We start from the raw sequence: 54865 nt of genomic DNA, 5'->3' as shown, positions 1-54865 counted from the left end.
GCGCCTGATCCTCGGTGAACGAATTCGCGCCCTTGGCCGGCGCTGCGACGCCATGCGGCGCGCCGTCCTTGATCACGGGGTTGTGAGAGCCGGCCTGGGTCTGCGCCGGTGCGGCGCTGGCGAACAGGGCAACGGCCGAGGCGGCTATCAGATATCGAACCATGGAACTCTCCTGCGTGATGTTATGATGTTGATGTCGGGCGGGCGGGCAACACCGACGATGCGCGATGCCTCCACTGCCTCTCACCTTCGCGCAGGTGCGCGCTGCATGCGGCGCCTGGGATGATAGGCATGATCGGCCCGGCTGCGGCGCCTGCGGGTGGCCCGCATTCGCGGGCGGGCCCGATGATTTAGCTTCAGCGTCGGCCCGACCGTGCCGCCCTTCCCATCTGGGCAGGACGCATGGCCGGGCTTTCGATCAGCGCAGCGCGCCGCGGCGAAAGAAGTTGATGATCGCCAGCAACACCACCGCGCCCAGCAGCGATACCACCACCGACTGGATGCTGATCACGCCGCTGGTGATCGGTGCGCCGCCAATCAGCGGCGTGATGAGGAAGCCCGCCAGCATGGCGCCGACGATGCCGACGACGATGTTGAGGAAAATGCCCTGCTGTCCGTCGGTGCGCATGATCATGCTCGCCACCCAGCCGATCAATCCGCCGACGACAAGAAGTACGATGAAGCCCATGGTCATTCCTTCACATCATGATTTCGTGATCGCTCAACGGGTTGCAGCACGATGATGTTCAGATCGACGCCCGGCCGATGGTCGGAGCCATTGGTGCGCGCGCACTAGTGGCACCAATGCCGGCCGGGAACGTCGGTGCCGGCCAAGCGCTTGCAGGACCATGCCGACACCCGCTTCCTCGCCGACGCTCCGCCACCTCGAACAGCTCATGGCGCAATTGCTGGACGGGGTGATCCTGCTCGATTCCGCCGGTGTGATCCTGCGGGCCAACGCCGCGGCCCTGCGCATGCACGGGATCGATAGGCTGGAGGATCTGGGCACGACCGCCGAAGGCTATGCCGAACGCTTCACGCTCCTTTCTAGCACCGGCCGGCCGCTCAAGCGCCGCGACTATCCGCTGTTCCGACTGCTGGCCGGGGAAAGCTTCCCGGACGAGGTCGTCGAAGTGATGCCGGCGGGCGAGGACGAGGTCCGCTGGGTGCATCAGGTCCGCGACGTCACGATGGATGTGGATGGGGGAGAGCCGGACTATCTCGCCCTCGTCCTCTGCGATGTCTCCGCGCGCTTCGATGCCGAGGCGCGGTTCAAGGCGATGTTCCAGGCGAACCCGGCGCCGGCGCTCGTCGTCCGACAGTCCGACCTGCGCGTGATGCGGGCCAATCCGGGATTCCTGTCGCTGACGGGGTTCGGGGAAGACGATCTCCGCGGCAAGGCGCTGTTCGGCTTGGAGCTGCTGGGCGGCGTGGAGGATGCGAAAGAGGTCAAGACGCGGATCGAGGAGGGCTGCACCGTGCCCCAGACCGAGGCCGAATTGCTCGTCGCGGACGGATCGCGGCGGCTGGTCCTGTTCGCCGGTCAGCCGATCGACGTCACGCAGGAGGATGCGCTGCTGCTCACCTTTGCCGACCTGCAGCCGCGCCGCGAGGCGGAGGAAGCGCTGGCCGCCAGCGAACGGCATCTGCTGACCGTGTTCGAGATGGCCCCCGTCGCCATGGCGGTCACGCAGGGCGCCGACCGCTCCATCACCCGCGTCAACGCGGCATTCCGGGCCCTGACGGGATATGACAGCGCAGAGCTGACCGGCCCGGCGACGGGTCGCCCAAGCCTATGGGACGCACGCGACACGTACCACGCAGCAGACCAGCTCGTGGCGGAACATGGTACGTTGCGCCAGTACGAAGCGCGGTTGCGGTCTCGCACCGGCGAGTTGATCGGCTGCCTCGTTTCCGCCGAGACCATCAATGTCGATGGCGCGGATTGCGTCCTCTGGGTCTATCAGGATGTGACCGATCGGCGTCGCGACGAGGTCGAACTGGCCAAGGCCATCGACGAGGTGATGCAGGATACGAGCTGGTTGAGCCGATCCATCCTGGACAAGCTCGCCACCCTCCGCCGCCCCCAGACGCAACCGCCCGCCGAAGACCTGTCCCCCCGCGAGCGAGAAGTGCTCGGCCTGATCTGCGACGATCTGGACGACAGCGGGATCGCCCAGCGCTTGAACCTGTCGCGCAACACCGTGCGCAACCATGTCGCCCGGATCTATGCGAAACTGGGGGTGAGCCGGCGAAGCGGCGCCGTCATCTGGGGTCGGGAGCGCGGCATGGGTTCCCACGGCTCATAGCGTGCGATCCGGCGGCCGATAGCCAGGAGACGCGTTGGCGGTCACTTACAGCCCCTGCCCCCTCCCTGCTTCGGACCTCGTCTACCCAGGTCTGCGATCCCACGGTTTGACGGTGTGATCCTTTGGTCGGCAAGGAAGGCGGCGCACGTCAGACGGCGACCAACATGATGCGCAGCCACGGCCGCTGCCGGCGGGGTGAGCGGCTGCGGATGGGCTACCTGCACGGCCATCGCAAGACGACCAGGCTGGTCGCCGGCTGGCGCATGACCGGCATGGTCGCGCCGATGGTGCTCGACGGCCCGATCAACGGCGACTGGTTCGAGGCCCATGTCCGACAGGTCCTCATGCCCGACCTCCGACGCGGCGACGTGGTCATCATGGACAACCTGTCCAGCCACAAGCGTGCCGGCGTCCGCGAAGCCATCGAAGCCGCAGGTGGCCGCCTCATGTTCCTCCCGCCCTACAGTCCCGACTTCAACCCGATCGAGAAGGCGTTCGCCCGCCTCAAGGCCATGCTTCGCAGGGCCGGCGAACGCACCGTGTCCGGCTTGTAATCTTTCATCGGCAGCTTGGTCTACCTGTTCCAACCACAGGAATGCGCCAATTACTTCGGTTCCGGCAGCTATGACCCGGACTGATCGGAATCCGTTCTAGTCCACGATGCTGCAGTGAGGTGCCAATCGCTTCTCTCGTGCCAATGTTAGCCTTTGCGGCTCAGCACGATGAACTTACGGCAGCAGAATGCGCGGGAATCATCGCGGAGCTTGCTAGCTCGATCCGCCGTCAGCATCCCAAGACTAAGGACTGCGAGGGAGCAGATAACGCCCGATAGAGTGTGGCATTTGAGCAGCTTGGCGGCTTCGCGAACAGAAGTGCCCTCGTTTACCAACCGTTTGCCGAGCGCGATCTGGTCGGGGGTGAGCTTGGGCGGGCGGTCAAACCGGACCCCCCTCGCCTTCGCCGCTATCCGCCCGCTGCTGGTGCGCTGGTGGATCAGTTCGCGCTCGAACTCGGCGATGCCGGCGAACACCGTCAGCACCACGCGACCCACTGGCGATCTGGTGTCCGCCCAGGGCCCGGCCAGGGGGCGCAGGCCGGCACCGGCCTCCTTCAGCTTCTCGGCGATATCGAGCAGATCGCGGGTGGAGCGCGCCAGCCGGTCGAGCCGCGTCACCACCACTGTGTCATCGTCGCGCAGCTGTTCGATCATCTTGGCTAGCTCGGGTCGGGCGCGCTTCGCGCCCGACACCGTCTCCTCGAACGTCCGCTTGCATCCGACTTCCTGCAACGCGCCGCGTTGCAGCCGAAGGTCCTGGTCTTCGGTAGACACACGAGCGTAGCCGATCAGCAGGTTGCAAAAGTGCATCATAACATAGAAATCATGTAACTGACTTTTGCGATATTGGCTTACGAGGAGAACTGGGCGCTAGCGCTGCTGTCGCGAAACTTAGAATATTAGCGACGCACAGCTTCAGTTGTGATGGTGGTTACTGAGTTCGGCGTCTCTACGTCCGATCCGACCAGTGGTACGCCCGCCCCGTCAGCGCCGCGCTTCGCGATCAGATATCCGGAGGCGCTCATGACAGCTGCGAGCAGGCCGACCAGCAGTGCGTCGACGATCAGTACCGGCCAGAGCAGCGCCTTGGGCCCGACCAGCGCCAGGGCGCCCAGAACATAGTGCGGCACCATCAGCGGCAACACGACCGCCAGCGACAATCCAGCGCTCCACAGCAGCCGGGGCATCATGATCCTCGCCGATGCCCAAGGCCCGATCCGCGCATTACCGAGTGCGGCCGCGGCGATCCAAGCCGCAAGGAGCACGCCTAGGACGAAACCAGCCAGTGCCTCGCTCAGCAGCACGCCCCCGGTGCGCGGCAGCGCGAAGAGTTGAACGGCCGTGAGGATGAGCTGGAATGCGAGCACGCCAGCGAACAGGCGTGCCGCAGGCGCCTCCACGGCGCCGGCCCGTGCCGGATCGCGCCAAGCTAAAAAGCGGACGATCCAGTAGCTGGACAAGGTGAGCGTCGCGACCTTCAGCAGCCCGAAGCCGAGCCGCACGGGGTCCGCGTCGGCCGCCTTGGCAGCAACAAGGCTGGCGTACATGCCCCGGTGTACCTCGACGACATGCTGTAGCAGCTCAAACGCGACCGGGATGGCGATCAGCGCCGGGTAGGCGAGCATGAACGCCATACCCCCGGTGTAGCTTGCCTTGAACATCTGCCAGAAGGTCATGGTTCTTCCTCCCCAGGAGTGACGATGAGCAAGTCGCCGGGCTGACAATCCAGCGCATGGCAGATCGCGGTCAGCGTCGAGAACCGGATCGCGCGCGCCTTGCCGTTCTTCAGGATGGACAGGTTCGCGAGGCTGATGCCGACTGCGGCCGACAACTCGGTCAGCGTCATGCGCCGGGCATGCAGCAGCTCATCCAGCTCGACCCGGACTGGCATCAGATAGTGGCCGCCAGATCGTCGCGCATGGTCGCGCCGTGACGGAACACGCCGGCGAGAACGAAGGCGAGGAGTACGGCTAGCCAGCCGCCCAGCGCCGGAGACCAAGTTGCGAACTGGACGTGGAGGTGCGCGAACCAAGCGGTGAAGCCGCCCAGCACCAGATCCAGAAACTGAAAGGCCAGCAATGCCCAGCCGATCGCTTGCAGGCGGGATGCGTTGGCGATGGTGAACGGGTCACCCGAGCGGATCGTCCGGAGGATCGCGAGCAGGTTCGCGAACACGCGGTGCAGAACGGCAACCCCGACGATCCCGCCCACCAGCAGCAGGCGTATGGCGACGAGCACCGCAGACGCGTCGACGGCAGAACCGTATTTGGCGCTAAGCCGTCCGGTGATCGCTCCCGCGAAAGGGAAGGAAGCGAGGATGGCGATAGCGAAGGCGAGGCCGAACAGAAGGTTGGCGACCAGGAACAACCGCGTGGCAGCCCCTGAGACCGCCGTCACCCCGTCACCCTTAGCCACATGCCACCTCACGATTATCGATGCGCAACATATCGATAATCGTGATTGTATCAAGGCCAATTTCGGGTTCGGATCCGTAAGGTTGACGCCAGGCCGTCGTGGATAGTTATTCTCACTTCTCCATCACCACCTGCCCATCCTGGGAAACCGCAATCGGGAACGGGTTTCTGGAAGGGAGTAAGAGGGAGCCGTGCGACAGCCGGTTGCCGCTCCACGGTCCAACTCATCCTTGGTTTTCGAGAATGACGCCAACCGGCGCAGCCTTAGATCAGCTATGACGACGCGTCGGGGTTGATGTCGCTACTCGCATTACTGAACCAGCCCTTGTCTCTAAGATGTATGACCGCGGAACGGGCGACAGGTGCAACTGCCCCGTTCGACAATATAAGACGCATGGAGCGAGCATTGCCTTCGACGCGTTCCACGGCGTGGCTCGCGACCCACCAGGACCGATGTGTCCGCAATCCTTGCACCTGCACGGCTTTAATCGCACGGCCCAACGGCATCAGAATCAGTTCGGTGCCGGCAGGGCGATGAATGCGGACGTAGTGGTCCTCCATTTGCAGTGCCAGCACATCCCCGCCCAGCGGGGTCACGACCGGCTCGATGACGGGCGGCGCCGCAGAAGCGTCGATCGGTGCTGATACCGGGCGGCGTCGAAAAAAGCCGATGCCCATCGTCGCGATCAGTCCGATCGTCGCGGTCTGCGCGAACCATAAGGGCAGGGGCAGATAGACGTTGGACAGTTCGGGCCATATTCGGAACGCAGCCGCCCGCGTCGCCAAGGTTTCGGGAACGCTGGCGACCAGCGCCGCCACGACCAGCGTCAGCCACCACCTCCACGAGCCGGGCACTGTCCAGATGCCGGCCATCCTGTATGCCGAACCGTACAGCACAAGGCCCAACAGCATGGCACCGATCCAATAGGCGAGCAGCCGCATGGCGCCGCCATTCATGTAGCTGCCAAACGGTCCCAGGACCGCCAGCAGTGTGCCGGCAACAACAGTCAGCGCGATCCAGCGCGCCAGTGGCGGAACCGCCCATCGGGCAATGGACGCAGAGGGTGCAGACCGGATCACACCCCATCCTACCGCGACCGGGATGACGAGCGAAGCCCGTTTGCCGATCGGCGAACCCATTCGCCCGTTCGCGAATAGGCGGCTTCCGGCAGGGGCATGGCGTCGCTCATCAGGCTTCGCATCACGATGGAGTATGTCATGTCGCTACGTTTTGCCTTTGTTACCCTCCTGCTCGCGAGCGGTTCGCCAGCAGCCGAAGCCCAATCCGGGCAGGCAGGTTTTGAGCGTCAGGTGACGGCGGACGGAACCGAGATCGGTGTCTGGTATCCTGCTTCCGGCGCGCCGGTTCGCCAGCGGCTCGGCCTTTACGAGCAGGACGTGGTGCGCGGCGCGGACGTGCCGGAGGGACGGCATCCGCTAATCGTCATCTCGCATGGGACCGGGGGCGATTTCGCCGGGCACGTCGACACGGCGATTGCGCTTGCGCGCGCCGGCTTCATCGTCGCCGCGCTCACGCATCCCGGCGATAACTGGCGCGATAACAGCCAAGCGACCCGAATCGAGGGCCATCCGGTCGCGCTCAGCGCCACGATCTCGTACATGGTGCGGACATGGCCCAAACGTGGGTCGATCGACGCCAATCGGATCGGGGCCTTCGGCTTTTCGGCCGGTGGATTTACGGTCCTCGCTGCGGCGGGAGGCAGGCCGGACATGACGCGCCTTCTGGAGCACTGCAAACAGCACCCCGCGTCCTTCGTATGCACGCTCTTGATGTCACAACCCCGAACGTTATCGAGCGCCTGGCCATCGATAACGGACCCACGCATCAAGGCCATCGTCGTCGCCGCGCCCGCGATCGGCTTCACCTTTGATCGTGCGGGGCTGGCTGCCGTCCGCATACCCGTGCAGCTCTGGCGTGCCGATGACGACAAGATCCTCCCGGCTCCGTTCTACGCGGACGCGGTTCGTGCGGCACTCCCGAACAAGCCGGAATTCCATGCGGTGCCCGGTGCCGGACATTTCGACTTCCTGGCTCCCTGTGCTGACGCAGCCTCAATGCCACAGCTTTGCCAAAGCGCACCCGGCTTTGACCGGGCGGCCTTCCATGCACGCTTCGACCGGGAGGTGGTGCGGTTCTTCTCCAACACGCTTGCGAGCGGGTTTTGAGACGGCGACCGCTTTCCCATTATTCAATCCCGGTGGAAGGCATTACCGGAGCAGCATGAATCTTATCAAAGGGGGACATATGCGTTTAATGATTTGGGTGATCGGTTCGGTGGCTTTGTCGATAGCATCGATCGCAAGTGCACAGAATCTAGACGTCCAGTCTCTGATTGATCGTTTCGAAGCCGCTCGAATTCAGTACGATCCGGCTTCTCTCACAAACACCCTTGCCGCTGATTACGAGGAAATTTCACCAGTCGGCGAAGTCGACACTCGCGAGAAGGTGCTGGGATTTTACACTCCTGAATCGAAACGACCTGTGCCAGCAATGACCACCGAACCTTTGGTCATTCGATCACGCGGCGACGTTGCGGTTATTACGACACGTAAGTCATTCACTTTTCCCGAGGGAGCAGCTCGGTCCGTTCGCGTTCGTTACGTCGCCCAGCGAACGGCGGGCAGATGGCTGTTGGTTTCGGCGCAGTACACCCCAATCCCACCAGCAAAGGCGGATTGATTTACACCGCTAATCTGCTCGCATCAGGCAGGCTTCTCAGAACAACGAGTTTACCGGCGTGGCAGAAACCGTTCGCCGAACTCTACCATCACCTGTCCGGCCTGTCGGCTCCGGTCGCGCGTCGATGGTTGCGCCATGATTTCTTCGTGGACCAGGAAGATGCCCCGGAGCCGACGCCGGATGGGGGCACTCCTCGGTCTGCTACGCTACGAAGGCTGGGTCGCGCTAGTCGACCGGAAAGAAGAGACGGTCGACGAGATCATCCTCGATCTCGCCCCGGACATCACCATCATACGCTCACTGATCACGGCGGGGCGATCGCCCGCTGAAGCGGCACCGGTGAAACTCTGTTCGAAAACGTTCGCTAGCGCGCGTTGAACGCCCCTATCGGGGCGCCCCAAATCTTTTGCGGAAGCCACTAAGGGAAATGGTGAACTCCTCATCATCAAGGAATGCGGCATCGCTGATCGCGGGTTTTTCCGACGCCTTGTACGATGCGGCATAGGTCGGGAGCTGGCTGGCGGTCGCGGCATAGTGGGTGGAGAAGGGGACGCCTTTGCCGGCGTCGCGATCCGGCGCAGGTTGAGCGCCGCCACGCCCTCCTGCCGGATCGCCGTCGCTGCGGCATGGAGCAGCCGCGCCGCCAGCGGTGCCGCCGGTGCGACGGGGGCGACCGGCCGGGTCTGGGTGTCCGCCCACTCCATCACCGCTGACGATCCGGCCCCGCCCGCACAACCGCCCCCCATCGCCTGTTCGACGAGCGCGGACGTCGTTGCCCGGACCAGCAGGCGATAGGCGATGTCCTCGTGGAGGATCGTCGCATAGGCGGATTCCATGATGCCGAAGGTCACGATCGCCTCGGCCAGCGCCGCGCCGCCCTCGACGGAATCGAGCAGGTCGCGCCAGAATGCGGTCTGCACGGCCACCCCCGCCGCGATCGCGGTCGCCGCGGCGATCGGCCAGGCGTCGCCCTCGAACATCGCATCCTGCCAGACCGCGGCCCCCGGCTCGGCCGATCGCGCCCGCTCGATCAGGTAATCGGCGACGATGTTCGCCAGCCCCGCCCCGTCCAGCCGCATGCCGGCAAGGGACGACGCCCATTGCCGGTGCCACGCGCCGTCTCGCCGCACCGCTTCCTCCAACACCGCGCACAGCAGTTCGTCCCGTCCGGTAAAGGTCTGGAAGACGGACCCGGTGGATCGATCGACGGAGGCCGTCACCTTGCGCAGCGACAGCGACCGCACGCCATGCGCCGCGATGTGGAGCAGGGCCTGATCGACGATCAGCGTGGCGGAGGTTCGGACCATCTTCTTCTTTTTCCGGATCAGGGCGGCAAATGCCAGGATGCGCCTTAGACGCCGCGATCCGGCAAGTCAGGATGCGGCACGGGCCCACCGCGCCAGCAGCGTCTCGCTATCCGGCCTGATCTCCCCCTTGGACGTGACATGCCGGTACAGCGTCTGCCGTGGGACACCCGGTTCGGCGACCTCCGTCTCCGGCCTGCCCAATGCCGCCTGGGTGAGGCGCAGCCTGGCCGGTGTCATCTTGAACGGCCGCCCGTCGTGCCGGCCGCAGGCACGCGTCGATTCCAGACCGGCGCGGGTGCGCTCGACGATCAGTTCGCGCTTGAACTCGGCGAGGCCAGCAAAAAAACTCGCGAAGATCAGCCGGCCGTTGGCGGTGGTGGTGTCGATCGACGCGCCCTCAATCGCCGGGACCAAACATCTAGCGTCGAACCAGCGCTCTGCCCTCACGTAGGCGAAACAACGACGGACGCCGAACAGCGGCTGACGGTGCTGGGCAACAAGGGGATATCCGCCGGCGTCGATGGCAGTGTCGCCATTACTTTCGCCAATAATGAGGGATGGTATGACGATATCTCGGACGGTCCGGTGACCGCGAATGTGATCCTGAACGGGCAGGCGCTGGAGTTCGCGCCCGCCTGATTTGTAGTCGCTCCCCCCAATTACCGACTGCAGCGCAAGTCGGTGTGGGCGATGGGGATATGATGCGCGATGTCGCGATCAAGAGCGGTACACTCGCCGCCCCCGCAAGGCGGTCCCTCGCGTGGGACATCCTGCCGATCGTCCAGCATATGGAGCGGCTGCGGTAAACCAATGCGGGTTTTCGGACAGGCTTTGGCTGGGATAGGGTGTTCGACTTGACCAGTGCCAAGGCGATCGCCCGGCTCGGCAGACCAGTCCGGCTTATCGCGAGCAGCGTCGGGGCATCCATAACAATTTTGCGACTTCGGCACCGATGGCAACTCGCTGGTCTCCTGGCCCTGGCTCTATGGTGATGCGATGGCGATACCGCCTCAGCGCGACCACGTTCGTTCGACGAGGCGTCGCTCGTGGAGCAGGGCGACATGTTGACGCGTGCCGCGGTAGAGTTCTGTCTGGCGATGCCTTTCATCCCGGCTGCGAGATGACCTGGCCGGTGCGTGCCGCCTCGATCTACATGGCGCCGAGCCGGTTCCGCCACGCGCCTGATGGCTGAGTCGAACCACGCCAGAGCGCGGTGCTGACCCCGGATGACGTTAAGATCACCAACAGGCCACTCCATGGCCTGTTCGCCGGTGGCACCATGTGCTGGATGGCGGTGCCGTGGCAAACTGACACGAGCAGCTGCCGCTCAGGCTATCCCCCGATCTACGACCTCTATGTGCCCAGTTTTTGGCCAGCCCGAGTGCCGATCGAGGTGCTTACCCGCGAGAATTACGAGATGGTGATGGACACGTTGCGACCATTGCCAGAAGGTCGGAAGGCCTTCGCCAACAGGGAGGCGCGGATCGAGCTGCTGGGGATCGGACCAGCGATTGGAGTTGGACTCCATGCGCGATCCCGATGGTCCCGGATGGCGGCGCCACCGTGATCCAGGCATCGGTAGGGGCGATCATTCGTGGAGAGAGCGAGTAGCACATCACGCTCGGCGACGGTCGCATGATGACGGCGCGCCGGCTGATCGACGCCAGTGGGCGGGGATCATCGCTCCTAAGAAATTACGGACAACGCCGGGCCGTTCGCAAGGCCGCCAAAACCGCCGATAAAGACCAGTTGGCGAGCAGAATGATCCGCTCGTCAACCGATATTCCAAAACCCTCGACGATTTAGACGATTCGTCCCAGATAAATCATAGCCTGGTACCAGATCGTTCCGGCGTCCAAGTCCGACAATGCACTGTTACGTATCTGGGTCGCCAGCGCTTTCGCGACATCGCTCGGGAAAAGTGCACCTAGGTCGATAATGGCCAAAGTCTGATCGGTATTTGGCGTACCCGTACCAACCGTATTGCCGCTGCCAGCCCATGTCAGCGTCGATACAGCGTCAAGTGAAGCGGGCCATGGTCCCGTTTTCGTAAAAGCGATGACATAGGGTCCGCCATGCGCGGTGGCATTTTGGACAACGGCCTGGATGTAGTGCGAACTGTTGTCGTTGCTTCTCGCCTGGAGCCAGACGACGTTCTCAGCGCCGCGGTTCTGATTGCCAACATTCATCTGGATGTCGGCGGCATCATCTTCATCGCCCACTCCTCTGTAGAACTGCATCAAGTAGGTTGAGGAGCCCTTGCTTGGAGCGATCAAGGCTGGGTATGGGTTTGTTATTGCGTTAAACCACGCGAACATCTGATATTGGTGAAAGAAGCCGGCGTTGTGACCACCTCCCCCCGTCATAATATCTTGCCCGGTGATGTTAAGAATTGTAATATTTGAATATACATCGGGAGTCATATTGAAAACTCCTAGTGAAGTGAGATATGGAAAATTCAATCATGGCCTCAATTGAAGATCGCTTGGTAGAAGCGATCATTCCCTATCGGCTGAATTTGACTCACAAATATGACGTGCGGACCACCTACTCCACAATCGAATTCGTAGCTGCCATCGATTAGCTGTTGATCGAACGTCGACCTGAATATGAGCGTAAAAGATTGTCTGAAACCCTCAATCACGATAGGCGCCAGGCCTTTTTCTATGTGGTCCAGCACCACACACACATTGTTCGGGACTGCGGTGACCTGGATACGCTTTCCTACCCAAGATTCAAAATCGGATGCTTCGAGCAGTCTCATTGGATCTCCATTGCGCTCTTACATATGCGCTACAATCGCTTGGTTGGGATCACGGTCGATTTGGGAAAGTGCCGGTCATTGCGATCACCGTGATCACGGCAAGAAACGGCTGCATTAGCGAGAGGCGTTGATCTCCGCCGGCGGCACCAGTCGCTGGGGCGCCAATACCTGCGAGATTAATCGGAGTTCCCGTTGTGCCAGCGGGGGCATAAATCGCTGGATTACCCCCAGAGTCGGGGTCAGCCACATTGGCAAGGAATGCGTTAGGGGACGGAGCGCTGCTAAGTTGGGCTGGGACCACCTTCGATAGCGCGGTGAGCGTCCCGCTCGTCGTTACTGGCGGATGGATATGCGACGGCATCTGAGCGGTGGTGATTTTGGTTGTTTCGAAGCCCCCTTCCTGGCCCACAGTATATGTCGTCCCGGAGAGCGTTTTTCCCGTGCCAATCAAAGCACGACCGGCGGCATTGGGCAGGCAAAACGTTAGTCGGCCATCGCCACCGAAATTTGACCCCAGCAATGAGAAAAGACTCACATTTTGTTGGACTTGCAGCATGGAGCCATCGCAAATAGCCCAACCCTTGGGGGCAAAGTTCCAAGCCCCTTGAGCAATTTCACCGAGATATGGATCAAGCATCTACAGCGCTCCTCAGCGATAAAGCGATTCGTCGATCGCAAATAGGATTGTCCGACGATAATCTTATAGCAATGTGAATCTATCGATTCACCGCTCTTTTACCATTTTATGGAATATGTTTGCCCAACATATCTATAATGGCGGCTTGCGTTGTCGGTCCCACAGACCGCTAACTAGCGAGCACGCAAGCGGATTCTGCCTTATCGGGCACGGGGGCAATATGCAGGTGGCGAAATTCGGGACTGGTGCCAAAAACTTCGGTCATCAGGTGCATCGGTCGACTATTTTCGGTGGTCTTTGCAAAGCGCTTGCTGTGGTTGGATTTTTGCTGCTTCCCGCCGCTGCCCATGCTTCAGAAGGCTGTACCGCTATAAACAGCGGCGCTCTCAACCCGACAATGAGGGAAGACAGCACCACCTCATATACGACGAGGCCGTTCGACCCAGGCGATGTCATTAACTGGAAATATAGTGTCGAGGGCACCGGCCGAGCGAATGCCCGCTTGATCGTGAGATATCGCACTTCGACGCCTACGAACACGAACGTCGTTGATGATAATGTGATTTCGGGAACTCGACGCAGTGGTGAATATACCATAACCAGTCTTGCTCCCGTCGCACGAGCTTATACAACGTCTGTTTCAAGCACGGGCGCAACATTTGACAGCACCGCGTCCGTCGTTTGGACTGTAACATGTACTCCGGCCGGTGCTTCGTCAGCGCCGACCGTAACGGCTGTATCGCCGTCTTCCGGCCCGACCTCTGGCGGTACCAGTGTCGTTATCACGGGCACTGACTTTACCGGGGCGACGACGGTGGCCTTCGGTGGCACGGCCGCAAGCTCATTCGTGGTGAATAACGCCACACAGATCACGGCCACGTCGCCTGCCCGGTCCGCTGGCGCCGTCAACATTTCTGTTACGACGGCTGCGGGTATTGGGGCGGCCGACTCGGCTTATACCTACGTCGCCGCACCAATCGCGGGCGCCGCCAGCGCCACCGTCGCCGCCAACAGCACCGCCAATGCGGTCACGCTGGTCCTGTCAGGCGGCGCCGCCACCTCCGTCGCCGTCGCCTCGCCGGCCAGCCATGGCACCGCCTCCGCCTCGGGCACCGCCATCACCTACACGCCCACCGCAGGTTATTCGGGCAGCGACAGCTTCACCTACACCGCCACCAACGCCTCGGGCACCAGCACCCCGGCAAACGTCGCCGTCACGGTGACCGCGCCGACGCTGTCTGTGACACCGGCCAACCTGCCGGGCGGCACGGCCGGCACCGCCTATACTACCGAGCTGACCAGCACGGGCGGCACCGCGCCCTACAGCTATGCCGTCACCGAAGGCGCGCTGCCGGCCGGCCTCACCCTGTCGAGCAACGGTACCCTGGCGGGCACGCCGACCGCATCGGGCACGTTCAAGCTGACCGTCACCACCACCGACGCGCATGGCGCCACGGGCACCGCCGCCTACACCCTCACCGTCGCCACTCAGGCACCGGTCGCCGGTGCGGCCAGCGCCACCGTTGCCGCCAACAGCACCGCCAATGCGGTCACGCTCGTCCTGTCGGGCGGCACCGCCACCTCCGTCGCCGTCGCCTCGCCGGCCAGCCATGGCACCGCCTCCGCCTCGGGCACCGCCATCACCTACACGCCCACCGCAGGTTATTCGGGCAGCGACAGCTTCACCTACACCGCCACCAACGCCTCGGGCACCAGCACCCCGGCAAACGTCGCCGTCACGGTGACCGCGCCGACGCTGTCTGTGACACCGGCCAACCTGCCGGGCGGCACGGCCGGCACCGCCTATACCACCGAGCTGACCAGCACGGGCGGCACCGCGCCCTACAGCTATGCCGTCACCGAAGGCGCGCTGCCGGCCGGCCTCACCCTGTCGAGCAACGGTACCCTGGCGGGCACGCCGACCGCATCGGGCACGTTCAAGCTGACCGTCACCACCACCGACGCGCATGGCGCCACGGGCACCGCCGCCTACACCCTCACCGTCGCCACTCAGGCACCGGTCGCCGGTGCGGCCAGCGCCACCGTTGCCGCCAACAGCACCGCCAATGCGGTCACGCTCGTCCTGTCGGGCGGCACCGCCACCTCCGTCGCGGTCGCCTCGCCGGCCAGCCATGGCACCGCCACTGCCTCGGGTACCGCCATCACCTATACCCCGAACGCGGGTTATTCGGGCAGCGACAGCTTCACCTACACCGCCACCAACGCCTCGGGCACCAGCACCCCGGCAAACGTCGCCATCACGGTGACCGCGCCGACGCTGTCTGTGACACCGGCCAACCTGCCGGGCGGCACGGCCGGCTCTGCCTATACCACCGAGCTGACCAGCACGGGCGGCACCGCGCCCTACAGCTATGCCGTCACCGAAGGCGCGCTGCCGGCCGGCCTCACCCTGTCGAGCAACGGTACCCTGGCGGGCACGCCGACCGCATCGGGCACGTTCAAGCTGACCGTCACCTCCACCGACGCGCATGGTGCCACCGGCACCGCCGCCTATACGGTCACCGTCGCCACTCAGGCACCGGTCGCCGGTGCGGCCAGCGCCACTGTTGCCGCCAACAGCACCGCCAATGCGGTGACGCTGGTCCTGTCGGGCGGCACCGCCACCTCCGTCGCCGTCGCCTCGCCGGCCGGCCATGGCACCGCCTCCGCCTCGGGTACCGCCATCACCTACACGCCCACCGCAGGTTATTCGGGCAGCGACAGCTTCACCTACACCGCCACCAACGCCTCGGGCACCAGCACCCCGGCAAACGTCGCCATCACGGTGACCGCGCCGACGCTGACCGTCTCGCCGGCTTCGGGGCCGCTGCCCGCCGCCACCGTCGGCACCGGCTATAACGCCACGCTGACCAGCGCGGGCGGCACCGCACCCTATGGCTACACCGCCACCGGCCTGCCCGCCGGCGTCACCCTGTCGCCAAGCGGCACCCTCTCGGGCATCCCGACCACCGCCGGCAGCTACACCATCGCCATCACCATCACCGACGCGCATGGTGCCACCGGCACCGCCGCCTATACCCTCACCGTCGCCGCTCAGGCGCCGGTCGCCGGCGCCGCCAGCGCCACCGTTGCCGCCAACAGCACCGCCAATGCGGTGACGTTGACCCTGTCGGGCGGCACCGCCACCTCGGTCGCGGTCGCGACCCAGCCGAGCCATGGCACCGCCTCGGCCTCGGGCACCTCGATCACCTACACGCCGACCGCCGGCTTCTCGGGCAGCGACAGCTTCACCTACACCGCCACCAACGCCTCGGGCACCAGTACCCCGGCAACCGTCGCCGTCACGGTGACCGCGCCGACGCTGACCGTCTCGCCGGCTTCGGGACCGCTGCCCGCCGCCACCGTCGGCACCGGCTATAACGCCACGCTGACCAGCGCGGGCGGCAGCGCACCCTATAGCTACACCGCCACCGGCCTGCCCGCCGGCGTCACCCTGTCGCCAAGCGGCACCCTCTCGGGCATCCCGACCACCGCCGGCACCTACAGCGTCACCGTCATCACCACCGACGCGCATGGCGCCACTGGCACCGCCGCCTATACCCTCACCGTCGCCGCTCAGGCGCCGGTCGCCGGCGCCGCCAGCGCCACCGTTGCCGCCAACAGCACCGCCAATGCGGTGGCGCTCGCCCTGTCGGGTGGTACCGCCACCTCGGTCGCGGTCGCGACCCAGCCGAGCCATGGCACCGCCTCGGCCTCGGGCACCTCGATCACCTACACGCCGACCGCCGGCTTCTCGGGCAGCGACAGCTTCACCTACACCGCCACCAACGCCTCCGGCACCAGCACCCCGGCAACCGTCACCGTCACGGTGACCGCGCCGACGCTGACCGTCTCGCCGGCTTCAGGGCCGCTGCCCGCCGCCACCGTCGGCACCGGCTATAATGCCACGCTGACCAGCACGGGTGGCAGCGCACCCTATAACTACACCGCCACCGGCCTGCCGGCCGGCGTCACCCTCTTGCCAAGCGGCACCCTCTTGGGCACCCCGACCACGCCGGGCAGCTACAGCGTCACCGTCACCATCGCCGATGCGCATGGCGCCACCGGCACCGCGACCTATACGATCACCGTCAGCGCGCCGCCTCCGCCGGTGGCGGCCGATCCGGTAACCACATCGGTTGCGGCCAATACGAAGACGGAGGCAGGCCAAAGCGTCAGCCTCAACCTGTCGAGCCTGGTGACGGGCGTATTCGACGACATTCGGATCGTCACGCAACCGACCCATGGCACGGTCACGATCTCGCGCACCCTTGTGATGCGCGGGCCTGGTGGCGCACCGTTCATGGCGGCCGCACTGGCGGCATCGTCGGTCTCGATCCCGGGCCAGGTCATCGCCGTCTACACACCGAACGCGGGCTATCAGGGCACCGATACGTTCCAATATGTCGCGGTCGGTCCGGGTGGCACTTCGGCGCCGGCGACCGCCACCATCCAGGTGGTCGGCAAGGCGCCGACGGCTTCGAGCCTCACGGCATCGGCCATCGACGGTCAGACGGTCTCGGTCGACCTGACGGCCGCAGCCTCGGGTGGTCCGTTCACCGCAGCCACGATCACCAATGTGACGCCTGCCGATCAGGCCACTGCCACGATCGTCGCCGGCGGGACCATGGATGCGCGAACATTCCGCCTGGAGGTGACGCCGAAGGCGCACTTCAACGGCACGATCGCCATAGGCTACACCCTGGCCAATGCGTTCGGCACCTCCTCGGCCGCGACGGTGACCGTCACCGTCACGGCACGCCGGGACCCGTCGCGAGATGCGAATGTCCGCGCCATGAGCGATGCGCAAGCAGAGGCGGCACGCCGTTTCTCACGCACCCAGATTGCCAATTTCATGGGTCATGCCGAAACGCTGCATGGTGCCGACTGTGCGCGTTCGACGAACGGACTGCGGTTGCGTTCGACCAATCAGCTCTCTGACCGGCATGTCCCGGGGCAGTCGATCGAAAACAGTGCCTCGAATAGCGATCGGGGTTCGACCCACCGGGCCGCGACATCAGCGCGGGAGGACGTCGCTCCGCCGGCCTGCGGTGGCCGCCTGGGCCTATGGGTAGGCGGGACCATCGACATCGGAACACGCGACGCGGTCACCGGCCGCTCGAAGGTCAGTGCCACCACCTCTGGCGTGAGCGCTGGCGTGGACGTGCACGTCGCCAAGGGCTTCACCCTCGGTGTTGGCGGCGGCCTCGGTCGTGATCGCAGCGCGATTGCGGGCGGAGTGGACCGGGTGAACAGCGTGAACCAGGTACTGGCCGTTTATGGAAGCGTGGTGCCGGTACGGGGACTTTTCGTCGACGGCATGGTTGCGCGCGGATGGCTGGACTATACGCTGCGTCGTCAGGACAACGAAGCGGGGACCCTCGCCCTCGCCAACCGGAAGGGTGTTTTCACCACCGGTGCGCTGTCGTCGGGCATCGACCATATCACCGGGGCCCTGCGCTGGTCGCTGTACGGCCGAGCGGAATATCTGAACGGCCGCTTGGCGGGTTACCGTGAGGTAGGCGCAGGGATGTACAACCTGCGGTTCGACGACCGCGATCTACGATCGGTCACCGGGGCGCTCGGACTACGTCTCGCCTGGCAGCAGCCTTTGTCGGTGGGACTGCTCACCGGAAGGTTACGGACCGAGTGGATGCACGAGTTCACCAGCGGTACGCGGCAGGGCTTGGATTATGCCGATGTTGCAGGACCATCCTATTACAGCCTGATGGCATCGGGATGGGGGCGTGAGCAGTTCATGTTCGCACCCGGCATCGGCCTGACGCTACCGTCGGGTTGGGATCTTGGGCTGGATCTCGGCCTACGCATCGCCGATGGCGAGCGAGCCGCGACGACAGGAGTTCAGGTCCGGAAAAAATTCTAAAGCCGAAGGACTGTCAGCCAGGAAAGGTCCGAACGGACATTTTTCCTTCGGCTACGATGGAGGCCATGCTCGTACGACAGGTTTTCGCTCGCGCAGACGACGTCGTTCGAGCAAGTGCACAGAGGTGCTGGCGGGTGACCTGCAATTTGGGTGAGGTCAACCGCCACTCTTCAAACACGGTATCATGATATCGCTCAGCTTGAATGACTGCGACGGATTACCAGTCCCGTTAGGGGCCGCAGCCGGATGGTCTCTTTCTCCCAATCCTTCATCTACCGAGCTTGATCCGGCTTCAGGCCCCCCTATTCCTCGCGCGGGCGATAATAGGTCTGCCCGAAAGCGGGCAGACCGCTATCCACCATAATCTGGACGATCTGACCGCATGCGCTTCGCCTCGCCGGCGGCCAATTTGCGGTATTTGCGAGCGAATATAGCTTTGTAGCTCCGGCGTTAACTATTTGGATAGTCCCGCCCTGTCATGCGCAACCCATGGTGGGAGGGTGTTCGTGATTAAGCCTTGGATATGGAGTGGCTGTGCAGTGGCGCTGACCAGCGCCACGCCGCTGTCCGCTGAACTGAATGTACCGATTGCCGCACGCGTGGTGTCTTTCCTGCAGCCGCCACCCAGCGGCACGATGGCAGCCGCCATCCTGTTCGAACCCGGCAATGCCGCCTCCGAAGCGGAGGCAAGCGCCATTGAGCGCGCCATCGGCAATGGCTTGGCCGCCGGTCGCGGCGCCATCCGGGTGCGGCGGGTTCCGATCGGGGCCATGGGGGCGTTGAGCGGCTATCATGTGGCGTTCGTGACGGCCGGTCTGCGGTCCCAGCAAGGGGATATCGCTGCCGTCGCCGCGAAATCCTCGGTGCTGACGATCTCGTCCGATGCCGCTTGCGTGCAGTCGGCACGGTGCGTCGTCGGCATCAGCACGGTGCCGAAGACCCAGATCACCGTCAGCAGGGCTGCGGCGCGAGCCGCCAACATCCGCTTCGGATCGGCATTCCTCATGCTGGTCAAGGAAATCTGATCATGTCGGCCTCGACCCGCACCCCTTTGCTGCACGGCCTGCTCGCAGCTTCTGCCATTCTGGCGCCTGCCGTCGTTGAGGCGCAGGCCGTCGATTATCAGGCCTTGCAGGAAACGGTCGGCGAGCCGGTGACCACCAGTGTCACGGGCAAACCCCAGCGCGCATCCGAACTGCCTGCATCGGCGATCATCATCACCCGTGACGACATCGCCAAATCCCCCGCACGCGACGTTCCGGGCCTGCTCAAGACCTATGCCGGTATCGACGTGAACCGCTGGACCGCGGGTCAGACGGATGTCGCCGTGCGCGGCGGGGTGCAAACCTATAACGCCCGACTGCTGGTGCTGGTCGATGGACGTCAGGTCTATCTTGATCACTACGGCATGACCGATTGGAACCTGCTCAGCGTCCAGCTGGAGGAGATCCAGCAGATCGAACTGGTCCGGGGACCAGCCAACGCCCTGTTCGGCTTCAACGCGGCAAGCGGCGTCGTCAACATCGTCACGCGACGCGGCGGGCAGGCGCCGTCCGCAGTCGCAACCGCCGAAATCGGCAATCACGGCATCGGCAAAGTCTCCGGTTCGCTCCTGCTGCCCGTCACCGCGACGATCGGGCTGAAGCTGGCCGGCGCGCGTGCGCGCGAGGATGAACGCGCGATCCCCGCCACGCTGCTGACCCCGGCGATGACCAATGCCGTCGCGAGCGACCAGCTCACCGCCGATCTGACCGGGGCATTGGGCGGCATGGACCTGACGCTGGGCGGCGGGCATGCCGATAATCGTCAGGTCGAATATCTTCCGAGCCAGTTGCTGTCGAACCAGCGTTTCCGCAGTGACAATATACATGGCTCCATGGCCCGTGACACGAACTGGGGCGGGCTGACGCTGGGCGGCTACGTCAACTGGCTGGACGCGGACTATGGCGTGGGCGCCATGGCGGATGCGACGGCACCGATCACGTTCAAGAACCGCATCATCGTCGCCCAGGCCTCGTCCCTGATCCGGTTGGGCGCCGCGCATACGCTGCGGGTCGGAACCGAGTATCGCAACAACAGACTGCGGTCGGAATACCAGTTTTCCGATCGTATCTCCTATGACGTGGCATCGGCCAATGCGATGCTCGATCTGCACCCGACGGAGGTGATCTCGCTGACGGCGGCCGGACGTCTCGATCGGCTCTGGCTACACCAGTCGGGTGAAATCGCCCAACCCGCCTATGACGATCCCGCCGCCTTCGCGCGGGCCTTCACGCGCTTCAGCTTCAATGCGGCATTGCTCCTTCACACCGGAGCGGAAGGCCTGCTGCGCATCAATGGCGGTCGCGGATATCAGCTGCCCTCGCTGGTCGATTTCGGCATCCGCCTGCCGATCGTCACGCCGTCCCCGGTCCCCATCTATGTCGCGGGCTCGCCTCGAACCAACCCCGTGGCGGTCTGGAGCGGCGAGATCGGGTATTCCCATCCGATAGGGCAGGTGAAGCTGGAGGCGACGGCCTTCGCCACCCGCACCAAGAACGCCATCGCATCGCCCGGCGACGGCCTGCAGACCGAATTGTTCCTGACGCCGTCGCCGTCGCTGGTGGCCCGGTTCCAGGCGGTCGGCGACTTCACCACCTATGGGACCGAAATCGCCGCGTCGGGCAGCCTGGCCAAGCTCGTCTGGCGGGCGAATTATACCTGGACGCATAGCGACGACCAGCTCGCCGGGACGACGCTGCCGATCCCCTTCGCCCTGTCGCCCGCATCGACAACGCCGGAGCATAAGGCGAACCTCACCCTGACCTATACGACCGGTCGCGTGTCGGTCAGTGGCGTGGCGCGCTATACCTCGGCCACGCGACAGTTCGCGTTCTCGACCACGCCGCGACTGCTGCTGTTTCCGGTCGACGATGCCGTCGCCGTTGATGGACGTGCAGCGATCCGTCTGACCCCGGCGGTCGAACTGTTCGCGGCTGTCGAAAACCTGACACTGGCGCGCGGCGCGGCCCTCTCTCCCATTCCCGCGGACCGACGCGCGCGCGCAGGAGTACGCCTTGCTCTCTAAGCGTCTTCGATCAATGACCGGGTGGCGCGAGCGTGGGTGGACCGTCAACGGCCACGCCCGGCGGCAGTCGAAGCTCACCGCCTGCTTCGAGCAGCGGTTGAGGCTGGCCGACCGTTCGATCACGCACAAGGTCGCGGCAACGCCGGCGATCATGCTCATCCTGTTCGTCGCGATGGCCCTGACCAGCACTGCCGCCCTGCTGTTCGCGGGTCAACGCGTGGACCATATCGTCAATCGCGATATCCGCGACATCGGCCAGTTGAACAGCATCACCCGGCGTTTCGATGCGGTGAACCTCAGCGTCTATCACTTGCTGGTCACCAAGGCGGCGACGCCTGCCCTGACGATCGATCGCCAGATTGCCTCCATCCACCGCGACCTGGCGGGCGTGCGCGGCGACCTGCTGACCTTCCAGCGCAACCACCATGCCCAGGCCGCATCGCTGCAACCGGCGATCGTGGAGCTGGAGCGTTACTCGGGCACGGTCGACGTGCTGACGTCGATGCTGAGCATCGACTTCGCCAGCACGGCCGCGATGATCGATCCGTTCCGCCTCAACGCGCAGCGGATCGACGCGCAGATCCGCCAGGTCGCCGCTGGCGGGATCGGGCGTGCCGAGCACCGGGCCATGGGGGCGTTGTTCGCCACCCGCCTCACCATCGCCATGCTGTTGCTGGCGCTGGTGGTGAGCACCGCGATGAGTCTCGCTCTGGCCTATGTGGTGGGGCGATCGATCGTCTCGTCCATCACGAGCATCGCGGCCGCGACCGAGGCGGTATTGGATGATCGCGACATCGACTTTGTCGAACTGCAACGCCGGGATGAGCTTGGCCTGGTCGTCACGGCGCTGGCATCGTTCCAGGCCGAGCGCACGGCGGCCAGGCTGGTCGCGCATGAGGCGGAGGAGATGCGCCGCCAGGCATTGGCGCAGACGGAGCGTCAGACCTCCGCGATCGCCTCGGTCCGGGAGCAGGCGCGCCTGGATCGCGAGGCCACCCTCACCAGGCTCGCCGAGGCGTTCGAACGTCAGGTGACGGGCATCATCCGCAGCGCGCAGGACGCGATGGCGCATCTCGAAACGAACGCTGCGATGCTGCGCAAGGCGATCACCAGCAGCCGCGACCTGGCGAAGAAGGTCGACACGATCTCCAAGAGCTTCGCCAGCGAAATGATCGAGGCGGGCCAGGAGACCCATTCGCTGGCGCGTGCCTTCGACAGTATCGACCGGGAGATCACGGACACCAGCCTTGCCGCCAAGTCGATCAGCGAACATGCCCGCGATGCGCGCGAGACGGTCGCGCTGTCACGGCAGCAGGCCGAGAGCATCGAGCAGATCGTCGGCGTCATCACGGCGATCGCCAAGCAGACGAACCTGCTGGCGCTGAACGCCACGATCGAATCCGCGCGGGTCGGACCAGCGGGCGCCGGCTTTGCCGTTGTCGCCGCCGAGGTGAAGACCCTGGCGTCGCAGACCGGCGACAGCGCCGGTGATGTCCGCGGCAAGATCGAGGCGGTCCAGGGGCAGATCCGCTCCGTGGTTACCAGTACGGAGAGCCTGAGCACGCTGATCGACAGCATGACCGACGGGGCGGGCCGCGTCGCGGCCATGTCGCGGGGGCAGACCAGTGCGATCGAGCAGCTCAATGCCCGCATCAGCGCCGTCGAGGAGCGTAGCCAGGTCCTGGCCGAGGCCGGCATGGAGATACGCACATCCGCGGACTCGAACCTCGTATCGGTACAACAGGTTCAGGACACCGCCGAAATCCTGAAGCGGACGCTCGAATCCCTCGCGCTGGACGCCCAGCGTTTCACGAGAGACCTGCTGCATGGCGAGCGGCCGATCGATATCCAGCCGAGGCCCGTTGATAGGGATGAAACCCAATCCGCATTGTGAGCGGTGATGGATTGTCCTGATTCGCGGACGGGTGGATGATCGGCGGGGAGTCTCCGGTAATGTGCATGGATGGGAATTAGCGGCCGCTGGTGTGGCTGCCCGGCCGATTGCAGCCATCGACGCCGATCTACACCCCATTCAACCACTGGTTTCGTCACTGCTTCTGGCTCAGTTTGCCCGACGCAAGCGATCGGACGATCCCGGGGCGGGTGGACCACGAAGAAACAACGCTCGCCGATGTCGTCGGCCGTCTCTACGTTGATGCCGACGCCAGGCAACGGCAGCGACATTAAAGCCGTGCCCGCCCTTCTCAGGCGCGCCGAACGGGACCGCTCACCTCTCAAGCGCTAGCCTGAGCGGCGGTTCAGGCAATCCCCATGCGTCAGGCCTGTGCGTGACTCCTAATCCCCTCAGGCGGCCGTTTGCTGCGCCTCGACAAGGCTGACCTTGGCGCGGTTACGACCTGAGCGCTTGGCGTCGTAGAGCGCCGCGTCCGCGGCCTTGATCAAGCTCGTACCGTCGCGATCCATCGCATCGGTCCAGGTTGCGATCCCGAACGACATGCTGGTGGCGCCCAGCCTCTGTCCCCCGGCGCGGATATTGAGTTCGGCGATCGCCAGCCGCACCTGTTCGACCCGGTTGAGCAGCGCCGTCGCATTCGTGCCGGGCGCGATGATCGTGAACTCCTCGCCGCCATAGCGGCAGACCACGTCACCGTCGCGGAAGCGATTGCGCATCTCCGCCGATACCGCCTGGAGAACCGCGTCGCCGGCATCATGCCCAAATTCGTCGTTGAAACGCTTGAAGTGGTCGACATCGCACATGACGAGGCTGAGGGACTGGCCGGACCGCGATGTACGCGCGATTTCCAGGGCGAGCGCTTCCTCCATGTAGCGGCGGTTGAACAGACCGGTCAGGGGATCCCGGATGGTCTGTTCGCGCAGTGATCGCTGCAGCCGGTGATTGACCAGCGCCGAGGCGATGTTCTCGGTCAACACCGTCAGCCGGAAGCGGCTCTCCGCCGGCACGCGTCCGCGAAGATAGAGGACGCCGATCACCTCTCCGCCGGCAAGCAATGGCTCGCAATGGTAGCGCTCTTCCGCGGAGGCGTGACCGCAGACGATGTCGGCACCGGCCTCCGCTACGCTATGGCTGCGACCCCGACGCAGCGCCCAGCATTCGTCCGGCGGAAATCCATCCGGGTTGAGCGTCAGGCCACCCCAATGGGCGATGGGGACCAGGAGGTTGCGCGAGTTGTTGTGGGCATAGAGGGCGCCCGCAAGATCGGGCAGCACGCGGGGCACGAAGACGCGGATGATCTGCGCCAGCTCGTCATCGGTCCGCGCCGCTTGCATGCGGTGCGCCATGCCGCCCAGCAACTCGATCACGTCGTTGCGCTCACGCAGCGCCTCGCCCTGGTTGTGCAGATCGGTATTGGCCACCTGCAACCGCTGCTCGCTGGTTGCCTGGTCGGCAACCGCCAGTTCGAGACGGTCCGCCATGGCGTTATATTCCCTGGCCAGCAGCGTGAACTCGCGCGACCCCATCCCATCGGCAATGCGCGCCTTCCGCCCCTGCCCGAGATCGGTCATCGCCTGCATCATCGCGGCCAGCGGTCGCCGGATGCCGCGGATCAGCAAAGCGCAGGACAGCAGGAGGAGGATCGCGACAATGGATGCGCCCGCCAGCGCCAGCCGCCTGCTGCGTGCCAACCGATGTTCCGCCGCCTCGACCCGCACCGTCTGCAACGCCCGCTCCTCATCGAGGAAGCCTTGCGTCCGAACGGTGATCGCATCCATCAGTTCGCGGCCGACCCCGCTTGCCACAAAGGCGCGCGCGCCGGCGAAATCTCCTGCCCTACCCAGATCGAGCGAATGACGGAGCGCCATGGATCGCTCCGCCATCAACCGGGCGATCTCGCGCGCACGGGTGTGCTGAACCGGATTGTCCGTCGTCAGAGCTATGACCCGGCTCATATTGACGCCTGCGTTCTTGATGCATTCGTTGAACGTCCGCGCATAGGCAGGGTCATGGGTCAGGATGAAACCGCGCTGTCCCGATTCCGCCTCTCGTAGATCGCCCATCGCTTCATCCGTCGTCTGGATGATCGTTGCCGAGTGGGTTACCCAGCGGAAGCTCCTGCCGGTCTGATGCGCCGCATCGGACAACAGCCACGCCAAGGACGCGAGCGCGACGACGACGACGAGCGCGAGGGCGCCGATACGAGTGTAGAGAGACGTAAACACCCGAAACGATTATATCGATTTGGTTAGCAGCAGATTAGCAGGACGCCTCTGATTCGTCGGTTCGTCGCTGGGCGGGTCCCTCGATGCGTCACGAGACGTGGTGCCGATCCGTCCGGCCACGCAGCCTTGCTTTCCAACCCAGCGCTGCGGACGACAATGCCGATGACAAACGACCGTTTTACCGATGATCTGCTGAATGCCCTCGACACCGTCGATAAGGCTTGGCGACTCCCGACAACCGCCCACACTGATATGGCCTGAGACATGCGGTATCTCAACAACGGGAAAATATCGGAGCGCTGAACCAGAACGGCGAGCCATTCAGCTCACAGCCTTTATGAATCGATCGGTGAACCCTTGTCGAAATCGCGCGATCTTCCAGGTCTTGCAGTAATCTTTCCAAGATGCCGTTCCATCATGGTATGGTCTTCGCCGCAGCTTCGATCTGCGCCAGGGTTTGATTGTCCGATTGCGCTACCAGCTTGGCACGGTGCAGAGCGGTCACCCGTTTCACCTGAGCGATACTACATCCGGCCAGCTCTGCCGTCCGGGCGATGCTCATCCCCGCCTCGCGCAGGCCGATGATGCGGCGATGGTGCGCCAGGTCGGGCTTGCGACCGGTATAGCGCCCGGCCCGCTTGGCGATTTCGATCCCCTCGCGCTGCCGTTCGCGCCGGGTTTCGTAATCGTCGCGCGCGGTCTGCAAGGCGACGCGCAGCAGCATGTCCTGCACGGCTTCGAGCACGATCCGCGCCACACCTGAACTGTCGGCGACGAGATCGGTCAGATTGACGATCCCAGGCACCGCCAGCCGCGCCCCCTTCCCCCGGATGGCCGCTACCAAGAGTTCGGCCTCGGGCAGTGGCAGGCGGCTGATCCGGTCGATCTTCTCCGCGATCACCACTTCGCCCGGTTGCAGGTCCGCGACCATGCGCAGCAGTTCGGGCCGGTCGGGCCGAGCCCCCGACGCCTTCTCCCGGTAGACCGCCGCCACATAGAAGCCCGCCGCTCGCGCCCCGGCCACGATCGACTCCTGGCGCGCAAGGTCCTGCTCGTCGGTGCTGACCCGCAGATAGACCCGCGCCGCTTGGACTCCGCTGCTATTCTGCTGGTTCGTCATCGCTTCTCAGCTCATTCGGGTATACCCTGTCTAGCCTGCATCTACTGCCATGGCCATCATGCGCGTCGACCAATCTTTCGTGGCCTAGCTCAGTTTGCCGAACCTATGTGGCCATACCACAGAACGATGTCTTGAAACCCTGCCATGCCTGCATTCGGAAATGACACACCTGCGGTGACGTAACGGTGGCTCATCTGTTCCTTCATCCTCATGGCATGTCACAACCAGCACTTTTTGGTACTGTAGCGCCTTGTTGCCCAAAATGACGCTATCGATTATTTAAGGAAGCACGATCCCCACCATCGGCAAGGTGACGCAATGACCATACAAGTGAACATCACACCCAATGGCCGCATGAGCCTGCCGGCCGACATTCGCAAGCGACTGGGCCTGGTGGGCGGTGGTGCGGTCTATCTCGACGAGACAGACGACGGCGTCGTGCTACGCACCGCGCACCAGGCGGTGGCCCGGGCGCAGGCGCTGGCCCGGAAGTATACCGGTGACAATCCGGACGCATCGGTCGGCGCCTTCCTGTCGCGACGGCGGGAGGACAGCGGCGAATGAGCGTCGTGCTGGATGCCTCCGCGATCATCGCGATGCTCAAGGGCGAAGCGGGGGCGACCAAGGTGGCAGGGGCGATCGCCGACGCGCGGGTCAGCAGCGTCAACTATGCCGAGGTGGTCAGCCACTTCGTCCATGCCGGCATGCCGGAGCGCGAAGTCGACGCCATGCTCGATCCCCTGCCGATGACCATAGTCCCGGCGGACAAGGCGCTGGCGCAGGTTGCGGGACGGTTGCGCGCGACCACGGCATCGGCCGGCCTCAGCCTGGGCGACCGCTTCTGCCTGGCGCTGGCGCTGCGCGATGGCCTTCCGGCCTGGACCAGCGATCGGCACTGGACGACGATCGCCGATGCGGTCGCGGTCAAGGTCGTCACGATCCGCTGACGCCGGGCGCGACATCCGGAGAGGAACAGTCGCCCCCCGTCCCCCCCCCCCCCGCCGAACCGCGCCGCCCCGATCGCCACGACCGGGGCGGCCCCCAAGTCAGAACCGCATCGTCGCCTCGACGCCATAGGTGCGGGCTTCGTTGAAGAAGCCCGACAGGCCAGTCAACGTGTTGAGCGACTTGTAGAACATGTGCTGCTCGTTGAAGAGGTTGCGTGCCCAGGCCGACAGGCCGAGCCGCGCGCCGGTGTCGTTCAGCGGAAGGTCGGCCAGCCCGATCCGCCCGTTGACGACGAAGCCCGCATCGCCCCGGGGCTGGGTCACGCCCGGCGCGGGGTCGTTGTAATTGGCGTAGAAGCCACTGTCGTAATTGGCGTCGAGATGCGCGACCAGGCGAAGGTCGCCGATCGGCCGGTCGTAATCGATCGCGCCGCTCGCCGCATGGGCTGGCGTATAGACCGGATAGATGCGGATCGGCGTCGTCACCACCACGCCGTTCGCGCCCTGCGGGAAGGGATTGACCGTCGCCGGAATGGTCACGTCGTTATAGGCATAGCTGGCGGTCAGCGTCAGGCCCGCCATCGGCGCGAAGGTCAGTTCCGCCTCGACCCCCTTGACCCGGCCGGTGCCGGGCGCGTTGGTCGTCTCGATCGTGGTGCGATTGGTCTGCTGCACCACGCCGTTGACGATCTGGAGGTAATTGGCCTGGAAGTCGATCTGGATCGCCTTGTACGCGCCGGTATAGGCGGCGAGGTTCAGGCGCGCGCGATGATTGAGGAATTCGGTCTTGGCGCCCAGTTCGACCATCGACAGAGTCTCCGGATTGAACGGCGCATAGCGCAGCGAGCGCGAGTTGGCCCCGCCCGACTTGTAGCCCTCCGACCATTTGGCATAGACATGCACGTCTCGCGCCGCATCATAGGCCAGGGTCACCAGCGGATCGACCCGCGACCAGGCGGCGTCCAGCCCGCGTGGGGCGACCAGCCCGTCCACCTTGGGCGTCGCGCCGCTGACGAGGGTAAGCGCGCCCTGCTTCATGTCGCGGGTATAGCGCGCACCCCCGGTCAGGTGCAGCCGGTCGTCCAGCACCGCCGGGGTCCAGGTCGCCTGGCCGAACACGCCGATGCTGCGCGTGGTGATGCGGCTCACCCGGTCATAGGGAACGCTGGCGATGGAATATTTGGCGACCGTCGCTGCGGTGCCGTCGGCATTCCACACCATCGTGTTGAACGCCTGCGCATTGTCGGTGGTATGCTCGCGATAAGCCAGTGCGCCTGCGACATATTGGACGCGCGGCGTATCGCCGATCAGCTGGATCTCCTGGCTGAACTGGTTCTGCCGGAACATCGCCAGGCTGTAGCGGCTGAAACCGCCATTGGGCGTGAACAGCGCGCTGTTCTGGCCGCCATTGTCATATTGGCTCTGGTCGAGCACGCGATAGGCGGTGATCGACTTGAGCTGGAGGCCGGGTGCGAGGTCGAGGCCCAGCGTCAGCCGATGGCCATGCGTCCAGCCGATGCTCTCCTGTTGCGGCACGCCGACGCTGGCGACCCGCACCCGGTCGGGCAGCAGCGGCAGGTTCGGCGCGCGCGGCTTGGTGCCGGCCGCGACCGTCTGGAGATAGAGCGGCGTCGACGCATCATAGGAGCTGTCGAAGGCGTAATCGGCGCTGACCCCGTCCTGCGGCTTCCACAATGCCTCGACATGCCCGCCGCGCCGGTCGAAGCCGTTGAAGTCGGCCTGGCCCGGCAGGGGATTGGCGACCAGCCCGCCGCGCCGGGTGAGGATGCCGTCCAGCTTGATGCTGACATCGTGCCATTCGGGCAGGTTCAGATGCGCCTTGGCCTCGTGGCTGCCGTAATTGCCGATGCCCATCGTCGCCGACAGGTCGAACCGGCCGGTCGGCTTCCTGGTCACGATGCTCACCGCGCCGCCCTCGGTATTGCGGCCGAACAGCGTGCCCTGCGGCCCCTTGAGCACCTCGATCGTGTCGATGTCGTAGAGCGCGGTCGCCAGCCCCTGCGCCCGGCCCAGATAGACGCCGTCGACATAGATGCCGACGCCCTGGTCGCGCGCGGGCTGGTTGCTGTCGGCCAGCACGCCGATGCCGCGGATGTTCATGACCAGCGCCGAGTTGCGCGAATAGAAGGGCGCGACGCGCAGGCTGGGGATCGCGCCGTCCTGCAGGTCGACCAGCGACTGGACATGGCGGTTGCGCAGGTCCTCGGCCGACAGCACCGAAATGGCGATCGGCGTCTTCTGAAGGTTTTCGGGCCGCTTCTGCGCGGTGACGATGATCTCGCCCAGCGTGCCGTCGGCGTCGGTCTTCTGGTCGTCGGCCACTGGTGGCGTGGTCGCGGGGGTGGCGGTCGTCGCAGCCAGGGCGGGCGTCGCCGTGGCGATCAGCAGGGCGCAGGACGCAAGAAGCCGGCCCGCGAAATGCGAGGTCGTCGAAGTCACGGTAGAATATATCCCCCAATCGGTGTCGGCGGGGCCATGGCGACGGATCATTTCGCGGGGATGACAATCGACCGGAGTTTATCCTGAAAAGAATGTCATCTTTCCAGGATCGTGCGATGGGGTTCGCGTCCCCCGAAACATCGCTACCCATCGAAACATCTGTTTCGCAATATGTTGAGTCCCGTGGACAGCCGGTGGAGATGCGTCCGTTCGCGCGTTGCGCCGGCATGAGCCGCTCGCACCATGACCGCTATGCCTATCGCCCTATCATCGACCGTCTGGACTATGACTGGCCCGGCGGACGCCGCCTCGCCGTCTATCTCGGCGTCAATTATGAGGTGTTCGACTTCGATGGCGGGCTGGGGCCGGAACTCGCCCCGTCGCAGACCCAGCCCGATGTGATGAACTATGCCTGGCGCGACTATGGCAACCGGGTCGGGGCATGGCGTCTGTTCGACCTGTTCGATCGGCTGAAGCTGCGCACCACGGCGCTGCTCAACGCCGATGTGCTGGACCGCTGTCCCGGTCTCGCCGAGGCGTGCCGCGACCGGGGCGACGAGATCGCGGCGCATGGCGGCAGCAACGCCCAGGCGCAGGGCAGCTTGATCCGCCCGCGCGAGAATGGCCTGATCGCCGACGTCACCGATCGGCTCGCGACGCTCGGTATGCGGCCGTCCGGCTGGCTGGGCCCGTGGATTTCGGAAAGCGCGCATACGCCGGACCTGCTGGCCCGCCATGGCTATCGCTATGTGCTGGACTGGGCGCATGACGACCAGCCGACCCGCATGGCGACCAAGCATGGCGGCCTGCTCTCCATTCCCTATTCGCAGGAGATCAACGACCTGCCCGCGATCATCCAGCGCAAGCAGGAGGCGGAGACCTTCGCGGCGATGATCCGTGACGGCGTCGCGCAGCTCCTGTCCGAATGCGACCGCCGGCCGCTGGTCCTGGGCATCGCGCTCCACCCCTATATCATGGGCCAGGCGCACCGTGTCCCCCCGCTCGCCCGCGTCCTGACCGCTCTGCGCGAGGCCGACGATCCGCGCATCTGGTGGACCACCGCCGGCGAGATCGCCGCGCATGTCGAGGCGAACGACCTGGCCGTCTGAACCTTCCAAGTCGCGGTCTTTCCCGTGAATTTTCCGTCACAAAGCACCGATCCGGCCCGATGCGGGTTCCGCCGCAAACGATGACGGAGCGACGCGATGGCAACGGCGGCTTTGAAGGGATCGTCGGCCCGATCCGGTGACGACAGGAAACGCGCGACCACCGCCTTGCAGGCGCTCAACTTCTTCATGGCCGACATGCAGGCGGGAATCGGCCCGTTCCTAGGCGTCTTCCTCCAACAGCGCGGCTGGACCTCGGGCCCGATCGGCACGGTGATGACCGCGGGCGGCGTCGCGGGAATGGTGATGACGGTCCCCGCCGGCGCCTTTATCGACCATACCCAAAAGAAGCGGATGGTGGTGATCGTCACCGGCATCTGCACGGTGATGGCCTCGTTCCTGATCCTGTTGTCGCAATCGGGTTGGGTGGTGACGGTCAGCCAGATCGGCACCGCGATCGCGGGTGCGGCGATCGGCCCGGCGGTGACCGGCATGACGCTCGGCATCGTCCGGCAAAAGGGCTTCAACGCGCAGAACGGCCGCAACCAGGCCTGGAACCATGCCGGCAACATGGTCGGCGCGGGCCTGTCGGGCTGGCTGGGCTGGATGTTCGGGATGCCGGCGATCTTCTATCTGGCGGCGGCCTTCGGCGTGCTGGCGATCGCCAGCGTGCTGATGATCCCGGAACGCGCGATCGATCACCAGGCCGCGCGCGGGCTGGAGGGCAAGGGCGAACAGGATGACGCCAAGGACAAGAAAGGCGGACAGGCGGAGGGCTTCAAGGTCCTGCTGCGCAACAAGCCGATGCTGATCCTGGCCGCCGCGCTCGCCTGTTTCCACCTCGGCAACGGCGCGATGCTGCCGCTCTACACGCTGGCGGTAGTCGGAGCCGGCAAGGGCAATCCGGCGCTGTTCACCGCCACCACGGTGGTGGTCGCGCAGGCCGTGATGATCGTCGCCGCCCTGGTCGCGATGAAGATGGCGTCGGGCAAGGGCTATTGGCTGGTGCTGCTGATCTCCTTCGCCGCGCTGCCGCTGCGCGGCGTGCTGGCGGGCAGTTTCATCGAGCATTGGGGCGTCTGGCCGGTGCAGGCGCTCGACGGCATCGGCGCGGGGCTGCAAAGCGTCGCGGTGCCCGGCCTGGTCGCCTGCCTGCTGAACGGCACCGGCCGCGTCAATGTCGGGCAGGGTGCGGTGATGACCATCCAGGGGCTGGGCGCGTCGCTCAGCCCGGCGATCGGCGGCTGGCTGGCGCAGGAACTGGGCTACACCATCGCCTTCTATATCCTGGGCAGCTTCGCCGCGATCAGCCTGGCGCTGTGGATCGGTTTCGCCGGCACCTTGCGCCCGGCTTGCGCGGGCACGCGCAACCAGGATGCGGAGACGGCGGCATGAGCGGCACGATCAGCTGGGTCCATGTCGGCGACCTTCATGCCGATGCGGCCGATGGCTGGGCCGGCATCACGCGGCTGGAGCGGATCGTCGCCGAACTGGCGGCGGTGCGCGAGGGGATCGACTTCGTCTTCCTGCCGGGCGACAATGCCAATCACGCCGAGCCCGACCAGTATCGCCGGATCATGGCGGCGCTGGCCCCCCTCGCCCTCCCGGTGCTGACGATCCCCGGCGACCATGATTTCGAGGACGGCACGCTCGCCGCCTTCCGCGACGGCACGCCCGAGGCGATGCGGCCCTTCGCGCGGACGATCGCCGGCCATCGCTGCCTGTTCCTCGACATCGTCAGCGCGGGGGCGGGCGGACCCGATTTCCGGATCGGCGCGGGCCAGCGTCGCCGCCTCGACGACGCGCTGGCCGAGGCGGACCTGCGCGGCGAGACGCCGTTGGTGTTCATGCACGCCTTCCCCTCCGACCTGGCTGATGGCGGCGAGGATCTGGCGACCCTGTTCGCCGAGGCCGGGGTCGGCTTCGTCGATACCGGCCACACGCATTACAATGCGCTGCTCAACGACGGCCGCGTCGTCTATGGCGCGACCCGCTCGACCGCGCAGATCGAGGAGGAGGACGGCACCCCCGGCTACAGCATCGTCAGTGTCCACCACCGGGTGCCGAGCTGGACCTTCCGCCCGATCGGCACGCCCTTCCCCCATGTCCAGATTCTGTCGCCCGCCGATCTCCGGCTGGTGACCCGCCCGCACGACCCGCGCCATGTGCCCGCGCCGGGCCCGATCGAGATCGTCGCGCGCGTGCTGGGGCCGACGACCGAGACGCCCATGGTGGAGGTCGCGGGGACGGCGCAGGCGATGACCCGCATGCCTGCCCTGCCCTCGACCTGGCGCGCGGAGGTCGTGGTGGCGGAGCCGGGCCTGCACCCGCTGACCGTCCGGTGTGGCGATGCCATGGACCGGATCGAGATGCTGGTCCGCGCGAAGGAGGATCGCCCCAAGCGCGGCCGCCCGGTCGCGCCCGGCCATGCGGTCCATTCGATCGGCGCCTGGCCGTCGCGCGGCATCTGGGGCACCCATCTCGGCCCCAATGCCAATGGCTGCGGCTGGTAGGATCGCGGCGCGGCTTGCACGCGCGCCGCTCTGCCGCCATCGGGGCGGGACGATCCAGCCAGAGGCCCGCCATGCTCGACCCCGATATGCCCGTACAGGCCGCCGCAGGCGGTCAAGCCGCCATCGCCTTCGCGCTGTTCGAACATATCGCCGCGCGCGATCCCGAGGCGGTCGCGCGCAAGGACGATGCCATCGCCGTCTTCCGCGAATGCATGGAGGCGGTCGGCCACCGGGTGGAGGCGGGGGCCCCCAAGCCCCGCCCGATCCGGCTGGGCGGCGACTGAGGTCGGGCCTTAACCGGGGTCAGGCCGCGACCAGGCTGCGCTCCACGACGATGGCGTCCTGCTGCGCGCGGGCCTGGCGGATGTCCCAGGCCAGTTGCATCCGCAGGATCGTCTCGGCATCGATGCCGAACACCTTCTCGAACCGGATCGCCATGGTCGGCGACAGGTCCGCCCGACCGTTGAGCAACGCGCTGAGCGCCTGCCGGGTGACGTGCAGCCGCGACGCCGCATCGCTGACCGACAGGCCATGCGCCTCGACGATCTCGATCGCCAGCCAGCGGCCGGGATGGATATGGTGGCTGGCGTGCAGACGAATGGCCATCAGTGATAGTCCTCCAGATCAAGGTCGACGATCGCGCCATCAGCGTTCAACCGGAACGTCATGCGCCAGTTGCGGGTGACGGTGAGTGCCCATGTCCCCGCCCGGTCGCCGGTCAATATGTGCGCCCCGTAATTGGGCGGGGCGCGTAATGCCTCGACCGAAGAGACGCTATCCAGGAAGAGCAACATCCGGCTGATCCGATCAACCGACTTCCCGTCAAGCCCACGGGTCTGACCCGTTTCAGCGAAACGTCGAAGCGCCGCGTGACGGATGCTCTCGATCTCCACGCGTAATCGCTAATCCATCAAACGTCGCCTGTCAAGCGACGGTTTACAGAGGCGAACCAACCAAATCAACGTCACGCTCTTGCGAAGCGCTATCATTAGCATTATTCGGCCCCCATCTGCACAATCGGGGGGGACCACCTATCATGAAGCCTATCATCCTGGCCGGCGTCGCGCTGGCCACGCTCGCCGGAACGCCCGTCCGCGCGGCCGAACCGGACGCGGCGGAGCGCAGCACGCCGGCCGAGATCGCCGCGGACAAGGACCGCGAGATCCTGGTCGAGGGACGGCGCGATGCGGTGTTCGCCGGCACCAAAACCGACACCCCGCTGATCGAGGTGCCGCAGCCGGTGACCGTCATCCCGGACGACGTCTACCTGGCGCAGGGCGCGATCAGCGTCGCCGATACCGTCCGCTATGCCGCCGGGGTCAATTCCGACGCCTATGGCCGCGACACCCGCGTCGACAGCTTCACCATCCGCGGGGTCAACGCACTGCAGTTCCGCGACGGGATGCGCGACATCTTCAGCTATTATGCCAGCATCACCGCCGACCCCTATAATTTCTCGCGGGTCGAGGTGGTGCGCGGCCCCGCCTCCGTCCTGTTCGGGCAGGGCTCGATCGGCGGGATCGTCAATCTCGTGTCGAAGACGCCGCTCTTCACCAACAGCGCCGACCTGAACCTCGTCTATGGCAGCTATGACCGCAAGGAAGTGCTGGCCGATGTCAACGGCGTCGTCGGTGATAAGCTCGCGGCGCGGATCGTCGCGCGGGTGCGCGATGCCGACACCTATGTCGACCATGTCCCCGACGACCGGGTGATGATCGCGCCGTCCGTCACCTGGCGGCCGGGGTCCGCCACCGACGTGACGCTGCTCGGCCTCTACCAGGACGACCACACCGGCTCGACCACCAACTTCCTGCCGGTCATCGGCACGCTGCGCGACAATCCCGGCAATCCGCGCCTGCCGCGCTACCTGTTCGTCGGCAAGCCGGGATATGACCGCTATGACGGCCGTTTGCTCCAGGGATCGGGCCTCGTCACGCATCGCTTCACCGACGATCTGAAACTCAGCCTGAAGGCGCGCTACATCGACAGCGCCCTCGACTATTTCACCCATTATCCCGATAGCTACAGCAATCCGACCGACCCCTATCTGCCGGGCAGCAACGGGCGGCGCATCGGCCTTTATGCGGGATCGTCGGTCGCCCGGCTCGACATCTTCTCGACCGACAACAACGTCCAGTGGCGCGTCCATACCGGCCCGGCGGTCGAGCACACCCTCCTCGCCGGTGTCGACTATAGCTGGAACCAGGTCCGCAAGAGCAACAATTACGGCTATCAGGTCGTCGACCTCTACGACATCGACTATGCCTCGATCGTCGAGCCGCCGCTCACCGCCCCCTTCACCCGCGACGCGCAGAAGCAGCTCGGCCTCTATGTACAGGACCAGATGCGGCTGTGGGACCGCGTCTCCGTGGTGCTCGGCGCGCGACGCGACCGGGTGCGGGGGTCCAGCCTGAACACCCGGACGAACGTCACCAGCCACACCACCGACACCGCCACCACCTTCCGCGCCGGCATCATCGGCGAGGTGGGGGCCGGCCTGTCGCCCTTCTTCAGCTATACCGAAAGCTTTCAGCCGATCGCCGGCCAGACGACCGCCGGCACCCCCTTCCGCCCGCAGACCGGCCGGCAGTTCGAAACCGGCGTGAAGTGGCAGGCCGACCGCGCCACCCTGGTCACGCTGACCGGCTTCGACATCACCGAGCGGAACCGGCCGATCCCCGACCCCGCCAATCCGCTCGGCCAGATCCAGGCGGGCGAGCTGACCACCAAGGGGTTCGAACTGGAGGCGACGCGCACCCTGCCCGGCGATTACGACCTGTCGCTCGCCTATGGCTTCAACGATGTCGACGGCGACACGGGCGAGATCGGCTATCTGTCGCGCCACACCGCCTCCGCTTGGGGGACGAAGACCTTCCGGGGCGACTGGGCGACGCTGCGGCTGGGCGCGGGCGTGCGCTATCTGGGGCAGCAGGTGTCGGGCAATGACACCTGGACGCTGGTCACTCCCGCCCGCACGATGGTCGACGCGCTGGTCGAGCTGGAGCGCGACCGCTGGCGGCTGCGCCTCAACGCCACCAACCTGCTCGACAACCGCGCCTATGCCTCCTGCCTGGCGCGCGGCGACTGCTTCGTCTCGGCGCCGCGCAACGTGATGCTGTCGCTGGGCTATCGCCTATAGGCGAGCGGGCCGGCGCTCCTGCCATCAGGGCACGAAGTGAGGCGCGTCGCTGGGGAGGGCTGGCTCGGACCTTGACTAAGAACCTGCTGGTCGACGCCCCGGACTGGATGCGCGACATGACCAATCGGTCATGTCGCCACCGCAGGGTCAATGCTTTCCCGGAACGCATGGTCGGCAACCGCATGGTTTCGAAGCTGAACCCAAGCTGAAACATTCGTCATTTTGATGCCGCCCCCTTCCTGATGTAAGCGGTTACATCAGAAAAACAGGCCGGAACAAGGTGCAGCAAGCACCGCCGGTCGTCAGTGGAGGGGATTGGCATGAAGAGCGTGATCGTCCGCAGGATCGGCAATCTGGCGCGCACGGGCAGTTCGCTGTCGGCGATCGTGATGGCGGGGCTGGCGGCGGGCGTCGTCGTCGCGCCGACCGCCGCCTTCGCCCAGACCGCGACCTCGACGCTGCGCGGCCGCGCGCCGGCGGGCGTCGAGGTCGTCGCGACCGAGACCAGCACCGGATCGGTCCGCCGTACCACCGCCGGCACGGACGGCACCTATGTCATCGCCGGCCTGCCCTCCGGCAATTACCGGGTCACGGCCGGCGACCGCTCGGCCGTCGTCGCGGTCGCGGTCGCCTCCACCGCCGTACTCGATCTCGACGCGCCGGCCGCCGAGGCGCAGCCGGGCGACATCATCGTCCAGGGCGTGCGGCCGTCGGTCGACGTGCGCTCCTCCTCGGTCAACCAGTTCGTGTCGCTGCACGATATCGCGGTGGTGCCGCAGATCACCCGCAACTTCCTGGAATTCGCGGACACGGTGCCCGGTGTCCAGTTCAACGTCGATGCCACCGGCAACACCTCGCTGCGGGGCGGCGCGCAGCTCGCCTCGTCGGTCAACGTCTATATCGATGGCGTCAGCCAGAAGGATTATGTGGGCGGCGGCTCGGGCATCACCGGCAGCGCCGGCGCGCAAGGGAATGGCGATCCGGGCAATCCCTTCCCCCAGCTTGCCATCGCCGAATATAAGGTCATCACCTCCAACTATCCCGCCCAATATGGCGACGCGGCGAGCACGATCATCGTCGCGCAGACCAAGTCGGGCACCAACCAGTTCCATGGCGAGGCGTTCGGCCAGTTCACCAACCAGGATTTGCGCGCCAGGACCCCGGCCGAAAAGGCGGCGGGCAGCGACAAGGCGCGGGTGCCGAGCTGGGAATATGGCGCGGCGCTGGGCGGTCCGATCATCAAGGACGTCGCCCATTTCTTCGTCACCTGGGAGCATAAGAGCCTCTCCAACCAGAGCAGCGTCTATCCCGGATCGGGCGTCACCCAGGCGCAGGCGGTGGCCCTGCTGCCGGCGAACGTCGCCAGCCAATATGGCCCAGTGACCAACCCGTTCACCGAGAACCTCTATTTCGGCAAGATCGATATCGAGCCGACCGCCAAGGACCGGTTCGAATTCACCGGCCGGCTGCGCATCCAGGACCAGATCTCCGGCGGCAATGGCCAGGCCGCGGCCTCGACCGCCGCGCCCTTCGTCAACAACGACCGACGCGCCGATGTCCGCTGGCAGCATAGCGAGGATCATTGGGTCAACGAGGCGCGGCTGAGCTACCAGAACACCAATGCCTCGACGACGCTGGCGACGGCCTCGCCGCAATTCCAATACACCTATTTCCCCTTCGCCTCGCCCAACGCCCCGGCGACCACGCTGATCATCACCGGCGGCCCCGGCTCCGGCGTCGGCGCGATCAACCGCCAGCGCGGCTATACCTTCAAGGACGACCTGACGCTGCCGAACATCCAGTTCGCCGGCAATCACTCGCTCGCCGTCGGGTTCAACTTCGCCTCGGTTCGCCTGACCTCGCAGAACGCCAGCTCCGACCTCGCCAACGCCACCTATTATTACGCGGTCACGCCGGCCGGGGTGGCCGCCACCCCGTACAAGCTGCAATATCCCAATCTGACGGCGGGCTTCACCTCGGCCGGCGTCACCACCACCGCCAGGCAATATGCCGCCTATATCCAGGACGACTGGAGCATCGACTCGCACCTGACGCTCAATCTCGGCCTGCGCTGGGATCATGAGGTGGTGCCGGCCTATCTCGACTATGTCACGCCCGCCAATGTCGTGGCGGCGATCAACGGGCCCTTCCCCGGCACGACCCAAAGCTATGCCTCGGTGCTGGCGCAGGGCAATGGCGCGACGCCCGGCTACAACATTAATGACTATATCAGCACGGGCAGCAACCGGCGCGCGCCCAACAACTTCTCGCCGCGCCTCGGCTTCTCCTACGACATCGACGCCGACAGCCGCCATGTCATCTTCGGCGGCTTCGCCCGGTCCTTCAACCGCAACCAGTTCGCCACCCTGGCACTGGAGACGACCAAGATCGCGCTGAACGGCAATCCGGAGGTCTATTTCCCCTCGGCGGTCACGCAGAACGCCTTCGGCCCCTGCGCCACCGCGGCGGACATCAACCCGGACAATCACTGCTATGCCTTCAACCCGGCCTATCTGACCCCGGCCGGGCTGGCGACGCTCCAGACCAGCCCGTCCTCGCACGAGGTCGACATGCTGCCCAACAATATCCGCACGCCGCATTCGGACCAGTACAGCCTGGGGATGCGCAACAGCATCGGCGACTGGAACACCCAGGTCACCCTCTCCTATGTCGAAAGCTTCGACGGCATCGTCGGGCGCTTCGCCAACCGCTATGCCGATGGCGCCTATTTCCAGAACGGCTCGCCCTGGGGGGCGCAGGGCGTGCCTGGTGTCGGCAGCCTGATCCTGTTCGACAATGGCGCCAAGGACCGGCTGCTCCAGCTCGGGCTCGGCGCGCAACGGCCCTATACGAAACAGTCGGGGTGGAGCGCGACCATCGCCTACACTCTGTCCTATTCGGACCAGAACAATGTCGCCGGCGGGTCCAACCCCTATGCGATCAACAGCAACCAATATCTGTTCGACCTGCCCTATGCCTATCAATATCCCTTCCTGCGGGGCACGGCGACGCCGGTGCACCGGGTCGTCGCGACCTATAGCCGCGACCTGTTCTGGGGCATCCAGTCGGCCGCCAAGGTCGAGCTGGCGACCGCCAACAACGCCACCACGATCCTCGGCTGCCAGGAGGTGTGCAACGTGCAGGGCGGCACCACCCTCTTCGTCAGCCGCCAGCCGAAAGACTTCCTCGGCTACAAGGAGGTCGACCTGCAATTCACCAAGAATGTCGACTTCTGGCGATCGGTGTCGGGCTATGTCCGCGTCGACCTGCTCAACATCTTCAACTTCCACAATTACGACCCGGCCGCCGTGTCGTTCAACACCAACGCCGCCAACGGCCAGCCCCTGCCGATCGGCCAGCAGCTCCAGGTCCGGCCAGACTATAACCGCACGGGCCCGATCGTCGGCGTGCCCTTCACCGTGAAGCTGTCGACCGGCCTGCGGTTCTGACCTCGCTGCGATGGCAGGGTGATCCTCGGGTCATCCACCACCGCTCCGTCACTGGACCCGGGCCTCCGCCGGAGTGGTGCGTGGATGGAAAAGGAAAAGGACGATGACTCACGAGACGACCCAACGCCCGATCCGCTCCATCGCCATCATCGGGGGCGGGTCGGCCGGCTGGATGGCGGCGGCCGCCATCTCGAAGATGTTCGGCCGCGGCATCGCCGTCACCCTGGTCGAATCCGAGGAGATCGGCCTGATCGGCGTCGGCGAGGCGACGGTGCCGCATCTCTCCGCCTTCAACCGCCTGCTCGAGATCGACGAGGCCGAGTTCGTCCGCCAGACCCGGGGAAGCTTCAAGCTCGGCATCCAGTTCGACGACTGGGGCCGGATCGGCGACCGCTATGTCCATGGCTTCGGCACGATCGGCCGCGACCTGGGGATGCTGCCCTTCCACCAATATTGGCTGAAGGCGCGCGCGCTGGGCCGCGCCGGCGAGATCGGCCGCTATTCGCTCAACACCGTCGCCGCGCCGCTCGACCGGTTCATGGCCCCGCCACGCGACGCGCCGCCCAATTCGCCGCTCGCCGAGATCGCCTATGCCTATCATTTCGACGCGGTCCTCTATGCCCGCTTCCTGCGCGGCCGCGCCGAGGCGCAGGGCGTCCGCCGGATCGAGGGCAAGGTCGTGGCCGTCCACCGCGAACCGCAACGCGGCTTCGTCGACAGCGTCGAGATGGAGAGCGGCGACCGGGTCCGGGCCGACCTGTTCCTCGACTGCACCGATTTCCGCGCGCTGCTGATCGGCGACGCGCTCGGGGTGGGGTTCGACGACTGGACGCACTGGCTGCCCTGCGACCGCGCCCTCGCCGTCCCTTGCGCGAAGGTCGGGCCGCCCGCCCCCTATACGCGCGCGACGGCGCGGGAGGCCGGCTGGCAATGGCGCATCCCGCTCCAGCACCGCACCGGCAACGGCCATGTCTATAGCAGCGCCTTCACCAGCGACGACCGGGCCGCCGACCTGCTCCTCGCCAATCTCGATGGCCAGCCGCTCGCCGATCCCAAGCCGCTGCGCTTCACCAGCGGCAAGCGGCGCAAGCTGTGGGACCGCAACGTCGTCGCGCTGGGGCTGGCGGGCGGCTTCCTCGAACCGCTGGAATCGACCGCCATCTATCTGGTCCAGGCGGGTATCAACCGCCTCATGCAGCTCTTTCCCCAGGCCGATTGCGCCGAGGCGTTGCAGACCGCGTACAACGGGCAATCGGCCTTCGAATATGAGCGGATCCGCGATTTCCTGATCCTGCACTATCACGTCACCAGCCGCGACGACTCCCCCTTCTGGAACCACCTGCGCACCATGGCGATCCCGGACAGCCTGCGCGAGACGATCGACCTGTTCGCCGAGAACGGCCAGTTCTTCCGCAACGGCAGCGAGATGTTCGCGCTGACCAGTTGGGTGCAGGTGATGCTGGGCCAGGGCCTGATCCCGCGCGGCCACCACCCCGCCGTCGACTGGGTGGCCCCCGCCGACCTGCACGCGCTGGTCGACCATGTCGAAAAGGTGATCGCCTCCAACGTCGCGCTGATGCCTGCGCACGACCAGTTCATCGCTCGCTGCTGCGCCGCGCCGGGCTGAAAGGAGCGTCACAGGCCGGAATAGCATGACGCCGTTCCGGCACCACCGACCTTACGCTGCCCGGCGCGTTTCTCCCCAAAATGCCGTCATGACGATGGTCCCGTCATCGCTTCGTCAACGAGCCCGCGAGTTGGTAGAAGCTACCATCCATCACCGTATAGAAAGAGCGACTGACGCCATTTGCGAAATCGTCGCAGTGGACGACCGTCGATCGGTCCGCCTCCTGCCACGCGAGCAGATAGATGTCCTCCCCGATACGCGACCATGAAAAGGGGATGGTCGCGGTCTTGCCCATCTGATCGCCATCGAGAAACTCGACCGTCACGCATTGCCCGTCATCGGAATAGCGATTGAGGAAGGTCAGGCCCGGCCCATATCCAGCTATAAAGCTCTGTCCGGCATAGGGAAATTTCTCGGATGCGGTCGAGGACATGAATAGCTCCTTGGGATGGTGACGATGGCAGGCACGCGCCTTGCCGTCCGCCGCCATGTGCCGACCTGATCCGCAGCGAAAAATGGGTCCGTCGACCGTTCATACCGGACGTTGACGTCCGTAATGGGCGATCCTACCCACCCCATGATGGACATGTTCGCCGGCTTGCCTGTCTTCGTCGCCGCGGCCGAAACGGGTAGCTTCGTCGAGGCCGGCCGCCAGCTCGGCGTGTCCGCTTCCGCCATCGGCAAGACCATCGCCCGGCTCGAACGTCGCCTGGGTGTCCGCCTCTTCCATCGCACCACCCGCACCATGCGGTTGACGACCGAAGGCGAACTGTTCCTGCAACGCGGCCGGCGGATCCTGGGCAAGGTCGAGGTGGCGGAGCAGGAACTCCAGAGCTTGCGCGGCGTGCCGAAAGGCCGCCTGCGCATCAGCCTGCCCGCCGTCGGCACGCTGTTCCTGCCGGTCCTGACAAAATTTCTGGCGCTTTATCCGGAGGTGGAACTCGATATCGATTTCACGGACCGCAAGATCGACCTTGTCGAGGAAGCGTTCGATGCGGTGATACGGATCGGGGATACGGACGACAGCCGTCTCATGAGCCGGACATTGGGAAGGTTCCGCCGCGACCTCGTCGCCGCCCCGGCCTATCTCGACCGGATCGGCCGCCCCCGGACGACGGACGAGTTGGCCGGGCATCACTGTCTGCTCTATCGCTTTCCGGATACGGGGAAGATCGAGCCCTGGCCCGTTACGGGCTGGGACGCGCTGCTGAAGGATGCCAGGCTCGAAAAGTTCAGCTGCAACTCGGTCGAAGCCCTTCTCCATCTGGCACTGGCGGGAAAGGGCGTCGCCTGCCTTCCCAGCTTCGTCACGCGCCCATTGATGGACCGCCATCTCCTCGAACCGGTCATGGCAACGGAGCCGGGCGCGCTTCGATCGCTCGTTCTCCTATGGTCGAGCAGCAAGCAGATGCCGCTCAAGCTACGCGCGTTCGTCGATACGTTCGCCAGCGACTTCATCGTCGACTGACTCCATATTTCGATCGCAGCCATCCGCGCTCACGGATCGACTCGCAATCCTGCGCCGCGACCCTGTCCCAAGCCGCTTGATTATGCGCGACAATGCTGTCCGACGAACGATCTGAAATTGTCATGGTGATACCTGTTAAGCTGCTCGTCCCGACGCACCCATCCGTCCAGGATTGGGGTGCGTCGCAACGAACGAGGTGACGTAAAACCAAGTCATGCCCGCGCCACTTGGGCGCAGGCTCACAGCAGAACCGGGCGATGCGCGATTGGCCGATAGGACTTTGTTACAGGATCACTGTCTGGGCACTCCGACGACTCGAAACAGGTAGTTGCGCGCCGTCTGAGAAGCAACTCGGTCGAACGGCTGGTGTCTCGAAACGAGATGCCAATGACAACGCCCCAGCCATGGAAATATCGGCATGCCGTCGCTACAGATGTGGCATGAACACCGAGCGTCAATCACCTGCAGCCCTGGTCCATGGCTTTTATGAAGCACGACAGGCAAAGGATCCGGACGCGCTACGCCACTGGCTGGCGGACGATGTGCGTTGGAGCGAGCCGGTCGTCGGTGATCATATGGGCCACCTTCAGGGGGCCGATGCGGTGGTGGATATGCTCAAACGTGCCCTGGCCACCACGGGCGGCACGTTTTCGCTGCGCGTCGTGAGTACCATCGAGACGGGTAGCCATTGCGCGGCGGTCATCGCGTGGAGCGCGGACAAGAACGGCCGAACCATACGGGGGCAGGAAATGGCCGTCTTCGGCTTCGAGAGCGGTAAGATCACGGAAGCCGTGTTCTTCGCGTCCGATATCCGCAACGATCAGGCCTTCTGGGAGCGCTGAACCAGCTTCCCCTTTTCTTGTACGGTTCCGGGATTGCTCACGCCGTCCGAGCCGCCGCCTTACACAAGCGTGCCGAATTCCATGCTGATCGGCTCGATCATGGACAGAAACCGGTCGCAATCCGCATTGCCGGCCCAGGCAGCGCAGATGGCCTCGGCCCCTTCCCGGTCATCGGCGAAGGCGAGATCGACGAAAATGCCATCCTGCAACTTCACCAGATGCTGGCGCCGCCAGCCGGACTGATGGGCCAGATGGCGCGATACCATGGCGTCATAGGCGGCGCGCATCGAGCCTTCCTCGACACCGGCCTTCAGCTTGAAGCGGCCAAGCTCGATGCCGTTCCCGGCGACGACCGGCTGCGGGTCGAGCAAGGGCGCGATATAGTGCGCCATGCTCGTGACCGTCGCTACCGATCCGCGAAAATCGGCAAATTCATCGGCACTTCCGACGATTTGCCCGGCCCTGCGCGCGCTTTCGAGATCGGTCCACGCGACCAGATCGACGCGCGCATTCGCATCGTCCGCCCCTTGGAAGGGCGTCCAGGCGATGAAGCCCGGTTGCCGGGCTAGCAACGCCCTCGCCTGTTCGCGAACCACATCGGCCTCTTCCGTATCCGTGATCCTGTAGGCGACGATCTCATAGCAAATGGCGGTCATGGCATTCCCTGACGGTGACGTTTGTGAAGCCGCGGGATACACGCCGCCCCTGACAGTTTCCGTCAGGATCGGACGACAGACGCCCCATGCGTTCGCTACGCCTTTTCGCGCTCCTCGATCACCTTCGCGGACGGTCCGTGCCGATCGCGGCCGACACGCTCGCCGGGTTGCTCGGCGTGTCGGTCCGCACGATCTACCGCGACATGGTGACATTGCAGGCGATGGGCGCGCCGGTGCGCGGTGAACCGGGCCTCGGCTACCAGCTTGAGCGCGGCTATTTCCTGCCGCCGCTGCATCTGGACCCTGACGAAATGGATGCGGTGATGCTGGGGATGCGGTTGATCGCGGCACGGAGCGATGAACCACTGGCGGCGGCAGCGCGGCGCGCATCGGCCAAGTTCGCCGCGTCGATGGAGCCCAGCCGGCAAGCGGTCTATGCGAACCTGCCGCTGCGGGCCGTGTCGAAGCAGACGTCGGAGAGCGAGCGCGCCAAGGCGCATCTGAGCCTGTTGCGGGATGCGATACGCCGACGCCTGGTCCTGCGCATCACCTATGCGGATCTTTCGGGAAACGAGAGCGAGCGGACGATAAGACCGCTCGGGCTGACCCTGTTCGACTCCGCCTGGCTCCTCACCGCTTGGTGCGACGCCCGAAATGCCTTTCGGAATTTCCGAGTCGACCGGATTGCCACCATCAACAGTACAGGGGATATCTTCCGACATGAGCGGGGCAGACGCTTCGAGGACTATCTGAAGACGCTGTGACGAAAAGTACCGACCTGCATGTATGTTCGGACAGAAAATGGCTGGCCGCACCGCCCGCACCGTCTCATATGGGATCGGTTATTGGGAGTCGCAGCCAGCAAACCGCTATCATCGGCCGCCCTGCTCACCTGGATTTCGCTGTAAGAGTTTGCAATCGTGTCTAATCTTGCTTCCCAACCTGTCCGCCTCCTTACCGTGGTGGCTCTGCTCATCACGCTCTTCGCTCCCGTCGGCATTCCATACCGCATCCTCCTTTTGGCAGCGGCCGCAGCCGGGCTGATCTATGCGGAGACAGGCGGCCTGACCGCACTCGGCCTGGGGCGTCATCGCTGGCGGGATACAGCAGGCTGGGCAGCATTGCTGGCGATCGGCAGCATCCTGATCGGTGAATTCCTGCAGCCGGCCATCGCGCAGCTGCTGGGCACGCCGATCGACTACAGTGCCTATGGTGCGCTGGCGGGCAATGCCGATGCGGCGATGCGCCTGCTGGTTTTTGCGCTCACCAGCGCCGCGATCGGTGAAGAGATCGTATTTCGCGGTTTCCTGGTCCGGCAGCTGACCAAGCTTCTCGGCGAAGGAGCCTGGCGCAGCCCGTTGGTGGTGGCGATCAGCGCCTTGATCTTCGGGGCCGCCCACGCGCCGCAGGGCGCCGTCGGAGTCATCACGACCGGCATCGTCGGCGCCGTGTACGCGGTCGCCTACTTGCACAATGGGCGCAATCTCTGGGCGCTGATGCTGGCGCATGCCTGCACGGACAGTTACGGCATCGCCATGCTCTATTTCGGACGATACGCTTAGTCCGGTCTCGACCCTACCGACCGTCTCGATGGGGAGCGCCGCTTGGGACGGCGGGGCATTCCTGTTGGGCCGCCGCCGGCCCGTTAACAGGCGGGCGGCTGCATAAGCTCTATCGTGATATGATCGGGGCCTGAGACATAGGCCACCAACGTCCCCTTCCGCGGACCGCCCGGGATCGGCAGCGGACGACCTTTCGCCTTCCATCCTGCCGCCTCGATACGGGCAATGGCGGCATGAATATCCGTCACGGTCAGCGCCAGATGGGCCGCGCCGATCGATCCCGCGCTGTCGGGCACCGTCCCGTGCTGGGGCCCGTTCGAATAGTGCAACAGTTCGACCACAAAGCCGTCGGGTGCCCTGACGATCGCCGTCTTCACGCGCGGATCATCGACACCTGTCACCTGATGCAGGAAGTCGCCCCCCATCTCCGCTTGCCGCTCGAGCGTGAACCCGAGCGCTTCCGTCCAGAACCGGACGGCGTCGTCCAGAGACGATACGGCGAAGCCCATATGGTCCACGGCCAGTATGGTTGCGGCGCCTGTCATTACTGCACTCTCACTGGGTCGCGCTTGCGGTGTCGGGGACTGTGCCCCCGGCCGTAATCGGCACCCGCAGCATGGCGACCATGATCTTCATGGTGACCCTATTACCGCTAAAGCCTTCTCCCGCAAAGAAAGGCGCAGGACACCAATCCCCGCCGAACGGACAGGGCCGGGGCGGATCGCCGCCCCGGCCCCCGCCCCCATCAGAAGCGCAGGCGCAGGCCCGTCGTGATCGTCTCCTGATGATCGTCGCGTCCGGTCTGCGCGCTGGCGGTCGAGAACAGGTCCAGCCCGCCCGCGAAGCGATAGGCGACGCCGCCCGTCACCGTGCCGACCAGCGGCGCGCGCGATGCGCCGTAGGCGGTCAGGCCCAGCCCGCCCCCGGCATAGCCGGCCAGCGCCAGCGTCCCGCGCCCCTCGATCTGGTAGCGGGCGCCCAGCGTCACCGAGGGGCGGAACGCCGCGTCGGACGTATCGCTGCGGCCGAAGGTGACGCCGGCATCGGCGAAGCCCGCCACATGCCGGTCGCGCGCGACGGTCAGCGCAAAGGGGCTGCCGCCGGTCTCCGCCACGCCCGTGCGGGTGGTGCGCAGATAGGTCAGGCCCGCCCGCGGCGTCAGCGACCAGCCCTGGGGCAGCTCGGCGACATATTGGACCGACAGGTCGCTGACCAGGCCGTGCAGGTCATAGCGGCCGGTCGCCCCGTTCGCCCCCATCCCCGGCAGCGCGCGCCGGGTCTGCGCATTCGACCCGTCATAGAGGATCGACGCGGTCACGCCCAGGCCGCTCGCCAGCGTGTAGCGGCCATGCACGCCCGCCACCACGCCGTCCGCCTTGGTGAAGGCGCCCAGCGGCGCGATCGACTGGCGCGTGTTGAGCCAGCCGCCGAACGCCCCGACCATCCACTGGCGATCGCCATAGCCCAGGCCGCCGAGCAGGCCATAGCCACGCGTCTGCGCCGCGCTGCTGCCCTGGGCCGCATCCGCGCCCAGCCGGTGCCACTGGCCGACCCCCTGCCCGAAGGTGAAGGCGCCCGGTTCGTCGCGCAGCGTCGCGAAGGCGGGGCCACGCGCCGCCTGGGTCAGGGTCAGGGCATTGTCGACGCCGATCTGCGTCGCCGAGGCATAGGCCTCCGGCGTGATCTGCGCGAAGCCTCGCGCGTCGGACGTGCCCGACCCGGTCAGCAGCGCCGGCAGCGCCGCGAACAGCGAACTGGTCGCGGGCTGACGCGCCAGCGTCGCATTGGCATAGTCGATGCTGCGCGACACCTGCGGGCTGAACCGCGCATCGCCCAGGAACTGGCCGAGCAGCGAGAGGCGGTCGGCGCGCTGGACGAGGAAGCCGAACAGGTCCGCCGGCTTCTGCACGGTCGTGTAGCTGCCGCTGATCCCGCCGCTGGCGACGATCAGGTCATAGGAGGTGCCGGGCCGCAATGCGCCGCTCGACACGATCTGCAGCGTCGATCCGTTGGCGATCGTCACCGCGCCATTGACCAGCAGCTTGTCCGACACGGTCGGTGTCAGCTCGAACAGCGACACCGACCCGCCGGCCAGCGCGACATTGCCGTTGACCGTCATCGTGCCCGGCGACGCGCCGGGGCTGAGGATGCCCGCGACCACGACATTGCCGTTGACGGTGCCCGCCGAACCGAAGGTCGCGCCCTGGGCGACCTGGAACTGGCTGGCATTCAGCGTCGATCCCGCCAGCCCGACCAGCCGGCCGCCGGTCAGCGCGACCGCGCCGAACGACGCCTGGCCCGACACGGTGGCATAGCCGCCGGTCATCGCCAGCGCCTCGACATTGGCGACGTCGGAGAAGGCGACCGGCGCCGCGGCCGATCCGCCCGACAGCAGGATGCGGTCGGTGCCCGCGCCGCCATCCACCGCGCCGGCAAAGCCGCCGGCGATGGTGAAGCGCTGGTCGCCGCCCGTGAAGGCGACCTGCCCCGTCGTCAGGCTGCCGCCCGCCGCGATCGCCAGGTCGGTCGCCGCATCCACCCGGCCATAGGCCTGGGCCCCGGTCAGCGACAGCGTACCCGTGCCCTCGGTCGCCAGCCGCTCGAACCCGGTCAGCGTGCCCCCCGCCAGGCTGCGGTCGCCCGCCAGTTCCAGCGTGGCGCTGTCGGTGCCCGCGCCGCCCGCGACGCTGCCCAGCAATACCGAACCCGCGGCGAAGCGGAGCGCGTCATTGCCCGCGCCCAGGTCGACGATGCCCGCCAGCGTACCGCCGCGCGCGACCGTCAGCGACAGGTCGCCGTCACCCAGGCTGAGCGGCGCACCCGCCGATCCCAGCGTACCGGTGAGCGTCAGCGCATTGCCCGCGACCGCCAGCGTCTCGAACCCGGTCGCCACGCCGCTCAGCACGACCGGCCCGGTCGCGGTGAAGCGCAGCGTGTCGCTGCCCGCGCCGCCATCATAGCGACCGGCGGCATTGGTCGCGCCCAGCGCCAGCAGGTCGTTGCCCGCGCCCAGCGCGACATTGGCGATATCGCCATCGACACGCAGTTGCTCGGCCGCGTCGCTGCCGGTGACCGCACCGACCCGGTTGCCGGCCAGCGTCAGGTTCAGCCCCGTGCCCTGCAGCTCGACCGTGTCGAAGCTCTGGTCCAGGCCCAGCGTCAGCGTGCCGTTGCCGGTCACCGCCAGCCGCTGGAAGTTGCTGCGCTGGCCCAGGCCGCTGCGGTCGCCCGCCAGCAGCGCGGCATAGGTGTTGGTGCCGGCGCCGCCATCGATGCCGCCCGCGACCTGCGACCCCGCCTGCTCGACGAAGCGGTCATCACCGTCACCCAGCGCCACCGCGCCCTGCACGATGCCGGCATTGACGAAGCGGTCATTGCCGCCGCCCAGCGCGACCGCGCCGGCGATGGTGCCGTTATTGACGACCGTCTCGGCCGCGTCGGTGCCGGTGATGGTGGTCGCGCCGGTGCTGGTCAGCGTCTCGCCCGCGCCGACCGTGACCGTGCCGCCCGAAATGCCGATCGTCTCGACGCGGAAATTGCCGGCATAGGTCAGGTTGCCCGTGCCGATCTGGCTGAACCGTTCGAAGTTGATGAACTGGTCGCCGTTCAGCGTCCCGCCCCCGGTCGCATCGACGATCAGCGTGTCGGTGCCGTCGCCGCCATCGACCGTGCCGATCAGCGTCGCGCTGATGGCGTGGAGGAAGCTGTCGTCCCCCGCCCCCAGGAACACATTGCCCTCGATCCGCCCGCGATTCTCGATCCGGTCGTTGCCCGCGCCCAGCGCGATCGATCTGATGATCGCGCCGGTGTTGACGATCCGGTCGTCGGTCGCACCAATGCTCTGGACCGCGCCGGCGAGATAGGGCGTCCCGTTATAGACGGCGAGCGTGTCGTTGCCGGCCAGCGTGGTGCCCGCGCCGCCCCGAATGGTCCCGGCATTGGTCAGGTCGAGCGCGGCACCATCCGCCAGGATCGCGCTCGACAAAGTGCCGGTCGCCTCGATCACGCCGGTCGCGGTATTGGTGATGGCGGCAGTGGCATAGCCATTGCCTATGACCGCCAGGCCCATGGCGGCCTCGGTGTTGGTGCGTTGAAGGTCCGAACCGGTCGGCACGGCCGCTCCGGCATAAGGATCATAGACCGTCGTGCCGCCGCCATTCGCACGGATCGTGCCCGAATTGCTGACCACGATCGTCTGGCTGGCGGTCGCGGAGTTCTTCAGGCTGTAGAACGTCTCACGCTGCTCGTAGCTCGTGGCGGTCAGCAGCGCGGCCGAACCACCCTTGCCGCTGGTGTCGATCGTGCCGCTGTTCTCCAGACGGATCGCACTGCCAATCCCCTGATAGTCGGTGGCATCCATATAGACGGCCTGACCATAAAGGGCCGCGGCGATCGTGCCGCTATTGATCAGGCTGACCTCCAGCGGAACGCGGGTATCCGGGGGCAGGACGCCATAAGGCAGGTCATTGCTGGCGCTGGCGCTCAACCCTTGCGTGATCAGGCCAGTGTTCGTCGCCGTGAGGCTGGCCCCGCCAGCCTTGAGGTCGACGGTGGGATCGGCCCCGTTGTTCCGGATCGTGCCGCTATTCTCGAACGACGCCGTGCGGACAGAGATGGCGGTCCGATCGCTATCGTCTTGCCCAATCGTCCCGCTGTTGGCGAAGCGGGTGACCAGGCCTTCGACCCGGCCGGTGACGATCGCCTGATTGGTGAAGCCGCCGAGCGTAACCATCGGCGTCTCGACCGGCCACCATGTCTGTTGCTGACCCAGCGTCACGCCGCCATCGACGTTCGCCAGGTTGATGACCTGTCCCTCACCGATCAGGCTCAACGACGCGACCGACGTGTTGGCCGACACCGTCGCGACCGTGTCCGCACCGCCGGCCTGCACCTCCTCCACCTGGAAGTTGGTCGCGGTCGCATTGCCGAGCGTCACGGTGCCGGAGCGGGTGAGGGCACGGCGATACCGATTCTGCCCGGCTCCGCCGTCGATCGTCCCGGTAACGCCGGTCTGACCATCCGTCTCGACGAAGATGTCGTCGCCGGCGCCGAACAGCAGATTGCCCGTCAGCGTGCCGCCCGCCGCTTTATAGGTCGAGGCGGCGGTGGAGCGACCGCCATAGCCTGTATAGCCCAGATCGACGTCACCGATGATCGTGCCGGCATTGGTCAGTTCGGCCGAACTGGTCCGGATCGCCGCCTGTCCCGCACCGCCAGCGATCGTTCCGCCGGCAAGATTGTTGATCCGGTTGACGCTGGTGGAATAGGTGGTGGTCTGGGTGATCGCGACGCCACCGGTGCTGGCGATCCGGCCGCTATTGTCGATCGTCCTTGGCGATGCGTAATTGCGATATACATCCAAATAGTCGAACAGGACCGCCGGACCCGCGACCTCGATGGTGCCGCTGTTGGTCAAAGAGACGAAGCCCGTGACCCCGGTCGCCGCCTTTCCGTTCTCCGCCTGGACGATGCGTCCGCTATTGACGATGCTTTGGGTGCCGACGACGCCACTGGCCCCATCGAGCGACAGGGTTCCTGCATTGGTCACGGACGTGCCGCCCGAGACGGCCGCGACCCGCCCGCTCGGATACGTGGCCGTACGCCGGTCCCGCGCGACGATCGTGCCGGCATTGGTGAAGCGGTCGGTCTCGCCCAGCGCCACGGCGGCCGAACCATATTGGCCCGTGGCCGTCAGCGACAGCGCGCCGCGACTGGTGATCGTCAGTGCATTCGCAATCCCGCTGCCATCTTCGGGCGCCAGGTCGCGGGTACGGGTCGCCAGCGCGGCGACGTCCGTCGTGGCGATGTCGAGGGTCATGTCGGCACTGCCCTGGCCGGCCAGGACCAGCGTCCGGGTCGATGCCGCGCCGGTCAGCGTCAGCGCGGCCGCGTCGAACAGTTCATAGCCGAGGCTCTCGAACGCCCCGCCGACGGGCAGGGTCGCGCTGCTGTCGCTGCGCACCCGCAGCCGGATATGGCCGCCGGTGCCCGCGACCGTGCCGTTGATCCCGGCAAAGCGTCCATTGTCGCTGCCGGCCAGTTCGGTGACGAACGTGACCCCCGTACCCAGGGTGAGGGTGCCGTTGAGCACACCGCCCGGCAAGGCGATGAAGGCATTGTTGTTATAGGTGTTGCTGCCCAGGCTGACATTGCCGTTGATCGTGCCCGCATTGCTGACGCGAACATTGATGATATTGCTGGAACCGGGCGCGATGGCCGCCGTGCCGCCGGTGATGACGCCACCCGCCTGGTTGACCAGCCTGGAATCGCCATCGATGAGCACGGCCGATCCGGTCGCGCTGATGGTGCCGCCATTGGTCAGCGAACCGCGCAAGGCCAGGCCCGTGGTCGCCCCCTCGATCCGGCCGTTGTTCGTGGCCTGCCCCTGCGTGGAGAGCGAGACGCCGATCCCGCCGGTCGAGCGGATCGTGCCCGTATTGGTCAGGTTCTCGGCATCGACAGCCGTGCCGCCGGCCGTGATCGTTCCGGAGTTGACGAACCGCGTCTGGTTGTTGGTGTAGACGCCGTTCGACGCGGCCGTGATCGTCCCGCTATTCTCGAACAGGCTGGGATTGAGAAACAGGAACACGGCATAACGCTGGTCATTCCGCGCGGTGGCGGTGATGGTGCCCGCATTGATGAAGGCGGGGCTGCCGCTGGAAATGATCAATGCGTCGTTCACCACCGTGGCGGTGCCCGTCAGGGTCGTCCGATTCACCACCGTGCCGTTGCCGGTGATCTGCAATGTGCCATTCATGGTGAAGCCATCGGCGAGCGTCGCCGTCGTCTTGGCATCGGGAGCCAGGCTCAGCTGCTCGAACCCCGTCGGCATCGCTATCGGCGAGGATAGGCTGGCGTCGCTCGAGAAGCGAACCCGCAGGGTGTCGGTGCCCAGGCCGCCGTCGATCGTACCGCTCACCCCGGTGCGGATCGCGCCATTGGCATAGCCGACGACCAGCGTGTCGTTGCTCGACCCGAACCGAAGATTCCCGGTGATCGTCCCCTGACTGTTGTCGACCGTGTCGCCGCTGTAGAGTGAAGCGTTGGACGATTGGACATCGCCCGTGATCGTGCCGGCATTGGTCAGACTGAGGGCGGTGTCGGCCCGGATCGCCATCGCGCCCGCGCTGGTGATGCGCGCCCCGCTTGCATTGATCAGCGACACCGACGTGCCGGTGATCGCCGGGCCCGATCCGGTGTTGCTGATCGTGCCGCTGTTGGTCAATAGGATGCCGGACAGATTGGCCAGCGTCGCACTCCCGCTCGCGGAGGTGATCGTACCGCTATTGGTCGAATCGAACGTCTGGATCTCGAAATTCGAAATCGTGCCCCAGTCGATCGCGCTACGCGTGCCGCCATCGATGGTGCCGGCATTGGTCAGCCGTCCCACCCTGGCGCTGATCGCACCGATGAAGCCGCCGGCCTGATTGACCACCGAATAGAAACCCGAGACCCCGGGCGCCGTCGACAACAGCGCATAGCCATCGCCCGTCGCCTTGATCGTGCCGCTGTTCTCCAGGGCGATGCCCGTCCCTTGATAGCCGGTGCCTTCCCGCCCGACGACGACGGCGTTCGCACCGCGAACCTCGCCCCCGGCCCGGACGGTCATGCTCAATTGGCCACGGGAATAGCCTTGGCCCGGCTGTCGGGTCAGCAGGACACCCGCCTGATCGCCACCGTCGATCAAGCCGCTCACGTTCAGCTTCGCGCCGGCTGTATAGTAACCGTTCGGCTCGATGATATCGATGGTGACCGCCGGCGCGCCGCTGTTCGATACCACGGCCCCCGCCGTTACATCGACCGTCGCGTCCCGCGCCGTCACCCGCAACCCGTCGGTGTCGCTGCCCGTGCAGGTCGTCGTACCATTGACCACCGTCGGATCGGGCGCGCATTGCGCATAGGCCGGCCCCGCGATCATCACCGCGAGCAGGATCGCGCTCGACTCCAACGCACGCGCCTTGACCCGCCGCGCCTGCGACACCGACTTCACCATCTTGGACTTCCCCCTGAAAACAGGGTGTCGCTATGATGAAGCCAGTGTCATGTCCAGTAGGCCGGAAGACCGGCCAAACATTTTTTATGCAGAAGTGGCAAACAAGGTTAGGATCGTAAACGGTATTTACCACCGAAACGGATGAACATTTATTTTGGTCGAGCGATTTGCCGTTTGATCAAAGCCGGTTGCCGCTTCTGCATG

General features: G+C 65.6%; 42 protein-coding genes and 3 pseudogenes. 24 read left to right on the top strand and 21 right to left on the bottom strand.

Features of this window, described 5'->3' with window-relative positions; translation table 11 throughout:
* Positions 1 to 418: 418 nt before the first annotated feature.
* A complete protein-coding gene (locus QE452_RS18735) occupies positions 419 to 688 on the bottom strand; it encodes a GlsB/YeaQ/YmgE family stress response membrane protein (RefSeq protein WP_309660373.1) in 270 nt (89 codons plus the stop codon).
* A 160-nt stretch (positions 689 to 848) separates the two neighbouring features.
* On the opposite strand from QE452_RS18735, the gene QE452_RS18730 reads away from it, so the two are divergent.
* The gene (locus tag QE452_RS18730) at positions 849 to 2309 is read left to right on the top strand and encodes a PAS domain S-box protein (protein ID WP_309730703.1); all 1461 of its coding nucleotides are present in this window, start codon (positions 849 to 851) and stop codon (positions 2307 to 2309) included.
* Between the two features lie 152 nt (positions 2310 to 2461).
* Positions 2462 to 2947 (top strand): annotated as a pseudogene (locus QE452_RS18725) (transposase); the annotation flags it as partial.
* Positions 2948 to 3009: 62 nt separating this feature from the next.
* Here the strand turns inward: QE452_RS18725 and QE452_RS18720 are convergent.
* The 5 genes from QE452_RS18720 to QE452_RS18700 form a co-directional block, all read right to left on the bottom strand.
* On the bottom strand, positions 3010 to 3678 hold the full coding sequence (locus QE452_RS18720) for a recombinase family protein (RefSeq protein WP_405052837.1): 669 nt from the start codon (positions 3676 to 3678) through the stop codon (positions 3010 to 3012).
* Between the two features lie 86 nt (positions 3679 to 3764).
* Positions 3765 to 4541, bottom strand: a complete 777-nt coding sequence (locus QE452_RS18715) for a hypothetical protein (protein ID WP_309660359.1) — start codon at positions 4539 to 4541, stop codon at positions 3765 to 3767.
* A complete protein-coding gene (locus tag QE452_RS18710) occupies positions 4538 to 4756 on the bottom strand; it encodes a helix-turn-helix transcriptional regulator (protein WP_309660360.1) in 219 nt (72 codons plus the stop codon). Before QE452_RS18710 ends, QE452_RS18715 begins: the two co-directional genes overlap by 4 nt.
* Positions 4756 to 5232 carry a DUF2975 domain-containing protein gene (locus QE452_RS18705; RefSeq protein ID WP_309660361.1) on the bottom strand — a complete coding sequence of 159 codons (477 nt, stop codon included), beginning with the start codon at positions 5230 to 5232 and terminating at the stop codon, positions 4756 to 4758. Before QE452_RS18705 ends, QE452_RS18710 begins: the two co-directional genes overlap by 1 nt.
* 320 nt (positions 5233 to 5552) lie before the next feature.
* Entirely contained in the window at positions 5553 to 6419 is an 867-nt protein-coding gene (locus QE452_RS18700; RefSeq protein ID WP_309660362.1) for a LytTR family DNA-binding domain-containing protein, read from the bottom strand.
* A 36-nt stretch (positions 6420 to 6455) separates the two neighbouring features.
* On the opposite strand from QE452_RS18700, the gene QE452_RS18695 reads away from it, so the two are divergent.
* Both QE452_RS18695 and QE452_RS18690 read left to right on the top strand, forming a co-directional pair.
* Positions 6456 to 7466 (top strand): prolyl oligopeptidase family serine peptidase, encoded by a 1011-nt coding sequence (locus QE452_RS18695; RefSeq protein WP_309660363.1) that lies wholly within the window; start codon positions 6456 to 6458, stop codon positions 7464 to 7466.
* 55 nt (positions 7467 to 7521) lie between these two features.
* Entirely contained in the window at positions 7522 to 7980 is a 459-nt protein-coding gene (locus QE452_RS18690) for a nuclear transport factor 2 family protein (protein ID WP_309660364.1), read from the top strand.
* 206 nt (positions 7981 to 8186) lie between these two features.
* Here QE452_RS18690 and QE452_RS18685 read toward each other — a convergent pair whose 3' ends face one another.
* Together QE452_RS18685 and QE452_RS18680 are read right to left on the bottom strand one after the other, a co-directional pair.
* On the bottom strand, positions 8187 to 9287 hold the full coding sequence (locus QE452_RS18685; RefSeq protein WP_309730700.1) for a hypothetical protein: 1101 nt from the start codon (positions 9285 to 9287) through the stop codon (positions 8187 to 8189).
* Positions 9288 to 9353: 66 nt separating this feature from the next.
* Positions 9354 to 9683 (bottom strand): annotated as a pseudogene (locus QE452_RS18680) (recombinase family protein); the annotation flags it as partial.
* A gap of 90 nt (positions 9684 to 9773) precedes the next feature.
* On the opposite strand from QE452_RS18680, the gene QE452_RS18675 reads away from it, so the two are divergent.
* Both QE452_RS18675 and QE452_RS18670 read left to right on the top strand, forming a co-directional pair.
* On the top strand, positions 9774 to 9926 hold the full coding sequence (locus QE452_RS18675) for a LodA/GoxA family CTQ-dependent oxidase (protein WP_309660366.1): 153 nt from the start codon (positions 9774 to 9776) through the stop codon (positions 9924 to 9926).
* Positions 9927 to 10239: 313 nt separating this feature from the next.
* A pseudogene (locus QE452_RS18670) lies at positions 10240 to 10854 on the top strand (LodA/GoxA family CTQ-dependent oxidase).
* A 235-nt stretch (positions 10855 to 11089) separates the two neighbouring features.
* On the opposite strand, the gene QE452_RS18665 reads toward QE452_RS18670, so the two are convergent.
* The 3 genes from QE452_RS18665 to QE452_RS18655 are packed head-to-tail and all read right to left on the bottom strand — an operon-like array spanning position 11090 to position 12688.
* Positions 11090 to 11710: a hypothetical protein gene (locus tag QE452_RS18665; protein WP_309660367.1), complete on the bottom strand. Its 621-nt coding sequence runs from the start codon at positions 11708 to 11710 to the stop codon at positions 11090 to 11092.
* A 47-nt stretch (positions 11711 to 11757) separates the two neighbouring features.
* A complete protein-coding gene (locus QE452_RS18660; RefSeq protein ID WP_309660368.1) occupies positions 11758 to 12051 on the bottom strand; it encodes a DUF6916 family protein in 294 nt (97 codons plus the stop codon).
* Between the two features lie 49 nt (positions 12052 to 12100).
* The gene (locus QE452_RS18655) at positions 12101 to 12688 is read right to left on the bottom strand and encodes a tail fiber protein (RefSeq protein WP_309660369.1); all 588 of its coding nucleotides are present in this window, start codon (positions 12686 to 12688) and stop codon (positions 12101 to 12103) included.
* Positions 12689 to 12803: 115 nt separating this feature from the next.
* Between QE452_RS18655 and QE452_RS18650 the strand changes: the two genes are divergently transcribed.
* From QE452_RS18650 to QE452_RS18640, 3 genes are all read left to right on the top strand, one after another.
* Positions 12804 to 18572, top strand: a complete 5769-nt coding sequence (locus QE452_RS18650; RefSeq protein ID WP_309730697.1) for an Ig-like domain-containing protein — start codon at positions 12804 to 12806, stop codon at positions 18570 to 18572.
* Between the two features lie 539 nt (positions 18573 to 19111).
* Positions 19112 to 19597 carry a YfiR/HmsC family protein gene (locus QE452_RS18645; protein ID WP_309660283.1) on the top strand — a complete coding sequence of 162 codons (486 nt, stop codon included), beginning with the start codon at positions 19112 to 19114 and terminating at the stop codon, positions 19595 to 19597.
* Between the two features lie 26 nt (positions 19598 to 19623).
* On the top strand, positions 19624 to 21639 hold the full coding sequence (locus QE452_RS18640) for a TonB-dependent receptor domain-containing protein (protein WP_309730694.1): 2016 nt from the start codon (positions 19624 to 19626) through the stop codon (positions 21637 to 21639).
* A gap of 10 nt (positions 21640 to 21649) precedes the next feature.
* Here the strand turns inward: QE452_RS18640 and QE452_RS18635 are convergent, their stop codons facing one another.
* The gene (locus tag QE452_RS18635; RefSeq protein ID WP_309730691.1) at positions 21650 to 22066 is read right to left on the bottom strand and encodes a hypothetical protein; all 417 of its coding nucleotides are present in this window, start codon (positions 22064 to 22066) and stop codon (positions 21650 to 21652) included.
* On the opposite strand from QE452_RS18635, the gene QE452_RS18630 reads away from it, so the two are divergent.
* The gene (locus QE452_RS18630) at positions 22028 to 23533 is read left to right on the top strand and encodes a methyl-accepting chemotaxis protein (protein ID WP_309730688.1); all 1506 of its coding nucleotides are present in this window, start codon (positions 22028 to 22030) and stop codon (positions 23531 to 23533) included. The genes QE452_RS18635 and QE452_RS18630 overlap by 39 nt on opposite strands.
* A 410-nt stretch (positions 23534 to 23943) precedes the next feature.
* Here QE452_RS18630 and QE452_RS18625 read toward each other — a convergent pair whose 3' ends face one another.
* Together QE452_RS18625 and QE452_RS18620 are read right to left on the bottom strand one after the other, a co-directional pair.
* A complete protein-coding gene (locus QE452_RS18625; RefSeq protein WP_309660287.1) occupies positions 23944 to 25779 on the bottom strand; it encodes a diguanylate cyclase in 1836 nt (611 codons plus the stop codon).
* Positions 25780 to 26194: 415 nt separating this feature from the next.
* Positions 26195 to 26899: a recombinase family protein gene (locus QE452_RS18620; RefSeq protein WP_309660288.1), complete on the bottom strand. Its 705-nt coding sequence runs from the start codon at positions 26897 to 26899 to the stop codon at positions 26195 to 26197.
* Between the two features lie 318 nt (positions 26900 to 27217).
* Here QE452_RS18620 and QE452_RS18615 point away from each other — a divergent pair, with 318 nt between their 5' ends.
* Positions 27218 to 27463, top strand: a complete 246-nt coding sequence (locus tag QE452_RS18615; protein ID WP_309660289.1) for an AbrB/MazE/SpoVT family DNA-binding domain-containing protein — start codon at positions 27218 to 27220, stop codon at positions 27461 to 27463.
* A complete protein-coding gene (locus QE452_RS18610) occupies positions 27460 to 27846 on the top strand; it encodes a type II toxin-antitoxin system VapC family toxin (protein WP_309660290.1) in 387 nt (128 codons plus the stop codon). Before QE452_RS18615 ends, QE452_RS18610 begins: the two co-directional genes overlap by 4 nt.
* Before the next feature lie 99 nt (positions 27847 to 27945).
* Here QE452_RS18610 and QE452_RS18605 read toward each other — a convergent pair whose 3' ends face one another.
* A complete protein-coding gene (locus QE452_RS18605; RefSeq protein WP_309660291.1) occupies positions 27946 to 30306 on the bottom strand; it encodes a TonB-dependent receptor in 2361 nt (786 codons plus the stop codon).
* A 200-nt stretch (positions 30307 to 30506) separates the two neighbouring features.
* On the opposite strand from QE452_RS18605, the gene QE452_RS18600 reads away from it, so the two are divergent.
* The 4 genes from QE452_RS18600 to QE452_RS18585 all read left to right on the top strand — a co-directional run bounded on the left by QE452_RS18600 (position 30507) and on the right by QE452_RS18585 (position 34209).
* Positions 30507 to 31415, top strand: a complete 909-nt coding sequence (locus QE452_RS18600; RefSeq protein ID WP_309660292.1) for a polysaccharide deacetylase family protein — start codon at positions 30507 to 30509, stop codon at positions 31413 to 31415.
* Between the two features lie 96 nt (positions 31416 to 31511).
* Positions 31512 to 32807 carry an MFS transporter gene (locus QE452_RS18595; protein ID WP_309660293.1) on the top strand — a complete coding sequence of 432 codons (1296 nt, stop codon included), beginning with the start codon at positions 31512 to 31514 and terminating at the stop codon, positions 32805 to 32807.
* Positions 32804 to 33925 (top strand): metallophosphoesterase, encoded by a 1122-nt coding sequence (locus tag QE452_RS18590; protein ID WP_309660294.1) that lies wholly within the window; start codon positions 32804 to 32806, stop codon positions 33923 to 33925. Before QE452_RS18595 ends, QE452_RS18590 begins: the two co-directional genes overlap by 4 nt.
* A gap of 71 nt (positions 33926 to 33996) precedes the next feature.
* Complete coding sequence (locus QE452_RS18585) at positions 33997 to 34209, top strand: hypothetical protein (protein WP_309660295.1); 213 nt, start codon at positions 33997 to 33999, stop codon at positions 34207 to 34209.
* Positions 34210 to 34228: 19 nt separating this feature from the next.
* On the opposite strand, the gene QE452_RS18580 is transcribed toward QE452_RS18585, so the two are convergent.
* Entirely contained in the window at positions 34229 to 34531 is a 303-nt protein-coding gene (locus QE452_RS18580; RefSeq protein WP_309660296.1) for a HigA family addiction module antitoxin, read from the bottom strand.
* Positions 34531 to 34818, bottom strand: a complete 288-nt coding sequence (locus QE452_RS18575) for a type II toxin-antitoxin system RelE/ParE family toxin (protein WP_309660297.1) — start codon at positions 34816 to 34818, stop codon at positions 34531 to 34533. Before QE452_RS18575 ends, QE452_RS18580 begins: the two co-directional genes overlap by 1 nt.
* Positions 34819 to 34961: 143 nt before the next feature.
* Between QE452_RS18575 and QE452_RS18570 the strand changes: the two genes are divergently transcribed.
* The 4 genes from QE452_RS18570 to QE452_RS18555 all read left to right on the top strand — a co-directional run bounded on the left by QE452_RS18570 (position 34962) and on the right by QE452_RS18555 (position 42140).
* The gene (locus tag QE452_RS18570; RefSeq protein ID WP_309660298.1) at positions 34962 to 37064 is read left to right on the top strand and encodes a TonB-dependent siderophore receptor; all 2103 of its coding nucleotides are present in this window, start codon (positions 34962 to 34964) and stop codon (positions 37062 to 37064) included.
* Positions 37065 to 37135: 71 nt separating this feature from the next.
* Positions 37136 to 37273: a hypothetical protein gene (locus QE452_RS18565; RefSeq protein WP_309660299.1), complete on the top strand. Its 138-nt coding sequence runs from the start codon at positions 37136 to 37138 to the stop codon at positions 37271 to 37273.
* Between the two features lie 111 nt (positions 37274 to 37384).
* Positions 37385 to 40513: a TonB-dependent receptor domain-containing protein gene (locus QE452_RS18560; protein ID WP_309660300.1), complete on the top strand. Its 3129-nt coding sequence runs from the start codon at positions 37385 to 37387 to the stop codon at positions 40511 to 40513.
* 103 nt (positions 40514 to 40616) lie between these two features.
* Positions 40617 to 42140: a tryptophan 7-halogenase gene (locus QE452_RS18555; RefSeq protein WP_309660301.1), complete on the top strand. Its 1524-nt coding sequence runs from the start codon at positions 40617 to 40619 to the stop codon at positions 42138 to 42140.
* Between the two features lie 103 nt (positions 42141 to 42243).
* On the opposite strand, the gene QE452_RS18550 is transcribed toward QE452_RS18555, so the two are convergent.
* Positions 42244 to 42630 (bottom strand): MoaF-related domain-containing protein, encoded by a 387-nt coding sequence (locus QE452_RS18550; RefSeq protein ID WP_309660302.1) that lies wholly within the window; start codon positions 42628 to 42630, stop codon positions 42244 to 42246.
* A 90-nt stretch (positions 42631 to 42720) separates the two neighbouring features.
* Between QE452_RS18550 and QE452_RS18545 the strand changes: the two genes are divergently transcribed.
* Positions 42721 to 43608: a LysR family transcriptional regulator gene (locus QE452_RS18545; RefSeq protein ID WP_309730685.1), complete on the top strand. Its 888-nt coding sequence runs from the start codon at positions 42721 to 42723 to the stop codon at positions 43606 to 43608.
* A gap of 440 nt (positions 43609 to 44048) precedes the next feature.
* Positions 44049 to 44450, top strand: coding sequence for a nuclear transport factor 2 family protein (locus tag QE452_RS18540; protein WP_309660304.1), 402 nt, complete (start codon positions 44049 to 44051; stop codon positions 44448 to 44450).
* Between the two features lie 59 nt (positions 44451 to 44509).
* Here the strand turns inward: QE452_RS18540 and QE452_RS18535 are convergent, their stop codons facing one another.
* The gene (locus QE452_RS18535; protein ID WP_309660305.1) at positions 44510 to 45148 is read right to left on the bottom strand and encodes a hypothetical protein; all 639 of its coding nucleotides are present in this window, start codon (positions 45146 to 45148) and stop codon (positions 44510 to 44512) included.
* Positions 45149 to 45192: 44 nt separating this feature from the next.
* Here QE452_RS18535 and QE452_RS18530 point away from each other — a divergent pair, with 44 nt between their 5' ends.
* Both QE452_RS18530 and QE452_RS18525 read left to right on the top strand, forming a co-directional pair.
* Positions 45193 to 45870 (top strand): YafY family protein, encoded by a 678-nt coding sequence (locus QE452_RS18530; RefSeq protein WP_309660306.1) that lies wholly within the window; start codon positions 45193 to 45195, stop codon positions 45868 to 45870.
* A 198-nt stretch (positions 45871 to 46068) separates the two neighbouring features.
* Entirely contained in the window at positions 46069 to 46668 is a 600-nt protein-coding gene (locus QE452_RS18525) for a type II CAAX endopeptidase family protein (RefSeq protein WP_309730682.1), read from the top strand.
* Between the two features lie 83 nt (positions 46669 to 46751).
* On the opposite strand, the gene QE452_RS18520 is transcribed toward QE452_RS18525, so the two are convergent.
* Together QE452_RS18520 and QE452_RS18515 are read right to left on the bottom strand one after the other, a co-directional pair.
* A complete protein-coding gene (locus QE452_RS18520) occupies positions 46752 to 47213 on the bottom strand; it encodes a VOC family protein (protein WP_309660308.1) in 462 nt (153 codons plus the stop codon).
* A gap of 200 nt (positions 47214 to 47413) precedes the next feature.
* Positions 47414 to 54661, bottom strand: coding sequence for an autotransporter outer membrane beta-barrel domain-containing protein (locus QE452_RS18515; protein WP_309730680.1), 7248 nt, complete (start codon positions 54659 to 54661; stop codon positions 47414 to 47416).
* Positions 54662 to 54865 lie beyond the last annotated feature (204 nt).

It is taken from the genome of Sphingomonas sp. SORGH_AS_0438, assembly GCF_031453475.1.
Classification (GTDB): Bacteria; Pseudomonadota; Alphaproteobacteria; order Sphingomonadales; family Sphingomonadaceae; genus Sphingomonas.
The sequence above is the reverse complement of the archived record's forward strand: the minus strand, read 5'-3'. Positions and strand labels throughout refer to the sequence as shown.

Excerpts from the sequence above, each read along its gene's own strand:
- QE452_RS18735 (WP_309660373.1), bottom strand. The coding sequence starts at position 688 with ATGGGCTTCATCGTACTTCTTGTCGTCGGCGGATTGATCGGCTGGGTG.
- QE452_RS18530 (WP_309660306.1), top strand. The coding sequence starts at position 45,193 with ATGCGTTCGCTACGCCTTTTCGCGCTCCTCGATCACCTTCGCGGACGG.
- QE452_RS18635 (WP_309730691.1), bottom strand. The coding sequence starts at position 22,066 with ATGGTGGTTGCGCTGGAAGGTCAGCAGGTCGCCGCGCACGCCCGCCAG.
- QE452_RS18730 (WP_309730703.1), top strand. The coding sequence starts at position 849 with ATGCCGACACCCGCTTCCTCGCCGACGCTCCGCCACCTCGAACAGCTC.
- QE452_RS18615 (WP_309660289.1), top strand. The coding sequence starts at position 27,218 with ATGACCATACAAGTGAACATCACACCCAATGGCCGCATGAGCCTGCCG.
- QE452_RS18665 (WP_309660367.1), bottom strand. The coding sequence starts at position 11,710 with ATGACTCCCGATGTATATTCAAATATTACAATTCTTAACATCACCGGG.
- QE452_RS18540 (WP_309660304.1), top strand. The coding sequence starts at position 44,049 with ATGAACACCGAGCGTCAATCACCTGCAGCCCTGGTCCATGGCTTTTAT.
- QE452_RS18685 (WP_309730700.1), bottom strand. The coding sequence starts at position 9,287 with ATGGTCCGAACCTCCGCCACGCTGATCGTCGATCAGGCCCTGCTCCAC.
- QE452_RS18580 (WP_309660296.1), bottom strand. The coding sequence starts at position 34,531 with ATGGCCATTCGTCTGCACGCCAGCCACCATATCCATCCCGGCCGCTGG.
- QE452_RS18595 (WP_309660293.1), top strand. The coding sequence starts at position 31,512 with ATGGCAACGGCGGCTTTGAAGGGATCGTCGGCCCGATCCGGTGACGAC.
- QE452_RS18655 (WP_309660369.1), bottom strand. The coding sequence starts at position 12,688 with ATGCTTGATCCATATCTCGGTGAAATTGCTCAAGGGGCTTGGAACTTT.
- QE452_RS18550 (WP_309660302.1), bottom strand. The coding sequence starts at position 42,630 with ATGGCGGCGGACGGCAAGGCGCGTGCCTGCCATCGTCACCATCCCAAG.
- QE452_RS18700 (WP_309660362.1), bottom strand. The coding sequence starts at position 6,419 with ATGGGTTCGCCGATCGGCAAACGGGCTTCGCTCGTCATCCCGGTCGCG.
- QE452_RS18585 (WP_309660295.1), top strand. The coding sequence starts at position 33,997 with ATGCTCGACCCCGATATGCCCGTACAGGCCGCCGCAGGCGGTCAAGCC.
- QE452_RS18520 (WP_309660308.1), bottom strand. The coding sequence starts at position 47,213 with ATGACAGGCGCCGCAACCATACTGGCCGTGGACCATATGGGCTTCGCC.
- QE452_RS18690 (WP_309660364.1), top strand. The coding sequence starts at position 7,522 with ATGAATCTTATCAAAGGGGGACATATGCGTTTAATGATTTGGGTGATC.
- QE452_RS18650 (WP_309730697.1), top strand. The coding sequence starts at position 12,804 with ATGTTTGCCCAACATATCTATAATGGCGGCTTGCGTTGTCGGTCCCAC.
- QE452_RS18710 (WP_309660360.1), bottom strand. The coding sequence starts at position 4,756 with ATGCCAGTCCGGGTCGAGCTGGATGAGCTGCTGCATGCCCGGCGCATG.
- QE452_RS18600 (WP_309660292.1), top strand. The coding sequence starts at position 30,507 with ATGCGTCCGTTCGCGCGTTGCGCCGGCATGAGCCGCTCGCACCATGAC.
- QE452_RS18660 (WP_309660368.1), bottom strand. The coding sequence starts at position 12,051 with ATGAGACTGCTCGAAGCATCCGATTTTGAATCTTGGGTAGGAAAGCGT.
- QE452_RS18720 (WP_405052837.1), bottom strand. The coding sequence starts at position 3,678 with ATGATGCACTTTTGCAACCTGCTGATCGGCTACGCTCGTGTGTCTACC.
- QE452_RS18545 (WP_309730685.1), top strand. The coding sequence starts at position 42,721 with ATGGACATGTTCGCCGGCTTGCCTGTCTTCGTCGCCGCGGCCGAAACG.
- QE452_RS18555 (WP_309660301.1), top strand. The coding sequence starts at position 40,617 with ATGACTCACGAGACGACCCAACGCCCGATCCGCTCCATCGCCATCATC.
- QE452_RS18610 (WP_309660290.1), top strand. The coding sequence starts at position 27,460 with ATGAGCGTCGTGCTGGATGCCTCCGCGATCATCGCGATGCTCAAGGGC.
- QE452_RS18570 (WP_309660298.1), top strand. The coding sequence starts at position 34,962 with ATGAAGCCTATCATCCTGGCCGGCGTCGCGCTGGCCACGCTCGCCGGA.
- QE452_RS18620 (WP_309660288.1), bottom strand. The coding sequence starts at position 26,899 with ATGACGAACCAGCAGAATAGCAGCGGAGTCCAAGCGGCGCGGGTCTAT.
- QE452_RS18695 (WP_309660363.1), top strand. The coding sequence starts at position 6,456 with ATGGCGTCGCTCATCAGGCTTCGCATCACGATGGAGTATGTCATGTCG.
- QE452_RS18590 (WP_309660294.1), top strand. The coding sequence starts at position 32,804 with ATGAGCGGCACGATCAGCTGGGTCCATGTCGGCGACCTTCATGCCGAT.
- QE452_RS18560 (WP_309660300.1), top strand. The coding sequence starts at position 37,385 with ATGAAGAGCGTGATCGTCCGCAGGATCGGCAATCTGGCGCGCACGGGC.
- QE452_RS18515 (WP_309730680.1), bottom strand. The coding sequence starts at position 54,661 with ATGGTGAAGTCGGTGTCGCAGGCGCGGCGGGTCAAGGCGCGTGCGTTG.
- QE452_RS18715 (WP_309660359.1), bottom strand. The coding sequence starts at position 4,541 with ATGACCTTCTGGCAGATGTTCAAGGCAAGCTACACCGGGGGTATGGCG.